This window comes from Vibrio sp. Hal054 (assembly GCF_037162405.1).
Lineage (GTDB): Bacteria > Pseudomonadota > Gammaproteobacteria > Enterobacterales > Vibrionaceae > Vibrio > Vibrio diazotrophicus.
The window spans coordinates 3056585-3114255 of sequence record NZ_JARLUT010000001.1; the positions used below are offsets into that span (position 1 = coordinate 3056585).

At 41.8% G+C, this 57671-nt stretch carries 44 protein-coding genes and 13 pseudogenes (2 of these 57 running past the window's edge); 31 read left to right on the top strand and 26 right to left on the bottom strand.

Annotation, left to right across the window (positions count from 1 at the left end):
• The 6 genes and pseudogenes from P4S58_RS14260 to P4S58_RS14285 all read right to left on the bottom strand — a co-directional run.
• Window positions 1-345, bottom strand: partial view of an ABC transporter permease gene (locus P4S58_RS14260; RefSeq protein WP_337164339.1) — the 5' end (the start) only. 438 nt of this gene lie to the left of the window's left edge; the window shows 345 of its 783 coding nt (coding positions 1-345); it begins with the start codon at window positions 343-345; its stop codon lies beyond the left edge, outside the window.
• Window positions 346-371: 26 nt separating this feature from the next.
• Window positions 372-928: pseudogene (gene rfbC, locus P4S58_RS14265) on the bottom strand (dTDP-4-dehydrorhamnose 3,5-epimerase).
• Window positions 929-934: 6 nt separating this feature from the next.
• Window positions 935-1807, bottom strand: coding sequence for a dTDP-4-dehydrorhamnose reductase (gene rfbD, locus P4S58_RS14270; protein WP_238097026.1), 873 nt, complete (start codon window positions 1805-1807; stop codon window positions 935-937).
• A gap of 12 nt (window positions 1808-1819) precedes the next feature.
• Window positions 1820-2683: a glucose-1-phosphate thymidylyltransferase RfbA gene (gene rfbA, locus P4S58_RS14275; RefSeq protein WP_238097027.1), complete on the bottom strand. Its 864-nt coding sequence runs from the start codon at window positions 2681-2683 to the stop codon at window positions 1820-1822.
• A gap of 2 nt (window positions 2684-2685) precedes the next feature.
• Window positions 2686-3750: a dTDP-glucose 4,6-dehydratase gene (gene rffG / locus P4S58_RS14280; RefSeq protein ID WP_238097028.1), complete on the bottom strand. Its 1065-nt coding sequence runs from the start codon at window positions 3748-3750 to the stop codon at window positions 2686-2688.
• A 173-nt stretch (window positions 3751-3923) separates the two neighbouring features.
• Window positions 3924-4541 (bottom strand): annotated as a pseudogene (locus tag P4S58_RS14285) (IS630 family transposase); the annotation flags it as partial.
• A 65-nt stretch (window positions 4542-4606) separates the two neighbouring features.
• On the opposite strand from P4S58_RS14285, the pseudogene P4S58_RS14290 reads away from it, so the two are divergent.
• Window positions 4607-6151: pseudogene (locus P4S58_RS14290) on the top strand (IS3 family transposase).
• A gap of 39 nt (window positions 6152-6190) precedes the next feature.
• Here the strand turns inward: P4S58_RS14290 and P4S58_RS14295 are convergent.
• Window positions 6191-6607, bottom strand: a pseudogene (locus tag P4S58_RS14295) (winged helix-turn-helix domain-containing protein); the annotation flags it as partial.
• A 122-nt stretch (window positions 6608-6729) separates the two neighbouring features.
• On the opposite strand from P4S58_RS14295, the pseudogene P4S58_RS23705 reads away from it, so the two are divergent.
• Window positions 6730-7954: pseudogene (locus P4S58_RS23705) on the top strand (IS3 family transposase).
• 50 nt (window positions 7955-8004) lie between these two features.
• Here P4S58_RS23705 and P4S58_RS14315 read toward each other — a convergent pair.
• Window positions 8005-8326, bottom strand: a pseudogene (locus tag P4S58_RS14315) (transposase); the annotation flags it as partial.
• 384 nt (window positions 8327-8710) lie between these two features.
• Here P4S58_RS14315 and P4S58_RS14320 point away from each other — a divergent pair.
• From P4S58_RS14320 to P4S58_RS14375, 12 genes are all read left to right on the top strand, one after another.
• Window positions 8711-9877 (top strand): nucleotide sugar dehydrogenase, encoded by a 1167-nt coding sequence (locus tag P4S58_RS14320; RefSeq protein ID WP_337164344.1) that lies wholly within the window; start codon window positions 8711-8713, stop codon window positions 9875-9877.
• A 103-nt stretch (window positions 9878-9980) separates the two neighbouring features.
• Window positions 9981-10922, top strand: coding sequence for an ADP-glyceromanno-heptose 6-epimerase (gene rfaD, locus P4S58_RS14325; protein WP_337164346.1), 942 nt, complete (start codon window positions 9981-9983; stop codon window positions 10920-10922).
• A 258-nt stretch (window positions 10923-11180) separates the two neighbouring features.
• A complete protein-coding gene (locus tag P4S58_RS14330) occupies window positions 11181-12254 on the top strand; it encodes an O-antigen ligase family protein (RefSeq protein WP_337164348.1) in 1074 nt (357 codons plus the stop codon).
• Window positions 12247-13080: a glycosyltransferase gene (locus tag P4S58_RS14335; protein WP_337164349.1), complete on the top strand. Its 834-nt coding sequence runs from the start codon at window positions 12247-12249 to the stop codon at window positions 13078-13080. Before P4S58_RS14330 ends, P4S58_RS14335 begins: the two co-directional genes overlap by 8 nt.
• A gap of 29 nt (window positions 13081-13109) precedes the next feature.
• Entirely contained in the window at window positions 13110-14879 is a 1770-nt protein-coding gene (locus P4S58_RS14340) for a polysaccharide deacetylase family protein (protein WP_337164351.1), read from the top strand.
• 44 nt (window positions 14880-14923) lie between these two features.
• Window positions 14924-15952 (top strand): lipopolysaccharide heptosyltransferase II, encoded by a 1029-nt coding sequence (gene waaF / locus P4S58_RS14345; RefSeq protein WP_337164352.1) that lies wholly within the window; start codon window positions 14924-14926, stop codon window positions 15950-15952.
• 60 nt (window positions 15953-16012) lie between these two features.
• Window positions 16013-16792 (top strand): glycosyltransferase family 32 protein, encoded by a 780-nt coding sequence (locus tag P4S58_RS14350; RefSeq protein ID WP_337164353.1) that lies wholly within the window; start codon window positions 16013-16015, stop codon window positions 16790-16792.
• Window positions 16793-16806: 14 nt separating this feature from the next.
• On the top strand, window positions 16807-18081 hold the full coding sequence (gene waaA, locus P4S58_RS14355) for a lipid IV(A) 3-deoxy-D-manno-octulosonic acid transferase (protein ID WP_337164354.1): 1275 nt from the start codon (window positions 16807-16809) through the stop codon (window positions 18079-18081).
• 135 nt (window positions 18082-18216) lie between these two features.
• Window positions 18217-19086: a phosphotransferase family protein gene (locus tag P4S58_RS14360; RefSeq protein ID WP_337164355.1), complete on the top strand. Its 870-nt coding sequence runs from the start codon at window positions 18217-18219 to the stop codon at window positions 19084-19086.
• 2 nt (window positions 19087-19088) lie between these two features.
• Entirely contained in the window at window positions 19089-20135 is a 1047-nt protein-coding gene (locus tag P4S58_RS14365) for a hypothetical protein (protein ID WP_337164356.1), read from the top strand.
• 54 nt (window positions 20136-20189) lie between these two features.
• On the top strand, window positions 20190-21110 hold the full coding sequence (locus tag P4S58_RS14370; protein ID WP_337164357.1) for a WavE lipopolysaccharide synthesis family protein: 921 nt from the start codon (window positions 20190-20192) through the stop codon (window positions 21108-21110).
• An 11-nt stretch (window positions 21111-21121) separates the two neighbouring features.
• Window positions 21122-21823, top strand: coding sequence for a CatB-related O-acetyltransferase (locus P4S58_RS14375; RefSeq protein ID WP_337164358.1), 702 nt, complete (start codon window positions 21122-21124; stop codon window positions 21821-21823).
• 49 nt (window positions 21824-21872) lie between these two features.
• Here the strand turns inward: P4S58_RS14375 and P4S58_RS14380 are convergent, their stop codons facing one another.
• Entirely contained in the window at window positions 21873-22214 is a 342-nt protein-coding gene (locus tag P4S58_RS14380; protein WP_337164359.1) for an SGNH hydrolase domain-containing protein, read from the bottom strand.
• Window positions 22215-22253: 39 nt separating this feature from the next.
• Here P4S58_RS14380 and P4S58_RS14385 point away from each other — a divergent pair.
• Window positions 22254-23788 (top strand): IS3 family transposase gene (locus P4S58_RS14385; RefSeq protein ID WP_443089014.1). Its coding sequence is split into 2 segments (ribosomal slippage): window positions 22254-22710 and window positions 22710-23788, totalling 1536 coding nucleotides; the frame shifts between segments, so codons are not numbered across the junction.
• A gap of 65 nt (window positions 23789-23853) precedes the next feature.
• On the opposite strand, the gene P4S58_RS14390 is transcribed toward P4S58_RS14385, so the two are convergent.
• Window positions 23854-25443 (bottom strand): acyltransferase family protein, encoded by a 1590-nt coding sequence (locus P4S58_RS14390; protein WP_337164578.1) that lies wholly within the window; start codon window positions 25441-25443, stop codon window positions 23854-23856.
• 38 nt (window positions 25444-25481) lie between these two features.
• On the opposite strand from P4S58_RS14390, the pseudogene P4S58_RS14395 reads away from it, so the two are divergent.
• A pseudogene (locus P4S58_RS14395) lies at window positions 25482-26513 on the top strand (IS630 family transposase).
• A 35-nt stretch (window positions 26514-26548) separates the two neighbouring features.
• Here P4S58_RS14395 and P4S58_RS14400 read toward each other — a convergent pair.
• Window positions 26549-27235 carry a 3-deoxy-D-manno-octulosonic acid kinase gene (locus P4S58_RS14400; protein ID WP_337164363.1) on the bottom strand — a complete coding sequence of 229 codons (687 nt, stop codon included), beginning with the start codon at window positions 27233-27235 and terminating at the stop codon, window positions 26549-26551.
• Window positions 27236-27355: 120 nt separating this feature from the next.
• Here P4S58_RS14400 and P4S58_RS14405 point away from each other — a divergent pair, with 120 nt between their 5' ends.
• Both P4S58_RS14405 and P4S58_RS14410 read left to right on the top strand, forming a co-directional pair.
• Window positions 27356-28438 carry a glycosyltransferase family 9 protein gene (locus P4S58_RS14405; protein ID WP_337164364.1) on the top strand — a complete coding sequence of 361 codons (1083 nt, stop codon included), beginning with the start codon at window positions 27356-27358 and terminating at the stop codon, window positions 28436-28438.
• Window positions 28435-29214, top strand: a complete 780-nt coding sequence (locus P4S58_RS14410) for a glycosyltransferase family 2 protein (RefSeq protein ID WP_337164365.1) — start codon at window positions 28435-28437, stop codon at window positions 29212-29214. Before P4S58_RS14405 ends, P4S58_RS14410 begins: the two co-directional genes overlap by 4 nt.
• Window positions 29215-29252: 38 nt before the next feature.
• Here the strand turns inward: P4S58_RS14410 and P4S58_RS14415 are convergent, their stop codons facing one another.
• On the bottom strand, window positions 29253-30284 hold the full coding sequence (locus P4S58_RS14415; protein ID WP_337164366.1) for a glycosyltransferase family 9 protein: 1032 nt from the start codon (window positions 30282-30284) through the stop codon (window positions 29253-29255).
• 100 nt (window positions 30285-30384) lie between these two features.
• Here P4S58_RS14415 and coaD point away from each other — a divergent pair, with 100 nt between their 5' ends.
• Window positions 30385-30879: a pantetheine-phosphate adenylyltransferase gene (gene coaD, locus P4S58_RS14420; RefSeq protein ID WP_112404893.1), complete on the top strand. Its 495-nt coding sequence runs from the start codon at window positions 30385-30387 to the stop codon at window positions 30877-30879.
• A 171-nt stretch (window positions 30880-31050) separates the two neighbouring features.
• On the opposite strand, the pseudogene P4S58_RS23710 reads toward coaD, so the two are convergent.
• A pseudogene (locus tag P4S58_RS23710) lies at window positions 31051-31308 on the bottom strand (IS200/IS605 family transposase); the annotation flags it as partial.
• 1182 nt (window positions 31309-32490) lie between these two features.
• On the opposite strand from P4S58_RS23710, the gene P4S58_RS14430 reads away from it, so the two are divergent.
• From P4S58_RS14430 to P4S58_RS14445, 4 genes are all read left to right on the top strand, one after another.
• Window positions 32491-34038, top strand: a complete 1548-nt coding sequence (locus P4S58_RS14430) for a hypothetical protein (protein WP_337164368.1) — start codon at window positions 32491-32493, stop codon at window positions 34036-34038.
• A gap of 88 nt (window positions 34039-34126) precedes the next feature.
• Window positions 34127-36829 (top strand): site-specific integrase, encoded by a 2703-nt coding sequence (locus P4S58_RS14435; RefSeq protein ID WP_337164369.1) that lies wholly within the window; start codon window positions 34127-34129, stop codon window positions 36827-36829.
• A complete protein-coding gene (locus P4S58_RS14440; protein WP_337164371.1) occupies window positions 36826-37665 on the top strand; it encodes a hypothetical protein in 840 nt (279 codons plus the stop codon). Before P4S58_RS14435 ends, P4S58_RS14440 begins: the two co-directional genes overlap by 4 nt.
• Window positions 37637-38101 (top strand): hypothetical protein, encoded by a 465-nt coding sequence (locus P4S58_RS14445; protein WP_337164372.1) that lies wholly within the window; start codon window positions 37637-37639, stop codon window positions 38099-38101. Before P4S58_RS14440 ends, P4S58_RS14445 begins: the two co-directional genes overlap by 29 nt.
• A 64-nt stretch (window positions 38102-38165) precedes the next feature.
• On the opposite strand, the gene P4S58_RS14450 is transcribed toward P4S58_RS14445, so the two are convergent.
• Window positions 38166-39176 (bottom strand): RNA-guided endonuclease TnpB family protein, encoded by a 1011-nt coding sequence (locus P4S58_RS14450; protein WP_337164373.1) that lies wholly within the window; start codon window positions 39174-39176, stop codon window positions 38166-38168.
• Between P4S58_RS14450 and tnpA the strand changes: the two genes are divergently transcribed.
• Complete coding sequence (gene tnpA, locus P4S58_RS14455; protein ID WP_337164375.1) at window positions 39124-39543, top strand: IS200/IS605 family transposase; 420 nt, start codon at window positions 39124-39126, stop codon at window positions 39541-39543. The genes P4S58_RS14450 and tnpA overlap by 53 nt on opposite strands.
• A 677-nt stretch (window positions 39544-40220) precedes the next feature.
• A complete protein-coding gene (locus P4S58_RS14460; RefSeq protein WP_042488119.1) occupies window positions 40221-40823 on the top strand; it encodes a hypothetical protein in 603 nt (200 codons plus the stop codon).
• A 174-nt stretch (window positions 40824-40997) separates the two neighbouring features.
• Here P4S58_RS14460 and P4S58_RS14465 read toward each other — a convergent pair.
• Window positions 40998-41174 (bottom strand): annotated as a pseudogene (locus P4S58_RS14465) (transposase domain-containing protein); the annotation flags it as partial.
• A 353-nt stretch (window positions 41175-41527) separates the two neighbouring features.
• Here P4S58_RS14465 and P4S58_RS14470 point away from each other — a divergent pair.
• A pseudogene (locus tag P4S58_RS14470) lies at window positions 41528-41758 on the top strand (transposase); the annotation flags it as partial.
• Between the two features lie 99 nt (window positions 41759-41857).
• On the opposite strand, the gene mutM reads toward P4S58_RS14470, so the two are convergent.
• The 7 genes and pseudogenes from mutM to P4S58_RS14505 all read right to left on the bottom strand — a co-directional run bounded on the left by mutM (window position 41858) and on the right by P4S58_RS14505 (window position 47655).
• A complete protein-coding gene (gene mutM, locus P4S58_RS14475) occupies window positions 41858-42667 on the bottom strand; it encodes a bifunctional DNA-formamidopyrimidine glycosylase/DNA-(apurinic or apyrimidinic site) lyase (protein ID WP_337164377.1) in 810 nt (269 codons plus the stop codon).
• A gap of 25 nt (window positions 42668-42692) precedes the next feature.
• A complete protein-coding gene (locus P4S58_RS14480) occupies window positions 42693-43175 on the bottom strand; it encodes a hypothetical protein (protein ID WP_337164379.1) in 483 nt (160 codons plus the stop codon).
• Window positions 43176-43373: 198 nt separating this feature from the next.
• A complete protein-coding gene (gene rpmG / locus P4S58_RS14485) occupies window positions 43374-43541 on the bottom strand; it encodes a 50S ribosomal protein L33 (RefSeq protein ID WP_002535344.1) in 168 nt (55 codons plus the stop codon).
• A 13-nt stretch (window positions 43542-43554) separates the two neighbouring features.
• Entirely contained in the window at window positions 43555-43791 is a 237-nt protein-coding gene (gene rpmB / locus P4S58_RS14490; RefSeq protein ID WP_021704597.1) for a 50S ribosomal protein L28, read from the bottom strand.
• Window positions 43792-44239: 448 nt separating this feature from the next.
• Window positions 44240-44470, bottom strand: a pseudogene (locus tag P4S58_RS14495) (JAB domain-containing protein); the annotation flags it as partial.
• Window positions 44471-44585: 115 nt separating this feature from the next.
• Window positions 44586-46265, bottom strand: coding sequence for a methyl-accepting chemotaxis protein (locus P4S58_RS14500; protein ID WP_337164384.1), 1680 nt, complete (start codon window positions 46263-46265; stop codon window positions 44586-44588).
• A gap of 259 nt (window positions 46266-46524) precedes the next feature.
• Window positions 46525-47655 (bottom strand): RNA-guided endonuclease TnpB family protein, encoded by a 1131-nt coding sequence (locus P4S58_RS14505; protein ID WP_337164385.1) that lies wholly within the window; start codon window positions 47653-47655, stop codon window positions 46525-46527.
• A gap of 172 nt (window positions 47656-47827) precedes the next feature.
• Here P4S58_RS14505 and coaBC point away from each other — a divergent pair.
• The 4 genes and pseudogenes from coaBC (at window position 47828) to lpxM (ending at window position 51751) form a co-directional block, all read left to right on the top strand.
• Window positions 47828-49059: pseudogene (gene coaBC, locus P4S58_RS14510) on the top strand (bifunctional phosphopantothenoylcysteine decarboxylase/phosphopantothenate--cysteine ligase CoaBC).
• 130 nt (window positions 49060-49189) lie between these two features.
• Window positions 49190-49780 carry a nucleoid occlusion factor SlmA gene (gene slmA / locus P4S58_RS14515; protein ID WP_042488100.1) on the top strand — a complete coding sequence of 197 codons (591 nt, stop codon included), beginning with the start codon at window positions 49190-49192 and terminating at the stop codon, window positions 49778-49780.
• 5 nt (window positions 49781-49785) lie between these two features.
• Window positions 49786-50733, top strand: coding sequence for an LpxL/LpxP family Kdo(2)-lipid IV(A) lauroyl/palmitoleoyl acyltransferase (lpxL, locus tag P4S58_RS14520; protein ID WP_337164387.1), 948 nt, complete (start codon window positions 49786-49788; stop codon window positions 50731-50733).
• Window positions 50734-50749: 16 nt separating this feature from the next.
• On the top strand, window positions 50750-51751 hold the full coding sequence (gene lpxM / locus P4S58_RS14525; protein ID WP_337164388.1) for a lauroyl-Kdo(2)-lipid IV(A) myristoyltransferase: 1002 nt from the start codon (window positions 50750-50752) through the stop codon (window positions 51749-51751).
• 45 nt (window positions 51752-51796) lie between these two features.
• Here the strand turns inward: lpxM and pyrE are convergent, their stop codons facing one another.
• Entirely contained in the window at window positions 51797-52444 is a 648-nt protein-coding gene (pyrE, locus tag P4S58_RS14530; protein WP_102962978.1) for an orotate phosphoribosyltransferase, read from the bottom strand.
• A 75-nt stretch (window positions 52445-52519) separates the two neighbouring features.
• Window positions 52520-53235: pseudogene (rph, locus tag P4S58_RS14535) on the bottom strand (ribonuclease PH).
• A gap of 223 nt (window positions 53236-53458) precedes the next feature.
• Here rph and P4S58_RS14540 point away from each other — a divergent pair.
• Window positions 53459-54325 (top strand): YicC/YloC family endoribonuclease, encoded by an 867-nt coding sequence (locus P4S58_RS14540; RefSeq protein ID WP_337164389.1) that lies wholly within the window; start codon window positions 53459-53461, stop codon window positions 54323-54325.
• Between the two features lie 193 nt (window positions 54326-54518).
• On the opposite strand, the gene P4S58_RS14545 is transcribed toward P4S58_RS14540, so the two are convergent.
• Both P4S58_RS14545 and P4S58_RS14550 read right to left on the bottom strand, forming a co-directional pair.
• Window positions 54519-56804, bottom strand: coding sequence for a glycoside hydrolase family 9 protein (locus P4S58_RS14545; RefSeq protein WP_337164391.1), 2286 nt, complete (start codon window positions 56802-56804; stop codon window positions 54519-54521).
• A 164-nt stretch (window positions 56805-56968) separates the two neighbouring features.
• Window positions 56969-57671: the 3' portion of a LacI family DNA-binding transcriptional regulator gene (locus P4S58_RS14550; RefSeq protein WP_337164393.1), read on the bottom strand. 314 nt of this gene lie beyond the right edge of the window; the window shows 703 of its 1017 coding nt (coding positions 315-1017); the start codon falls outside the window, past its right edge; it ends in the stop codon at window positions 56969-56971.

The following is a 57671-nucleotide window of genomic DNA, read 5'->3' on the forward strand; positions in this document are numbered from 1 at the left end:
TAAAATATGCTTAAAAACATATGATATATAACTCAACGGAACTTCTTTAATCTGACTTGCATTATTGGTAAATATACGGCAGCCATCCGTAATCATCTGTTGAATTAGTTCCCAAGTAACATAGCCAGATATTAAATAAGGAATATAATCACTAAATTCTTGCTTTAGGATTACTGAATAAAAATATCCTAAACAAACTCCAACGATAATTACATTCAAGCACCTCCAAAGCACCCCTAGCTTAGTTCCCTTATATCTTCTCTTAATCTCAATTACAGCCAATGTCGACCATAATTCTCTCTCAGTTATAGCCTTTGAAAAATCTTTAACTAATATGGAACTCACAAAATTACCTTTTCCGTTCATTAAAACTAATAAGCCAAACAAGAGCTATGCTCTAACTTCAATCCTTGTTTATCCTTTTCAGAAATTATCAAATCTAAATCTTTTTTAATGGGCCAATGAATAGCAATGCTCTGATCGTTCCACAAAATTGAATGTTCCGAGTGTGGGTTATAATAGTCTGTGCATTTATAAACAAACTCAGCTTCTTTACTAGTAACGTAGAACCCGTGAGCAAAGCCCTCTGGTATCCACAATTGCCGTTTATTTTCAGAAGATAAATATTCACCTACCCATTGACCAAATGTTGGTGAGCCTTTCCGTACATCTACCGCTACATCAAACACTTCACCAGAAACAACTCGTACCAACTTTCCTTGAGTGTTTTCTGTTTGATAATGTAACCCTCGCAAAATGCCTTTTTTAGATTTTGAATGGTTGTCTTGAACAAACTGTGTTGGTTTACCTGACACTAACTCTTCAAATTTTTTTGTTGCCAAGTTTCCATGAAAAAACCACGCTCATCACCAAAGACCGTTGGCTCTATAATTTTCACTTCTGGGATTTTCGTATCTATAACTTTCATATTTAACTACTTATAAGCTTGAATGTTTTCTAACGCAGAATTCCAATCACTAGGTTTTATGCCAAATTGATTTTCAATTTTTCTGCAATCTAGACGAGAATTCGCTGGGCGCTTAGCTGGAGTTGGGTAAGCAGATGTTGGAATAGAAGAAATTTTAGGCTGTTTAGCCAATACACCTTTACTTTCGGCTAACTGGAAAATTTTAGTAGCAAACTCAAACCAACTGGCATAGGGCATTCCTGTGAAGTGGTAAACTCCCCATTCAGGTCTTTGTCCTTGTTCAATGTATCCAACCATAGCAATAAGTGCATCAGCAATATCTCCCGCATATGTTGGGCCACCAAATTGATCACCGACTATGTTAAGATCATCTCTTGTTGGGACAAGACGTAGCATCGTCTTAACAAAATTATTACCATGCTCACCAAACACCCAAGCTGTACGTAGAATAAGATGCTTTTTACAACTCTTAGCAACTGCGATTTCACCAGCCAGTTTGCTCTGACCATACACACCTTGAGGATCTGTTTGGTCAGATTCAAGATAAGGTTTATCACCTTCACCATCAAACACGTAATCGGTTGAAATATGCAACATAACCGCACCACAATTCTCTGCTGCTTGTGCAAGGTACTGTGGACCATCACGGTTGATCGCATTAGAAAGTTCAACTTCCTGCTCCGCACGGTCAACGGCAGTGTGTGCAGCCGCATTGATAATGTAATCGGGTTTGAAATCCGCTACCGTTTTGCTCACTGCCACTGGATCAGTTATATCTAGCCCTTCGTAATCATGGGCTAGAATCTCAGCTTTGTTTTTCAAACGCTCAGTTAAGCAATGACCAACTTGACCATTGCAACCTGTGATTAAAACTCTCATTTTTTCCCCTAACTATTTGATCAACGACTGGAGGTACTGCCCATAAGCATTTTTCAGCATTGGTCTTGCAATCACTTCTAACTGTTCATTACTCAGCCAACCGTTGCGCCATGCAATTTCTTCCAAACATGCCACTTTTAAGCCTTGCACGTGCTCAATTGTTTGCACGAATGAAGAAGCTTCATGTAAGCTTTCATGAGTACCTGTATCTAGCCACGCAAAGCCGCGGCCAAGTAGTTCAACGTTTAACGTACCATCGCTTAGGTACATCTCGTTTAATGTCGTGATTTCTAGTTCACCACGAGCAGAAGGTTTTACTTGCTTAGATAACTCAACCACACGATTGTCATAGAAATACAACCCTGTTACCGCGTAGTTTGACTTAGGCTTAGCCGGCTTTTCTTCAATCGAAACAGCTTTCATGTTTGCGTCGAATTCAACCACACCAAAACGCTCTGGATCTTTCACTTGGTAACCGAATACGGTTGCACCATGATCGCGTGAAGCGGCACTCTTCAGCGTTTTACTGAATGACTGACCATAGAATATGTTGTCACCTAATACCAAGCAAACCGAATCCTTACCGATGAACTCTTCGCCGATCAGAAAAGCTTGTGCGAGACCGTCTGGGCTTGGCTGAATCTCGTATTTCAGGTTAATGCCAAAATCACTGCCATTACCTAACAGACGTTTAAAGCTTTCGTTGTCCTCAGGAGTAGTAATAATCAGAATGTCTTTGATACCCGCCAGCATTAATGTTGAAAGCGGGTAATAAATCATGGGCTTATCGTAAACAGGTAATAACTGTTTAGAAACACCACGAGTAATTGGGTATAGACGAGTACCTGAGCCACCAGCTAAAATAATTCCTTTCACGGTTATTCTCCCGCACCTAGGCGCTCACGGCTATATGAACCATCTAATACACGGCTCCACCACTCTTTGTTATACAGATACCATTCCACCGTTTTACGAATACCAGATTCGAATGTCTCTTGAGGTTTCCAACCTAGTTCACGTTCAATCTTCGTAGCATCAATCGCATAGCGAACATCGTGTCCAGGACGGTCTTTTACGTAAGTGATTAGGTCTAGGTATTGAGTAACGCCTTGTGGTTTAACAGGCACCAACTCTTCCAATAGAGTACAAATGGTTTTCACCACTTCAATGTTCGCTTTCTCGTTGTGACCACCGATGTTATAGGTTTCACCGACTTTGCCTTCAGTAACCACTTTGTACAGTGCACGAGCATGATCTTCCACAAATAGCCAATCACGGATTTGCATACCATCACCATAAACTGGTAATGCTTTGCCATCTAGTGCGTTCAGGATCATTAGAGGAATCAGTTTTTCAGGGAAGTGGAATGGACCGTAGTTATTTGAACAGTTAGTCACAATCGTTGGCAGACCATAAGTACGTAGCCACGCGCGTACTAGGTGGTCACTAGAGGCTTTCGATGCTGAATACGGTGAAGAAGGCTCATAAGAAGTTTCTTCAGTGAACAGATCGTCAGTCCCTTCTAAGTCACCATATACTTCATCAGTTGAAATATGATGGAAGCGGAATGCCGCTTTTTTATCGCTCTCAAGCGTGTTCCAATAACTACGCGCAGCTTCAAGTAAGGTATAAGTGCCAACGATATTAGTCTCAATAAACGCGGCAGGGCCATCAATCGAACGGTCAACATGCGATTCAGCCGCTAGGTGCATAACCGCATCTGGCGCATACTGCTTAAACAAGCGATCAAGTTCAGCTTGGTCACAAATATCTACTTGTTCAAATTTGTAGCGGTCACTTTGTGATACTTCAAGTAAAGACTCTAAATTGCCAGCATAAGTTAATTTATCTACGTTAATAACGCTGTCTGATGTCTGATTGATAATATGACGAATAACCGCCGAACCAATAAAACCAGCACCACCTGTCACAAGTATGTTCATCTACACATATCCACAAGAGTATTTAATCACTAATTTAATAAATTTTAGACACGCTACCGCCCTTGGTTCAAGCTGTACCAAAAGCCATACATTACTAAATTTTCCATATTTGGGGCGGAATCATACATCAAAAAGACATGAGTGGCGATTATGTATAGTAGTGTTATACCGAATCAACTTGAAGATGCAGGCTTAAGAACCTGAAAATTATCATTAATTCGAGATGCCAAAGAGCCTGCGATCTCTGGAAGAGTCACAGCAAAAAATTGGTCTATTGCCGCCTTGAAGTCCTGCTTTCTTTTGAAGTAAACGTTGTTCCTCGACTTCTCATTCATTACTTTCCATAGCCGCTCTATTGGGTTGAGGTTTGGGCTGTAAGGTGGAAGATAATGCAGTTCAATATTAAGGACAAACGCCGCATCTTTGACTAAGTCACTGCGGTGATATCCCGCACCATCTAAGATGATGTGGAGCTTGTTATTTAATGGATAACGCTCTCTGATTTGGCAGAAGAAACGGGCGATACTTTCACTGTTTATGCTCTCGTAATCATTAATGATAGTGCCGCCAATATCGGTAAGATTCAAAGCACCAATGAGGTTGAGACGACTTCGACTTCCCGTTGTTTCAACCGATTTATCTTGCCCTGTTCGTATCCAACCATGAGATATTTTGGTCGCTTGAGTTGGGTGAACGGCATCGATAAATAGAATCGACTCGTCCTTGCTACAGCTTGCCTTTAGAGCTTCATAAGCCTCTATGAATGCTAGCTGTTTTGCTTCATCAAACTTGCCCCCTCTGGCAGGATAGTTGTCACTGTTAAAATTTAACCAGTTTGGGTGGTAATGAGTGAGTTTTGAATCGCATTCCAACAGAAAGAAAAGAAGCCATATTGAAGAAGCTACTGCCTCCTTATTCAATGTCTGTAAGCCAAGTAGCAAAAGAGGAAGGTATTAGCACCGCCACCCTGTATCATTGGCGGCAGCAACTTAGACGTTCAGGAGCCGCTGTGCCAAATAGTCATACTTCATCAGAGCAGTGGTCTGCTCAAACTAAACTCGCCATTGTCGCTGAAACTTACTCGATGACGGAGAATGAACTCAGTCAGTATTGTCGCGAGAAAGGCTTGTTCCCTGAACAAGTGCAAGGTTGGCGAAGTGAGTGTATGCAAGGGTTTATGTCTGCTAAAGAGCGTGAGGCTGAAGCCAAGAAACAAGCTAAAGCTGACAAACTTGAAATTAAAGAGCTGAAAAAAGAGTTACGCTTTAAAGAAAAAGCGTTAGCGGAAACGGCGGCGCTATTGGTTCTTCGAAAAAAGCTGAGAGCCTTTTACGGGGAAGAGCCAGAGGAAGATTAACCTCAACCGATGAAAGGCAATACTTGCTCACTCTTATCCACGATGCCAAGCGAAGTGGCTGCCGTCTAGAGTACGCCTGCAATGAAGTTCAAATCGACTTGAGAACGTATCGACGCTGGTATCAGCGAGGTGAAATACGGACAGACAAAAGACCGACCTGCGTTAGACCCGTGCCTGCTAACAAGCTATCACCACAAGAGCGCAATGCGATTATTGAGGTGTGCAACCGCCCTGAATACGCAAGTTTACCACCAACTCAAATTGTCCCGACGTTGCTTGATAACGGTGAGTATATTGCTTCAGAGTCGAGCTACTATCGGGTTTTGAAAGCAGAAGGTCAGCTTCATACCCGAGGTCGTCAGCGAAGTCGACAAAGGCAGGCCAAGCCAACAAGTTATACGGCAACAGGTCCCAATCAGGTGTACACATGGGACATTACGTACTTGCCATCTGTGGTTAAGGGGCAGCACTATTACCTCTACGTGATTGAAGATATCTATAGCCGAAAAATCGTTGGCTATGATGTCTACGAATGTGAATGCGGTGAGTTAGCGTCACAGTTATTGCAGCGGACGCTGATGCGCGAGCAATGCTTTAATCAGCCACTGGTACTTCACTCGGACAATGGTGCGCCAATGAAGTCACTGACGTTCAGAGCGAAAAAGGATGAGCTTGGTATTACTTCATCATACAGTCGCCCGAGAGTCAGTGATGATAACCCGTATGTTGAGTCGCTGTTCCGCACAGTGAAGTACATGCCTAGCTGGCCAACAAAAGGCTTTGAACAGCTTTGAACAACTCGATGCAAGTCGTAGTTGGGTTGAGGCGTTCGTACGTTGGTACAACACCGAGCACAAGCACAGTAAGTTAAATTACGTTACACCATCAGAGCGTCACAGTGGTAAAGATAGCGAGATTTTAAGACGTCGTTCGGATGTGTTGTCGGTAGCAAGAGAGCGACACCCAGAGCGTTGGTCAGGCAAGATAAGGAACTGTGAACCCGTTGGTGAGGTTCATCTAAATCCAGAAAGAAAAGCCGCTTAATAACTAAGCGAATGATGACAACTACCTTGAAAAACGCCGCTTGTGTGGAACACCTTTCGGTTGCTTGTAGCTAAAACCATTATAGTGAAGCCATTTGTTCATACCAGAAACCGTGTAATCAAGTCCAAATGTCTCTTTAACGTAGGCGACAATTTGATGCGTGTGAGAATAGGTTTTCTCAGTCAAATGCTTGATTAGATGCATGGTTTGATTAGCAGAAAGCTTGCTTTGGCTTCCGCCATTTTCAGGCTTCAGTTTTTCAGACAAAACGTAGTCGCTGAGATGACGGGCAACGGTCGATTCATGAATGCGAAGAGCTTGTGAAATCATAGTCTGACTCCAGCCTTCGGAAGCCAGCAAAACAGCCTTTATACGGTCGCAAACTCGACTATCACGCTCAATGTCGTGCATTTGTTCGAGTTGTAGTTTCTGTTGAGGAGTCAGTGTAATTTTCATGGTTCGTAGCATGATCCTGATTCTATCGAAAATCAAGCATCTTCAATGATCACGGGTATAGCTTTTTTTGTGATTACAGAACTGTCTCGTTCTGAAATGAGTTTAAACATTAAGGACTAAGTATGACTACTTCACATAATCCCTACGTTAATCGCACCCAACTTGATTACACATTAGACTTTAAATTACATGTTGAAAAAGGCGACATGACTTATAAACAAGCCCAAGCTATCGATGGCATTCAAAGGCGTTCAACGGTTTTAACCTAGCTAAGAAAGTTCGGAAAACTGGGATTGGACGCAAAATCCAAGGAAGAACGCCATGCATAAAAAAACGAACCCCAATGAATTTCCAGCTCAAAAAATTAAGCTACTTGGAAAAGAGTTGGAAGATGAACGATTAAAAAATCTCTTTTTAAATGAAATCGTTGATATTCTTGACGCTGAGCACGGGACTCGCCTCAGAAAAAAGTATATCGCCAAGGAGCAAGAAGCCTTCAAAAAGAGGAAGGCCTAAGCCTAGCACGAGTCTGTAAGTTGTGCGGTCTATCGATACAAAGCGTTTATCAAAGAGAATAGCGAGCCGCTCACCGTCAGGTAGAGCTTATCCTTATCAAACAGATGGTTCTAGAACTTCTGCGCTATATACATCGAATAGGGACTAGAAAATTGTATTCCTTACTTAAAGCAAAACTTCAAGAACAAGGGTTCAAGTTAGGTAGAGATGCTCTTTTCGATTACTTACATGATGAACACCTTCTCGTTCAACCTAAGCGCAGTTTTACAAATACGACAAATAGTCACATTGGATGAAAAAACATCCTAACTTGATGTAAGACTACAAACCTCATCATCCCGAAGATGTGTTGGTGAGCGACATAACTGATGTCCAATCTGATGAAGACGTACATGATTTCTCGTTAGTGACTGACGCCTGTATTATGGACTATGAACTTAGAAATGAAATGAAAGCGATGGATGTTGTAATGGCTTTAGATATGGCGATATGAACACGACTGTATAGTTGCTCGTGTATCCATCATTCAGAACTCTGGCTTCAATATTACTCAGATGTTTACCAAGATAGATTGAAAAAGGCACAATCAAGCCATCAATGACGGATGGCCATGACTATTATCAGAATGCGTTAGCAGAAAGAGTAAACGGCATCCTGAAACAAGAATTTTTATTTTATGAGTGTAAGGATATCGTTGAGCTTAAGTAGTTGTTGGTAAAGAAATCAATCAGCATCTATAACAATATGAGACCGCACCTTAGCCTTGAGATGAGCCCCCCCCCCCCCCGAATGAGGTGCATGAAAAGCCAACAACTAACGCAGCTGGGTTAGTTTAAAACTGTCAACGTATTTTAGGACGGCACAATTTCATGAGTATCAATATCAACGGTAAGATGTTGAATAGCGCCTCTTGAAGACGTCTGAAAAGAAACCTCTACGTCCTTCGCTCAACGACTTATTCAGGTATAATATGGACAAGCCAAGGGGGACATTTACCAGTTTAAATACGGTGTCGATGAAGCCTTGTAACTCTATTAAAGATAAAGAAAAAATGCATTTCACCATGAATACTGTCGCAATAGCGAGGTCACTAAACTGCCGAGCCCCCTCTATCCTCCTTTGATTTATCGCTTCTTCGTCAATCCAAAATGTCAGCGAGCCTCGTTTAATCAGAGAGTTATTGTACTGATGTCTGTTAGTGATTTTGTAGCGGGTTTTGACATGGAATCGTCGTCAGTGAGTGAATATCACTGTTCTGCTCGTATGATTCTGATTTAGTTCACTTGAATTTGGCAACAAAGCAATCGTAACCCTACGATTGACGGTAAATACCTATGCCTAGCATTTTCAATGAAGACACAAAATGTTTAGTGAAGTAGCTAAAGCTGTTATAAAGTACCATGGTAAAGGGGAAATTGAAGCCCCCCATTCACGAGAGTTTAAGGCCATCCGGAAAATTTTAACACAAACGGACTTAAATACTCGTTAATAGCGCTTGATGGAAGTATTAGTTTAAATCGTGACTAGTAACATCACAAAATACATAGTAAAAATTAGTTAAAATAATAGTTTATAGGCGTGTGAAATATGAAGATAGCCGTAGCTGGAACAGGTTATGTGGGTCTCTCCAATGCAATGCTGTTAGCACAGCACAACGAAGTAGTTGCAGTAGATATTGTTCAAGAAAAAATCGATATGCTTAATCGTCGAGAATCTCCAATTGCTGATAAAGAAGTTCAGCAGTTCTTAAAAGATAAACAGCTCAACTTTTCAGCTACTACAAATAAAGAGATAGCATACCTTAATGCTGATTTTGTCATTATTGCAACTCCAACTGATTACGACCCAACAACAAATTACTTCAATACAACTTCTGTTGAATCAGTTGTTCGCGATGTTATGACCTTTGCTCCAAAAGCAGTTATGGTGATAAAATCAACCATACCTGTTGGTTATACAGAAAAGCTAAAACAAGAACTCAACTGTGGTAATATCATGTTTTCACCAGAATTCTTGCGTGAAGGTCGAGCATTATACGACAACCTCTATCCTTCACGAATTATCGTTGGAGAACAAAGTAAGCGCGCACGAGTTTTCGCTAGCTTATTGGTTGAAGGAGCACAAAAAAGAGATATTCCTGTCCTATTCATCAACTCAACTGAGGCAGAAGCCGTTAAATTATTCTCCAATACGTACTTAGCTATGCGTGTTGCATATTTCAATGAACTGGATTCATATGCAGAAGTTCATGGTTTAAACTGCCGTCAAATAATCGAAGGTATAGGTTTAGACCCTCGAATTGGTAATCATTATAATAACCCTTCATTTGGTTACGGTGGCTATTGTTTACCAAAGGATACTAAACAACTGCTCGCCAATTATCAAAATGTGCCTAATAATATGATAAGGGCAATTGTAGATGCTAACCGTACGCGTAAAGATTTTATTGCGGAATCTATTATAAAGCGAAATCCCAAGGTCGTCGGTATATATCGCCTTATTATGAAATCAGGATCTGATAATTTTCGTTCTTCTTCAATTCAAGGCATTATGAAACGAATCAAAGCCAAAGGTATTGAAGTTATTGTTTATGAACCTGTATTGAAAAAAGACCGCTACTTCAATTCACGTGTTCTTACTAATATAGAGGATTTTAAAAAAGAAGCTGACGTTATTGTTTCCAATCGTTTAACCGAAGAACTACAAGATATACAATATAAAGTTTATACTCGTGACATATTTGGGAATGATTAAAATAAAATTTTAAATCTTTCTGAGAAAAGCATTACATTGTTATAAAGCGGCTTCATATTATTGAATTTACTTTTCATAGAACTAATTCTTATTGAGGAACATTATGATCATCGTAACTGGCGGCGCTGGCATGATTGGCAGCAATATCGTTAAAGCACTTAACGACCAAGGTATTAACGACATTCTGGTCGTTGATCATTTAAAAAATGGTCGTAAGTTTCAAAATCTAGTCGATCTGGATATTACCGATTACATGGATCGCGATGATTTCCTGACACAAATTATGGCTGGCGACGATTTCGGTCCTATCGAAGCAATTTTCCATGAAGGAGCCTGTTCTGCCACAACTGAGTGGGACGGTAAATATATGATGCTCAACAACTATGAGTACTCTAAGGAGTTGTTGCATTACTGCTTAGATCGGGAGCTCCCTTTCCTTTACGCTTCTTCAGCGGCAACATATGGTGAAACTGATACTTTTATTGAAGAACCACAATATGAAGGTGCATTAAACGTTTACGGTTATTCAAAGCAACAGTTTGATAATTATGTTCGAAAACTTTGGGCAGATGCGGAAGTACATGGTGATAAACTTTCTCAAGTAACGGGATTCCGCTACTTCAATGTTTATGGCCCACGCGAACAACACAAAGGTTCAATGGCATCTGTTGCGTTTCATTTAAATAATCAAATGAACGCTGGTGAGAACCCTAAACTGTTTGCCGGTAGTGAGCATTTTAAACGCGATTTTGTTTATGTTGGCGACGTTGCAGCCGTAAACCTGTGGTTTATGAAGCATGGTAAATCAGGCATTTTTAACCTAGGCACAGGCAATGCAGAATCATTCAATGAGGTCGCTAAAGCAGTTATAAAGTTCCATGGTAAAGGTGAAGTGGAAACCATACCATTCCCTGACCACTTGAAAGGTGCATATCAAGAATTTACCCAAGCTGACTTAACTAAACTACGTGCCGTAGGTTGTGACCACCAGTTTAAGACTGTGGCTGAAGGCGTGGCTGAGTACATGAGTATTATCAACAAATAACCTGATTTTTAGAGCTTGCATCTACCCCGTCTAGGGTAGATGTATTTTCAAGATCATTGCAGGCTCAAATTGAGCATTCCACCTCACTCATATTTAAGTTTTTCCATGCCCAAATTGCTTACCAAAATAGAAATAACGTCTCTCTGCTTATTATTTTTCTCTCTTTTTATATCAAAAGCAGGTATCTACATTGGCTTAAGCTTATTGCTGCTAATTCAAATCTATTCCTTCGCTCGTAACAAAAGCTATAGAGAGTTAGTGTCTCGTCATCGCCTTTTGTGGGGATTTATAGGCTTATTCTGCCTTGGTATTGCTTCAACATTTTCAATGGATACAAAAGACACTATTACTTACTTTCGTAAAGCGAGCATTCTATTGGTATTTCCAACCCTTTACTTTCAACTACGAAAGAGTAATAACCTTCAGTGGGCACAAGTAAGCCTCATAGCTGGATTACTAGTCGGGCTGGGAAATTCTTTTTATGAGTTAGCTCTTGTCACCGAATGGCATGGACAAAGAATTACGAGTTTTTGGGATGTAGGCCGGTGGGCGGAGTGTCTTGGATACAGCTTAGCTATTTTAATACCTTTGATCTTCGAGCACCGCAATAGCTTCACTAAAGGTAAACGCCTACTTTACATGATTTTATCAGTCTGTTGTTTAATAGCATTAGTAATCTCAGGTGGTCGAGGCCCTCTTTTAGCTATTACCATCACCAGCACGTTATATCTTCTATTGCGTTCTCCAAAAACCTTTTTCACTATCGCTCTAAGCTTATCCGCAATTTTTTATGTCGGTAAATCTTTTCCACCAATAGAAGCAGTTCATCAGCGCATATCCAGCATTGCTGATTTACATCACAATGATTCAAATAATGCACGACTTGTTATGTGGCAGAACGGTTTTAACTTTGCTAAATACAACTTAACCAATAAGCCCAGTGAGTTTTTTTTCGGCGTCGGTATTGAACACTTTGAGTCTAAGTATCGGCTGTTCTTAGAGCAGTCGACGAATGTTCAAAAGATGATCGAACAAACAAATGGAGAAGTCTCGTTTAAGGATTTACACAATACATACTTAGATTTGTTAGTCAAAATTGGTGCAATATACGCTTTAGCCTACATAGTTATTTTAGTCTTGATGCTAAAATTCTTTCTGATGCATAAAGATCATGTAAGTGCATGGGCATACTCCGGTATTTGCTTAATCATAACGTACGGAATAACCTCTGTCTTCTATACTAGTGGGCTGGAATACCAAACGACCATATTCTTTTCCTTGGTCGCTTTATGCTATGCACGGGTTAATGTGGAATTAAAACAAAATGAATAAATATCAGTACGATGCTTCAGTCATCGTATCTTTTTACAATAATGTGGATTCATTGGCTTGTATCATCAAGGCACTAGATAATCAAAAAGAGAACTTTGAGATTATAATTGCCGATGACGGATCACGTGAAGAAAACGTGACTAAAGTGAAACAACTTATCTCGGACGCTTCAAAGCCTGTCACTCATATATGGCAAAAAGACATCGGATTTAGAAAAAATCGCATATTAAACAAAGCCGTTAGTCATAGCAGTAGCGATTACCTCATTTTTATTGACGGTGATTGCATACCGCAAAGTCACTTTGTTGCCGATCATTTATCGAATAAACAGCCAAACTCAATCCTAAATGGCCGTCGAGTCGACTTAGCAACACAGTTTAAGGAACGCCTTTACACTAGTGCATCCCCAGATAAATTTTTCAACCGCAATAAATTAAAAATTTTTAGCCTTTATTTACTTGGTCACGGTAAGAATGTGGAGAAAGGGATTCGCATCGCCCACCCTTTTTTGCTAAAAAAACTCAACACAAAGAAAAAAGGTATTGTTGGTTGTAACTTCTCTCTTCATAAACAAGATTTCTTATCGGTAAATGGCTTTGACAACCGTTACGACATACCAAGTATTGGGGAAGATACTGATATTGAGTATCGCCTCGTCAAGCAAGGTAAGCAGATAAAAAATTTATTCTATCAAGCTATTGTTCTACATGTGATCCACACTGAACTTCCTCGTTTAGGACAAGCGGAAGAATTGTTCAGACAAACTCGCGAAGGTAATCACATCGTTGCTCTTGATGGTTATCATCAGGCGGGTAGCGTAGACTAGCACTTAATAAAAGACTTGATGAGCACACTATGAATATTTTAATGGCTCTTTCCCAGTTAGAAGTAACAGGGGCAGAAGTGTATGCAACAACAGTTGGAGATGAACTAACCAAACGAGGGCATAATGTTGTCTATGTGAGTGATACTTTAACTAAACCTCATCTTGGACCATTTTTCTCTTTACGATTCAACAAGCGTAGTATTCCTCGCAGGTTCTGGCACGTCGCTTACCTTGTTTATCTAATTAGGAAAAACAATATTCAACTGGTTCACGCACATTCCAGAGCTTCCAGTTGGAGTTGTCACATCGCTTGTAAAATCACAGGCACGCCAATGGTCACAACCGTTCACGGTCGACAACCAGTTCACGCCTCGCGCAAAAGATTTCATGCGATGGGTGATAAAGCGCTTCCAGTATGCGAAGCAATAAGAGAGCAACTCCATAAAGACCTAACCGTGCCACTTGATGAAATGGTGGTAAGTCGTAATGGCATACAAACATCGCATTTCAAATGGCAGGATGCGCCCAAAAATACTAAACTTGTCATCTCAATCATTGGTCGTCTAACTGGTCCAAAAGGTGATTTATGTTACAAGCTTCTCCAAGATTGCCTAGACACTGATAAATATGATGTGCGTGTTATTACAGGTTCAGAAGTGACAGAACGTTTTACTCCGTTCACTTCAAAAGTCACTTTTCCTGGTTATACCAATGATGTTCAGCAAGTTATGGCTCAATCCGACTTAGTCATTGGTGCTGGGCGAGTAGCTATGGAAGCTTTATTATGTGGTAGACCTACGTTAGCTATTGGTGAAGCCAGCTGCATTGGACTCGTTGATAGCAACAATATTCATCAGGCTATGGCTACTAACTTTGGCGATATTGGTTCTAAAGACCTTGATATTGATTTCAGCCAAATAGCAGACATTGTTGAAGCGGCTTTAAAGACCAAACATTGTGAAACTGAAGTTAACCAACTTATCCAAGACAACTACGATCTCGCAAAGGTTGTTGATCATCTAGAAGATACTTATCAAACCGTTTATGTTGAGAAGCGCCAGCGTGAAATGCCTGTGATCATGTATCATCGATTTATTCGAGATGAGAGTGAAAAAGGCGTTCATGGCACTTACATGCATATGGATATGCTTGAGAAACACTTCAAGTTACTAAAGCGAATGGGATTTGAAACTCTGACTTTTAGTGACTTGGCGGATAAAGGACTCATCCATAGGCTCGAGTATGGGAAACGCTACACCATTCTCACTGTCGATGATGGCTATAAAGACAACCACGAATTATTGCTACCACTGCTTAAAAAATATCACTTTAAAGCGGTCATCTATGTTGTGACTGGAGAAAAGTTCAATCGCTGGGACGTTGAAGTGCCAGAGAATCCAGAGAAGTCCGTTCCACTAATGTCTGCTGAACAACTGAAAGAGCTGCACAGTTCAGGTTTGGTCGAGATAGGTGGCCATACGATGACTCATCCTCGGCTGAGCACACTTTCAGAAGCAGAACAGAGAACACAAATAGAAACGAACAAACAAGAGCTAGAAGAACTTCTACAAACTAAGTTATGCTCTTTTGCATATCCATACGGTGACCATAACCAGTGTTCTAAGGATATAGCTCAACAAGCTGGGTATCAATTTGCTGTTGCGACTAATAGCGGCCCATTAGCTATCCATCAAGATAAGTATCAAATTCGCCGTATTGCTATCTTCCCGAAGACAGACGTATTTGGTTTATGGCGTAAAATTCGTGGCAATTATACCTTTAGAAAAGTCAAAAAGTAGCAGTTCACTTATTTACCATATATACATTCAATGTGAAAAACACTATGAAAATTCTGATTATTGGTCCTTCTTGGGTTGGTGATATGGTTATGTCACAAAGCCTATACACAACTTTAAGAGAGCTGCACCCTGCGGCACAGATCGATGTGCTCGCTCCTGCTTGGTGTAAACCGATACTTGAGCGTATGCCTGAGGTAAATAAAGCGATAGAAATGCCTATCGGCCACGGCTCTTTTAACCTCGCAGGACGTTGGGCACTAGGCAGAGAACTAAAACGTCAGAAATATACTCATGCCTTTATACTGCCTAATTCAGCAAAATCGGCGTTAATCCCTTTGTTTGCAGGGGTCCCAACTCGCACAGGTTGGAAAGGTGAAATGAGATATGGTCTTATCAATGACCTACGACCAGATAAACGCGTTTTTCAATACATGGTCGAGCGCTATGTCGCACTTGCTTACCCTAAACAGACCATGCTTGAACAGGTAAAGCTTGAACACTGTCCGAAACCAAAGCTGACTGTTGATAAAAATGCTCAACAACTTACGCTTGAAAAACTTTCGCTAGATCTAGAACGACCAGTTGTAGGCTTATGCCCTGGTGCTGAATTTGGCCCAGCGAAACGTTGGCCAGATACTTACTATGCAGAAGTTGCTCATCAACTTATAGAAAAAGGCCAACAAGTTTGGCTATTTGGTGGAGCTAAGGATAGAGAAGTCACAGATTCTATTCGTCAACAACTGCCTTCTGAGTTCCAGCAGTACTGCAAGAACTTAGCAGGTCAAACATCACTTATTGAAGCTGTAGATATGCTAGCAGCATGCCATACAGTGGTAAGTAACGATTCAGGGCTAATGCATGTGTCTGCCGCTGTAGGATGCAATATTGTTGCAGTATATGGTTCTAGCTCTCCTAAATATACACCACCACTATCAAATAACGTTGAAATTGTTCATACAGACATCAGTTGTAGACCATGCTTTAAGCGCGAATGTCCTTTGCAACATTTAGACTGTTTAAATAAGCTTTCACCTGAAACCGTTATGCATGCTATTAACAAGTTTCTTTGCTAGTTATATCATGGTCAGCATTAACACTATAAAACGTCAGAATTATTTTTAATAAGGGACATTATGAGTCACTTACCAGTAATGGTTGTTAACCGTTCAGTTAGACTAATCGGCAATATATTCAAAGTATTGTCATACCCATTTCACTTTGTATTACCTAAAGTGCGCTTCACTATCCCAGAATATTCACCAGCCAAACTCAAAGGCTCCAATGATAGCGGAGTCACTAAAGTTATATGGCAAACAAACTACTCCAACCGTAGTACTCTGCCTGTCTATCTGAATTATTTGTTTAATCGCTTAATGTCGTTAAGTTATGACTATCGATATGTTAGTACTGAGGCAAGAGAGGAATATTTGAAAAATAATGCTCCAAAAGAAGTCTATGAAGCATACCTGAAGCTAACGGACGGAGCTGCTCAAGCCGATTTATGGCGTGTGACCACCTTGTATAAAGAAGGTGGTATCTATATGGATATCGATGCGACTTTGGTTTGGCCATTAAGCAAACTGCTTAAGGGAGTAGAAGACGCTTTATACATAAAGATTAAAAATGATACTGAAATTACCAATTACTTCTTAGCGACAGCACCCAACAACCCACACTTTAAAAAAGTCATGGATGCGATTGTGTACAACATCCATAACTATGACCCAAAGGTTGGTGTTTATGGTACAACGGGTCCAAAAGTATTTAACGATATGCTGGCAGATCAACCAATCAAATCTAAACGTCGCAGACACGTATGTATTCAGGGCACCTTTACTAACGAGTACTTTCAGTATTTAGATAAGCCCCGTGGAAAATGGACCCATCAGGATCCAAATAAGCTTATCAAGTAATAACGAGGTACGCTGTGTTTATTCGTTGGCTATATACGCTGATATTGGTAATCGCTTCACCTTTCTTGATCTGGGGCTTATATAAAAAGCAACCAGGGAAACCAAGTGTGGGTAGCCGCTGGAAAGAACATTTTGGCTTCACTCCACCACTCCCAAGTAATAGCAAAAGTCAGTTGATATGGGTTCATGCAGTTTCAGTCGGGGAAACATTAGCGGTAGCTCCACTACTCAAACGGCTAAAACTACACTATCCTCAGTACGAGATTGTAATTACTACCACAACACCAACAGGTGCAGAGCAGGCAGAAAAACTTGAAGGGATAGCTCATCATCGCTATATGCCGTTCGACTTCCCGTTTGCCATTCGTGGTTTTATAAATGCTATAAAGCCTAGCCAGCTACTCATTATGGAAACTGAGCTTTGGCCCAATACGCTGCATACAGTTGCGAAAGCGGACATTCCTATTACCGTAATTAATGCACGTCTGTCAGAACGTTCTTGCCAGCGCTACGCTAAAGTACAGCCAGTATTTGACATGCTAGCCAAGAATTTAACTCAAGTTCTGTGCCAATACCCTGATGATGCTGAACGTTTTATTAGACTGGGAGTAGCAAAAGAAAAAGTTTCTGTCACTGGCTCAATTAAGTTTGATATTGATATTAACGAACAAATCAATCAAAACGGGCAAACATTGCGAAGACAACTGGGGACTCAGCGCCCCATATGGATTGCTGCCAGTACTCACCCTGGGGAAGATGAGCAAATATTAGCAGCACATAAAAAAATATTGGTTCAGCACTCAGATGCCTTATTGATTTTAGTTCCTCGCCACCCGGAACGTTTTAATGCAATGTTTAAATTGGCTCAAAAACAATTTGTCACCGTACGAAGAACCGAGAGTGGCGACAAAATTATTGATGCCTCCGTACAAGTCTATTTGGGTGATACTATGGGTGAAATGTTAACCCTAATAAGTGCAGCAGATATCTGTTTTATGGGTGGTAGCTTGCTTGGCGACAAAGTCGGAGGACATAATCTTCTTGAGCCTGCGGCACTGGCTAAGCCAATTCTAACTGGTCCAAGCTTTTTTAATTTTAAAGATATTACAGACTCATTAATCGAAAATGGCTCTACCTGTATCTGTCACTCAAGTGACGAACTTAAAAAAATGATAATTCTAATGTTTTCTACTCCTGAACTTATTAAGAACCGGGGACAGAACGCAATAGAGATTGTTAATAGCAACAAAGGGGCATTACAAAAAACTCTTACTACGCTCAAACTGTAACAATAATATATATTTACTTTCAGTTGAAAGTAAATATATGAAAGACCTATCAGCTTTGCTCAGCCCCATATAAGTTGTATAATTTACCGTCTCACCGAAACTTAAGTACAGGTCTTTAAGGTAGCTTTCCACCACATGGATATTAATAAAAAAATTCAAGCTGCGTCTCACTCAGGGGCTAAATTGCAGGTCGTCCAGCATGATCATGAATATTTAGTAAAAAAGTCAATATCATCGGCGATTAATAAAAACTATCTCGGCATCCAGAAACAATTAGCGTTTAAACCTCAAAATACCCCATCTTTTGACATTCAGGCAATTCCTGTTCTATCTGTTGATAAATCAGAACAAAAACTAACAGTGACGATGCCTTACATTGAGGGACTCGGTGGTGAACGAGTTGCCTATCGAGGTTCTAAAACGGTTGCTAAAAACTTAAAAATTGCACTCAATTTTTACTTAATCAACAGTATCGCTACAAGTGAAGATGGTTGTTATCCCATTTCTCAAGTCCATGAAAAAATAGCTAGCATAAAAAGCAATCTAGATGATAACAAATCATTATACCCTCTTTTAGAACAGCAAATTGAGCAGTTTAAAAACTTTTGTCACAAAGATCTTCACATGCCATTAGGGGAGTGTCATGGGGATCTGACTCTAGCAAATTTCAAAATTACAGAGGAAAATCAGCTCTATTTATTCGATTTTCTTAGTTGCGAAATTAACAGCCCTCTGCAAGACGCAGCAAAAATCATCCAAGATTTTGATTATGGATGGAGCTTTAGAAAAGAAAAAGAGAGTATTCGTATTAAATGTGAAATATTCTGCGAATACGCCTATCCTTCATTTTTAAAGACATTAGAGCGCCTTTTTTGGTATGAAATGCGAGTCATAGAGACGTTGACTCTACTGCGCATCGCTCCTTATATAGACGACCAAGACCAAGTAACTATCAATTGGTTTAATCGTGTAATGAACAAATCAATGAATAAAATAACAGGATAATTATGTTTACGTTAATTCTTCCGGTAGCCGGTCGTTCTTCACGTTTCCCAAATATGAGACCAAAATGGTTATTAACCATGCCAGACGGTCAACTTATGATCGAGAAATCAGTCGGTAGAATTGATTTATCGGTATTTGATAAAGTCGTTATTGTCTGCCTTCAAGAGCATTTAGAAAAATACACTACTGCTGAAATGGTTGTTGAGAGCTTTGAACGAAGCACCTCAATTGTCCCTGAACTTGTTATTTTAGATGAACCAACCTCATCACAATCGGACACCATCTATCAAGCAATCAAACAGGGCAACATTGAAGGTTCCATTTTTATCAAAGATTGCGATAACGAATTTTCATGCCAACCAGAAGCAATCAACAGCGTAATGGCTATTGATTTAAACGAAATTGAACTAGTTGACGCTAAAAACAAAAGTTATATTGAAGTGGACTCGCTTGGCGTTATATCTAATATCGTAGAAAAAGAAGTCATTAGTAACTTTTTCTGTTGCGGAGGCTACAGTTTTGCTTCTGCTGATGAGTTCTGTAATGTCTTCGAATCAATTGCGTCAGACAAAGAAGTGTATATCTCTCATGTGATTTATAAGATGCTAATGTCAAACGAAGAGTTTGTTAAAAAATCGGCTTCGGAATACACCGACTGGGGAACTTTACGCGAGTACCGTCACTACTGTAAAAAGTACATTACAGTGTTCTGTGATGTTGATGGTGTATTGCTAAAAAATGGCAGCAAGTTCGCGAAAAACGGATGGAAAACAAGTGGCCTTGAATCGAACCTTAAAAAAATCAGCGAACTGCAAAAAGATGGTGGTTTATTTTTAGTCTTAACATCCTCACGTCCTGAAAGTGAAATTGATTATACTGTTGCAGAGCTAAATAAATTTGGAGTCCGAGTTGACCGTTGCCTATTTGGTTTACCTCATACCCGTCGTTACTTAATTAATGACTACTCTGCGACAAATCCTTACCCATCAGCCATAGCTATCAATCTTGAACGCGATAGAGAAACACTGAGCAACTTGTTCGATGATTAATCGATATTCAGGGAGACTCCCCAAGTAATTAACATAAACACATTGCGAAACAACATGAAGATAGAAGATAAAGAAATTACATTTGTGGTTCAGGGACCAGTACAAACCTCAAATAATCGTGAGCAGATAACAGGAATAACTGTTCAATGCCTAACATCAATTAGACAATATTTCCCAGGCTCTAAAATTATTCTGTCGACATGGAAAGGGCAGGATTTAACTGGCCTTGATTATGACCAGGTTATCGAATTGGATGACCCAGGTCCAAATACCGTCTACCAAGATGGCGAGCCATTAGTATTAAATAATAATCGCCAGATATACAGTGCTCATATGGGATTAAAAGCTGTTCAAACCCAATATGCTGTCAAATTGAGAACGGATAATAAACTGGCTGGTAGAGGTTTTGTTGAACTTTATCAGCAATACGAGCAAGAACCACGCAACAAAGATTTCCGACTACTAAATTCCCGTGTTGTCACCAGCAGTACTTTTTTCATCACGGCCCATGCTGGAACACCCGTCTATTTTCATAAAAGTGATCTGTTTGATTTTGGGGAAACTCAAGACCTGCTCAAAATATGGAATGGCGAATTCATACCTGAAGTCAATTTTCATAAAAAGCCGGGATATAAATCTCGCTACCCAGCAACGGAACAAGTGCTTTGTCTAAGTTGGCTTTCTCGTTTATTAGGGAAAAGCTACCACATCAATACAAAAGCTGGTGATGATGCAGGATTAGGAAAAGATTTTTGGCAGAACTGTATTGCTAACAACCTAATCGTAGATACCCCGGAAAACATTGGCTTAGACGTCACGGAACGATTTTATAAGCGTGGTAATTTATCTCTAGAGTTTGATTTGGCTGATTGGAAATACATTGCGGGACTAGATAAAAAGCCTTGTGATAAGAAGCGATTAGAAAGAAGTTTTAAAAAATGGCAAAGCCATATGCTTAAAAGGTTTACAAAATAGGATTGGTGTTTGTGCAGAATAGAAAATTCATCTTATCATTTTCCCAGCGTAGACTGCTTAAAGAGTTGAATATAAAACTTTCAGCCAGACATTACTGGGGGAAAATATCTGCTTGTGAAAAACCAATCACGATTGAAGAATCCTGTTCGTTTCCAAAATCTAAGTACATTTGGTCTATGGGAAGTTTTTCTTATTCACATTCAGTACTACCCAACTATACGAATGTTGGGCGCTATACATCCATCGCTAAAGGTGTAGAAGTAATGGGATTACAGCATCCTATAGAACGAATTACTACTAGTCCTATTACCTATTGCGATCTGTTTCGCGTAAATTCTGGGCAAGTTAAAACTTACTCTTACCCTGAAGCAGGCACACTAAATATAGGAAATGATGTATGGATAGGTCAAAATGTTACACTCAAACCGGGTATAACCATTGGTGACGGAGCCATCATTGCTGCTAATGCTGTCGTGACTAAAGATATAGAGCCTTACACTATTGTCGGTGGCGTTCCAGCGAAACTCATACGATACCGGTTCAATGATCCACTAATTGCTAAATTAAGAAAGACCAAATGGTGGCAATACAGCTACCTAGACTTTGGTGATATTGCTATCAATCAAGATGCAGACGACTTTATTAATGCGCTTAACGATAAAATAGCAGAAAGCAAAATCAAACAATTTACGCCAAAAAGTATAGTCTTGTAGATAACTTCCCCAGCAACCAAACAATCTGGGGAAGCGTATAACCTGCTAACTATTTACCATTCACTCTACTAAACCAAATAGCTTCAAGTGCTCTTGCGCCATCGGCATTTAAATGATTATTATCTTCATAAAGTGGCACATCATTTACCTTGCTTCGACATAACCTCTCATCACACAGAACGTCCATAACTGATATAAACTGCACCTCTGGGAAGTCAGATTTAAGAGTAGCAAAAAGCTGATTTACAAAGGCAAAGCGCTTAGCGACACTTTTACGATCAATATCACATGGCACGTCTTGCATCCAACTATAGAGCTCTTTCTTAAACCAACAATTACTCGGTGCGTATTTCGGAGCATTCCGAACAGCCATTTCCCCCTGTGTCAGCATAGTTGTCGTCTTAGAATTTAATTCAGTTTGGAGATAAATATGCCTAAACCGTCAATTGACCTAGAGATCCAAGAACAAGGTCGAACCTGGTTACTCCCACCATACAACTACTCCTTGCGAAGAGTGGCTAACGAACTTAATGTTGGCCATGCGACAGTTCATAAATGGAGGGAACAATTGAAGATAGAAGGCTTGCTAGACGGTGAAAGTTCAAATCAAAAAGAACTTTCAGCAGAGGAAATCTTTGCCATTGTCATCGAAACAGCTGTTATGACAGAACATGAACTAGCAGCATATTGTAGGTCTAACGGCCTTTTTGTTGAACAGGTCAAACAGTGGAAAATTGCATCAATACAAGCTCACCAACCTAAGAAGAACCCTGCTAACAAAATAGATTCAACTCACAGAGCGGATAAGAAGCGAATCAAGATATTAGAAAAAGAGTTGGCTAGAAAAGAGAAAGCTTTAGCTGAAACAGCCGCATTGCTTGTTTTGCGGGAAAAGTTCAATGCCCTCTGGGAACCAAGCGAGGAAGATTAACTCCTCTCTCCGAGCGGCTAAAAATAGTTACATTCATTGAAGACGCTATCAATAGTGGAGCCACTAAAACTAGAGCGTGCAGGTGCGTTGGGATATCGATAAGGACGATGCAACGCTGGGTGCAAGATGGGGGGCAGATAGTAGAAGATTTGCGTAACCTGCCAAAAGCAAAAACTCCTCACAACAAGCTCACCGCCCAAGAGCGGCAAGATATTTTAGATGTATGCAATGCACCTGAATATGCGGATCTGCCTCCCAACGTAATAGTGCCTATGCTTGCGGATAAGGGGATTTACATAGCCTCAGAATCAACATTCTACAGAGTCTTAAAAGAGCACTCTCAACTAAAAAGACGAGGCGGTTCTGTCTCAATCAGTAGACCAAAGCCCAAGGCTCAGAAAGCGATAAAACCAAATCAGGTTTGGAGTTGGGATATTAGCTACTTACCATCAATTACTAAGGGTGAGCATTACTACCTCTATGTAATTATGGATATTTTTAGCAGGAAAATAGTTGGTGCAGAAGTATTCCAACAAGAGCTTGGCGAGCATGCTGCCGATTTGCTTCAACGTACAACTTGGAAAGAGAAATGCGTCAACAAAGGGTTAGTACTGCACTCTGATAATGGCGCACCTATGAGAAGCTATACCATGTTGGCCAAGATGAATGATCTTGGTGTAATGAGTTCGTACTCTCGCCCTAGAGTTAGTAACGATAACCCTTATTCCGAGTCACTATTTAAAACGGTCAAATGTATCCCGTCATGGCCAGTGGCAGGATTCAGATCCATTGAAGAAGCAAGGAAATGGGTTGGAGATTTCACCTATTGGTACAACTTTGAACATAAGCACAGCGGCATAAAATATGTGACACCTCAGCAAAGGCACACTGGTGAAGATCATCACATCTTAGAGCAACGGAAGCTTGTTTATCGTAAAGCTCAAGCAACAAGCCCTGGGCGGTGGAGAGGGCAAACTAGAGACTGGAGCTTTATTGACGAGGTGTTCTTAAATCCAGAGAACAAAGCTGCCTAAGATGTTGTAAATATGTAAAAATGACGACAACTTGCTTGAAAAACAGCGGAAACAAGCGTTCGCAATCACCGAAATACGCAACTCGGTTTAAATGAATAGTCGGGAACTTGTTCTAATATTACAGGAGTAACATTACTCTCCAACAAACGCTTTATAGTATTTCTTAATCCAAGCTCTAAAGCTCGGCGGCTATTAGCAACAGATTCTGAATAATCCGAAGTATCACCCAAAAAGACTCGGCTTCCTTTTTCTCCTGGGCTTCGTGTGGTTTCCGCATACATCGCCCAGCGAGCAGCGACATACACTGATTTAGGTCTTTTACGCTCAATAACCTCAACCAATTCCTGATTAACGTTTGTACAACCACTCTCCGGTTCACCGTATTTTAAAAGGTCAACCCCAAGTAATGGTGGGCAACCGCCAATACCACCATACAATGCGGAAAACTCTTCTTTCTTACCCATTTCATCGATGAAAGCACGGTAATGAGCTCCATGAGAATCTCCCCATATAAATGAAGATATAGGTTTACTGCTATCCCCTATTACATAAGGTTCAAAGGGTTGGTAGCCATCGACCTGAGGCAAAGACTGCTTTTGTTTATCGAATGAAGAAGTCGATTGGTTATACAACTCTATAGCTGAAATAGGGAAGCGTTCTGGATATCCTTCGTTACGAGCTATATTTTTTGCTAGCGTTACTGACAAAACGATAGGCAATACTAAGTAAAACAGGTAAACCCAGTGCTTCTTCATCGGCAGATGACGGAGCCTAGTTTCAAAAAAACGCCAAGAAACAACAGATAGAGCTAAAGTAATAAATCCACAGAGAACCGCATCAAGCACCGTAAACTCAGTATAATAGTATCGATAAAAAGCCAATACTGGCCAATGCCACAAATACAGTGAGTAAGATAAACGCCCCATAAAAACAATCGGCCGAATACTCAAGATACGGCTAACAATGGAACGTTGGTTTTCACCAGATAAAATAATCAAGCAGGCTGATAACACAACCCACAACGCATTGATACCAGGAAAGCTATCACTCTCGTTTAATATCCATGCCAAAGAAATTACCACCACAAGACCTGTGATACCAAACAAGTTAAAGAAATACGAAGGAAGGAAGTCTTTAGGTGATTTATTGGCCGATAATATGGCCAATAAGCCACCAATAAGTAGTTCAAAAGCGCGGCTTTGAATAAAATAATACCCTTTTTCTGGATCTGCAACTGTTAAGAACTGTGAGTAACCGACTAATCCAACCAAGCTCAATATAATAAAAGTTGCTAGTGTTGATTTAGATAAGTACCTGGCACTAATAATCAACACTACTGGCCAAACAAAGTAAAACTGCTCTTCTATCGACAAAGACCACGTATGCAGCAAAGGTAGAGTTTCGGAAGTTGGCGCAAAATACCCAGAGTGTTTTTCAAAATAAATATTGGCTATAAAAGAACTCGCATACCGCCAACTATCTGCAAAGTTAGCAAAGTCATTAGGTGTATGCAGCCAATAAGAAAAGATTAAACTAGTACAGACAACCAAATAAAATAGAGGAAGAATTCTTTTTATTCGCTTCACATAAAATAAATTAAACGAAAACTCGTTAGTCGATATTTGAGGATATATATACCCGTGATCATTGAAGATGCTTGATTTTCGATAGAATCAGGATCATGCTACGAACCATGAAAATTACACTGACTCCTCAACAGAAACTGCAACTCGAACAAATGCACGACATTGAACGTGATAGTCGAGTTTGCGACCGTATTAAGGCTGTTTTGCTGGCTTCTGAAGGCTGGAGTCAGACTATGATTTCACAAGCTCTTCGTATTCATGAATCGACCGTTGCTCGTCATCTCAGCGACTACGTTCTTTCTGAAAAACTTAAGCCTGAAAATGGCGGAAGCCAAAGCAAGCTTTCTGCTACTCAAACCATGCACCTAATTGAGCATTTGACTGAGAAAACCTATTCTCATACGCATCAAATTGTCACTTACGTTAAAGAGACATTTGGACTGGATTACACGGTTTCTGGTATGAATAAATGGCTTCACCACAATGGTTTTAGCTACAAGCAACCGAAAGGCGTACCACACAAGTTTGATGAAGCACAACAGCAAGCATTTATAGAGGCTTATGAAGCGTAAAAGGCAAGCTGTGGCAAGGATGAATCGATAGTCTTTATCGACGCAGTTCACCCAACACTATCAACAAAAATATCTCATGGCTGGATACGAACTGGTCAGGATAAAGTGATTGAAACAACGGGTAATCGTAGCCGATTGAACATTATTGGCGCACTGAACTTGTCGGATATTGGAGCAACCATTGTTCACAACTATGAGAGCATTAACAGTGAATCGATTGTTCGCTTTTTCTGTGAGTTAAGAAAGAGTTATCCTTTAGCCCATAAGCTTCATATCATCTTGGATGGTGCGGGATATCACCGCAGTGATTTAGTCAAAGATGCGGCGTTTGTCCTGAATATTGAACTGCATTATCTTCCACCTTACAGTCCAAACCTCAACCCAATCGAGCGGCTATGGAAAGTAATGAATGAGAAGTCGAGGAACAACGTTTACTTCAAAAGAAAACGGGACTTCAAGGCGGCAATAGACCAATTTTTTGCAGTGACTATTCCAGAGAACGCAGGCTCTTTGACATCTCGAATTAATGATAATTTTCAGGTTCTCAAGCCAGCATCTTCAAGTTGATTCGGTATATATTTAATATCATTCATTTTTTATACTTATAGAGGATTCCATTGGTCTATTGACCAATGAATGTTACGTTTAACAACTTCTTTCTCAAACGATCTCTTCAACCGTTCCAAATTGCTTTGCTTCCAACTGTCACCATTTTGTTGAAAACATTTATCAAAATCGATAATCCATACTTTTTCTTGGTCATCGATCAAGATGTTATGGATATTTAAATCTGTATGATTGACTTGCGCATCGTGCATCTTGCGGATTTCTTGGCCTATTTTTCTATACATTTCAGCAGGCAAAGCTTGCTCTTGGAGAATAGACACTAAATCACGAGCATTAGGAATGCGCTCACTCAATAAGTCGGCTTGGTAGCAAAAAGTTCGCTTTACCGCTCTTGCCGCTATCGGCTTGGGTACATTGACACCAGCTTTAATGAGCGTGTTCAAAAGTTGGAATTCTTGATAACTGCGCGTTTTTTCCCAGCCCTGAAACCAATAATGATCTTTCACTAATTTACCAAACAGACCACCACGTCGATAATGGCGCAGCGCTGCCGAGCATTTTTCACCATCGACAAACCACGTAGTACCTCGACCCGTTGCGCTCCCCAAGACCTTGTCTTGGCGTTGCCAGAAATCGGCATCAAAACATTGCATTGGATCTTCAGCTAATAACGCTTCGTCAAACCAGATCGTTTGGTTTTTCTCTGTTAGTGTCTTGAACAAAAATCGAAATCCTCACAATTATCAACCAACCTCTCACGCTAACAACGTAAGTGCCTTAGCATTTTACATTTTATAGCGCACTCTGCATAATCTTGACTCAATATTTAGGTGGGTTCTTACATGGCGCTTTTTCAAACTGCTCCTCAATCAATCTGTATCTTGCGTTTATCGGCTATCGGAGATGTGTGTAACACCATTTCTGCGGTTCAGGCAATTCAGCGCGAATGGCCGGAAACGAAAATTACTTGGATAACAGGAAAGCTGGAAGCTCAGTTAATCGGAGATTTATCAGGCGTTCGTGTGATTGTGTTTGATAAGAAACAAGGCTGGAAAGCCTATCAAACATTATGGTCGCAGCTAAAGAATGACAGGTTTGATGCCCTACTCCATATGCAATACGCTTTTCGCGCTAGCATTGCCACTCTAGGTATAAAGGCTAGGTACAAACTAGGTTTTGACAAAGAGCGCAGCCAAGATTTTCAAACCCTGTTTACCAACATTAAAGTGCCTTCTCCTAATAAAACTCACGTTTTAGATGGTTTGTTAGCTTTTGTTGAGTTTATGGGTGTTAAAGATACACAAGCAAAGTGGGAACTCAACTACCAGCTCATTGATGAGAAATGGGCAAATGAACATTTTGTCGCGGACAAACCCAAACTCGTTGTTGTTCCCGCAGCCAGTAAAGGATACAAAAACTGGACAGCAGAAGGTTACACTGAAGTTATTACCTACGCACAAGCTCAAGGATGGCAGATTATCTTAGCTGGCAGCCCCGCCAAAATAGAAAAAGACCTCGCCGAAAGTATCCAACAAAAATTAGCTGTACCGGTCATCAATCTCGTTGGTCAAAGTACTCTCAAACAGATGCTGGCTTTAATCGATAAGGCCGATCTTGTTATTGCACCGGATACCGGGCCTACTCATATGGCAAATGCAATGAATACGCCTGTAATCGGTCTATATGCACACCATAATCCTGAGCGCACTGGCCCATATAATTATCGTCAGTATGTTGTATCTGCTTATGAAGAAGCTTTACTCTCTGAAACTGGAAAATCACCATCAGAAGTAAGCTGGCGTACCCGGGTTAAAGATGAACAGGCAATGAGCCGGATTACCGCGAAGCAAGTCATTCAAATGTTTGATAAAGCGGTACATGACTTTAAAATGGCAGCAACTAGCACAACTAAGGATCCATCGTGACCAAACCGACATTAGCCGTAGCTTTAATTGTTAAGAACGAAGCTCAGCATTTAGAAGCCTGTTTAGAAACCGTACATGACTGGGTCGACGAAATAGTTGTTCTGGATTCTGGTAGCAGTGATAACACAGAAGAAATCGCTCGTCGCTACACGGATAAATTTTTCGTTAACGCGACTTGGCCAGGCTTTGGCCCACAGCGACGCCTAGCGCAAAATCATGTCGAATCAGACTATGTTCTTTGGCTAGATGCGGATGAGCGAGTCACTCCAGAACTTAAAGAAAGCGTATTAAAAGCAGTCGCAGAAAATAAACCGAATACGCTTTACCAATTTGCACGTCTTAGCTGGGTATTTGGACGATATATTCGCCATTGTGGCTGGTACCCCGATCGTGTACTGCGTTTATACCCAACCAAACTGACTCAATATAATGACGCTCTCGTTCATGAGAAAGTGGAAATGACTGGCAATATGCAGGTCGGGACGCTTCACGGGGATGCGATTCATTACACCTACAATGACATTCACCACTACCTAGTAAAATCAGCTGGTTATGCCAAAGCTTGGGCAGATCAACGTCAGGTGAAAGGAAAGAAATCCTCCTTAAGCCAAGGTATTGGGCACGCCATCGGCTGCTTCCTGAAAATGTATGTGCTTAAACGTGGTTTTTTAGATGGCAAACAAGGCTTTTTGATTTCATTGCTGTCTGCTCACTCAACATTCGTCAAATATGCCGACTTATGGGTACGAAACAACGACAGTAACTATAAGAAATAATTGAAAAAGCCTGAGACAATCTCAGGCTTTTTTGTGTCTCAAAGGAAATTTTTCGCCCATGGATTCACTTGCCCGACAACCGTAGCAATATCAATGCGGGTCATGTTCTCTTGGCTTTGCTTGTCTTCTGCTTGTGGGGGGCAAAATGCGACATGACGACCTTCTGAATTCAGAGGACGCCAACGCAGCGGCGTGGCTGAACGCTTAGCAGGGAAGAAACCAACCGTTGGTACATCTAATGTCGCAGCAATGTGCAGTGGTCCTGTTGAGCCCGCAATAAACAACTGAGCACAAGCTATAGAGCGAGTGAAATCCACCAAACCATCGTTTTTATCATACAGAGCCGCTTTACCACCAAGCTGTTCAATAATGGCTTTTAGTTCTGCGGCCTTGGCTTCTTCACCTGGGCCTGCTGTTAACACAACTTCATGCTCACCTTCCAAACCCTGAATTAAATTCGCGTACTGTTCCAAGGTTAGATTATTTGCCGAGCCACCACTTCCAGCATGAACGAATACCCAAGGCTTATCGGCATCAAGAACAAGTTGTTCTGAGAGTTTGTCTCGCTGAGCTTTCAATACTTCGTCGCTAAATGACAAATAAGGTGCACTTGGCTCAACGATTGGTATGCCTGTATCACGCAAAAATGCTCTGACTAAATCCAAATTGTACTCGTACTCCGGGTTGGCCGATTGAGAGCGTTTCTGCTTGATGCGTTTGTTATAGAAGATTTGAGCCAGTTTTGTTGCAGGCGCAAGGCGATAACGAATCCCAGCCTTCCACACTAACAACGCATTGTAGGTAGTGGAGAATAAGTTAATTGATGCATCAAAGTCTTGCGCTTTAATCTCTTCGATTAACGCTTTCTGAGCGCTTTTATCTGACTTCTCCGTCGGATCAATCATTACAGCATCAATCCAGGGACACAACTCAGCCAAAGCTGCGGTGTACTTAGGTACCAACGCTGTTATGTGACAATCAGGCATAGACGCTTTTAACATCGCGAAACTTGGCCACGCCAGCATGAAGTCGCCAATTTTATCGTTGCGAATAACAAGTAACTTTTTCATTCTGTTCTGTTTATACTCAAATTAACTGGTTCAATCATACCGACTTCAAAGCCTTTTTGTTAGTATGGCGGACATTCCGTTCACTAAAGAGCAATAAATTGTGAGTCAAAAACGTATTTCTCGAGTGCTTTATCCGGGCACTTTCGACCCGATTACCAACGGTCATTTAGATTTAATTGAACGTGCGGCTAACATGTTTGATGAAGTCATTATTGCGGTAGCGGCTAGCCCTAGTAAACAAACCATGTTTACTTTAGATGAACGAGTGGCCTTCGCCCGCGAAGTAACCAAACATCTTGATAATGTCACCGCGAAAGGTTTTTCGGGACTATTAGTCGATTTCGCTAAGCAAGAACAAGCCAATGTCCTGATTCGAGGCTTACGCACCACGGTCGATTTCGAGTATGAGTTTGGTTTAACCAATATGTATCGACGCTTGATGCCTGGCTTAGAGAGTGTGTTTCTCACTCCAGCCGAAGAGCACGCGTTCATCTCTTCGACCATTGTTCGCGAAGTGGCAATCCATGGCGGTAATGTTGACCAGTTCGTGCCGGAAGTTGTCGCAAGTGCTCTGAATACAAAGAAAAAAGTTTAGCAATTTTTACTAAACCCCTTGTGATATGAGGTATTCGATGCAAAGCTGAGTATTCTGGGGCACCTAGTTTTGACATAAACCTTTAAAGTTTCAATTTTTGCACCGCCAGAAGTATCATCACACCATCAGGCAGAGCTTTGCTCTGCCTGATGGTGTGTTTTGTCACCGCTACATACGAGATAGAACAGCTTTCAAATTATTAACCATTACACTGATTTGATAGTTTGGGCGGGAATGAGCTCAGCATTCAATAATGCTCACACTCCAACTTCGCACAAGCAGGTTCAAACGCCTCTCATCTGATCAATAATTACGCCAGCAAAAAATCTTTCCTCGATACTTCGCCGTGAACTCCAGAGCAACTAGCTTGGTCACACTATGCCTTTTCCTGAGATGGTCTTGAAGTAACTCTTTGCTGTGCGCTCTCACTTTACAAAACTCTTTAAACAAATAGCAGAATGACTTTATGCCAATGAGCACTTAAATGTTAAGAGCAATAAAAATATGCATTTATCGAAGGTAAGGGCAACCTGAATTTTTAATAGCAACAGCGTGAACCTATACGTTTTATGACCAAAAAAGCTCTACATTTAAAGTCTCATAAATACCGCAAGCACAGTGTCACGCTAAATCCCCAAAAGGATTTCAAGCCAATGCTTGGTGTTACAAAAAAGCCACGTAAATACCACAGGCTGAAATAGTACAACTAATTGCATTACAGCAAGAAGTGCTCAATCTTCACTAAGCATTTGATAATTTGCTTGATATAAAGCTGAATGCAAAAAATCGCATGGTAAAAAGCATTATTGTCAGTTTGAGTAACACAGGCAAGTTCTAAGCTTCCATTCTCGTTGGTGATTAAGGGCTACCCCAACACCGTTCGTAATTTATCAATTTAAGCTGCAAACCCCAGCATCACCAAAAAGGACAAACTTATAATCTCAAAGGACCATTTTTGAGATCCCTTATCCATTTTTCAAAAAAACATGATCCTCGTTCATAGAAAGTTTTTAACGTCTGATGAATTGTGATTATGATAATAAAACAGGAAACACAATATATCGTAATAATTACTACGATATACACAATATATTGCGATTTAATTCTAATTAAAAAATAGTGCGCCAATTATGAATTCAAAAACAAATAGAATAATTTTTCACACTATAAGACTCCAGATATATTGGAGACTCCACTCATTCACAAAAAATTATCTTTTCGCTTTCATAGGTGCTCACCAGCAGAGTTCGATTTATTCTACAGAGAGTCATCTACCACGAGAACGACACTCACTACCTGTTGTGATTGGCACGCAGCCGCATAGTTTAATGCCTATTCAATATATAGAGAGACTCAGCGATCATTCTGAATACGAGAAGCTATTCATGCCCATGATTATGCGTGAAGACAATGATGTTCACGAAGTCCTAAGCCCTTTCTTGTTTTTAGCTCTCACATGTTTAATCAATGTATTCTCGAATCAGACGCCGAGCAGACATCGGCGTATTAGCCCTACCTCACCACTCAAAATTACTGCACGAACATAACGGGTAATGGCGACTAACGAAGATTACTCACCTTACGCTTTTAGATAATTCAGAGGGATGCAGCATGGTATCAATTAATCACATTGCCCGTAGAAATCGACAACACAATTCTGGAGGACGCTATCCTGACGCACTTAAGCACGCTACCACAATGGCTATCATGCTACGAAAATTGGCAAAGGAGAGTTCGAAAGACCGCCCGGCAATGACCATTGTGGCGTTACATCTTTGGCTGACTCAGCAATGGCCAAATATTAGATCATCAGAAGATATACCAGATTTTGAGCGGATATCAGGCTCTACGATTTGCCGAAAAAATACCTTTCGAACTTATTATGATGGTTCGTATACATGGACCGAGTATGCGCATGGCTATCAAGACGGAGAGTCGACTCATTATCTTTGGCACCCCCTACCTCCTCATTTCAATGCTTTCTTTCAGCCATTTATCAGTGGCCAAAGCTATGAAACGCCATTCTTGCGCCCTAAGGTAAAAACTCGCCTTTTTCTGTTGATGAATCAAAATTGGAAAACCCCGCCCTCATTAAGTCACTTACCAAGAGTCCGCAAAGATTCATTTCACCGGTATTTGATCAATTGCGCTCTTGTCGACAATACACTTTCAGCCATCCCAAGAGCACAGATAGTAACCAACAATAGAAATCATCACAAACACGCCGAACGATATCAACGAATTGACAGTGACAGAGTCCGATACAAACTCTTCGATGCACAGCATCGCTACATCACCCGCCTAATACAAGCCGCAAGAAGTGCCAATTTATCCACTCACTTCGATGTATTTCACGAAAATCACGCAACTAACCTTATTGCAGATCGCACAAGACTAGCCAGATACCTCACTTCATCAGGACGTATTGCTCAGTATGTTTTAGATACGTCAAATAACGTCAAGCAAACTATTCGCAGCCCCGCTATCAAAATTGGCAGTAAACGTTACCTCGACGAGAATGAAGTCGTGCATTTTTTCGACCTCTTATTTAACTATGTTGAAAAACTCGCCCCAAAAAAATCAGCAAAAAAAAATCTGTGGATAAACTATTTTCAAGCAGCTACTTATCGAGTGGCATTACTTTTTATCTTACTCACCGGAGCGAGACCAACACATGGTATCAGCATTTTGGGAAAGTATTATGCAGGGGGAAACATTGTGTTCATTAAAGATAAAGGTCGGCTTAGGCAACTCATTGTTTGTGATTATCTAAAGCGCGAAATCCAACACTATCTAGAACTACAGGCTAAAGTACTTTCGAAGTTTTCTATAAGTAACAATCTTGAAGAATTATGGTATTGCATTGATGACTCAGGACGAACTTTCCGTTTGACCAACCGTGCTCTCCGTCAATTTATGAACCAACTTTGGCCAGGTGTCATTCCTTATCAACTTCGTCATTTTTTTGCCCAAAGTGCAGTCAATGATCTGTCTTCTGCTAGGTTATTTGATCAAGACATTGACCGAATAATGGGTCATGAAAGTATTGGAGAACATCTGGGAAGAGATGTAGTTTTTCCATTCACTGTCAACACTATAAAAACTTACCTCAACCATTATGCTACTCGACTCTCGCTGAAGGAGTTCATCTATGTCTAGGCGCGACAATCTTCTACTTGCTGGAGCAGTCCAACGCCACTTCGAACAACTTGGTAAAAACTGCGCACACCTAGAAGATCTTCTTTGGTTGCTAGAGCGTTGGAATATTGTTGACCATTGTGAGCGAAGACTGATACAGGCCGACATTCGGTGTGCTAGAAAAATCATCGCAACAGTACCTACAGGAAAACAGCGGCACTATAAACAAGCACTGAACGATATTTTGTTTTACCTGCAGGATGCTTGTCACTGGCGTTTACCAGAGCAAGAACAGGTAGCTATTCGTGATACGGAATATGGATGGTTCGAATCTATCGCTAAGCAGTCTCAAAAAGCTCATCAGATATTCGAACGTTTTCAGCAACAAAAAAAACAATACTTTGTAGACCGAGGAACGCTGTCTCCAGCATTCATCGCATTAATGATAGGCTTTGAAATCGCTCCGTTGTCCTTAAGCCACATTGGTTGCATTTTAAATGATGTCACTTCTATTACATCTGAGCGACCAATACCTCGACTTCGCTTGACTCATCAGAATACCAGCAAAGATGAGCTTCGAGTAACTCACTATCATTTACCATTCACGAGCTATCGGCTACTTAGCGACTACTATGCCCAACCATCTAAGCATATTAGTGAATCTATGCTTTTTAAACAATTATCGAAATGGCTTGTTGATCACGGCCTTTCTCAGGCTACTCGCGCCGAGTGGTCAAAAAGATTCCAAATCACTTGGTATCTACATCACTACTTGCCGCCAATCCTGCTCAAAGATCTTGCCAACCCAGAGAGACACGTGAGCTTACCTTTGAACATCCAATCATCTAGGCACCAGTTATCTGAAATTTACACCATTGATTGGGATGCCAACTGGTTTATGGGAGCAATTCAGTCAAAAAATAAACATGCTTGGCCCCATAAATTACTACTCAAATCACATGCATCACAGAAAAAGCCCCCTTTGCCACCGAGGTGGGACGCAAATAACCTTTTACCACGATTACTGTATGACTACACTCAGCAGTTGCTGACCCATGGTGGCGTCAAGAAATCCACCTTAGCAGTTAGCTCTATTATTAAGTACACCCAACTTGAACATATTCTTAACCTCTACCCTTTGACTTATGCTCAGGCGATCGACGAAGCTGCCGTCAATTTGTGGGCAAAAAATATCTTTGACTCATTGAATGGCGATGCTCTAAGGCAGACCTTTTTCTATTTCTTACGTTTTCTCAGCCATCAAGAGCAAACAGACAGCATTGATTTAACACTTTTTACCATGCCCACAACTGCTCCGTCAGTCAGTGCAGGCCGTTTGGACTTGATTGAACTTGATACCCTTATTCAAGCGCTCATCACTCAAAATACGACCCATCCTCTTCGCAGTTTATTCACAGTTATTGCAGCGTTATTAGGTTACTTTGGTATGCTCCGTCGAGGCGAAGTGCTGCGTCTTCGCTGTCAGGACGTTCAGTTTGTTCCTAAAACAGGTTTACTTACTCTATTCATTGCAAATACAAAAGAAGGCCGCACAAAGAGCGGGCTGTCACGCTCGGTGTATACCACCATACCTAGTCCCTATAGAAAGCTTTTTCAAGTGATAAAAGCGATAAAAGAGGGAACCTCTCCCGACTGTCCATTAATTGGTTTTGACGATGAAAAATACCATTCTCGGCAACTCTATTACCTATTACCCATCACTAGAGCACTAAAAATCCTCTTCGGTACACACATGCACTTTCACCATCTGCGCCACAGTGGTGTGCATGTTTTCATGATTCAGATGTTACATTTCGTCAGCCGAACCCCTGAAAATGAGCGCGGTAATACACCTTTAGAATGCGAGGTCTTATCACAAAAGTCTATCTGTATCCGTTTCGAATACTGGCTGGAAGGCCGAAGTCCTGATGAGGCGAACGATGGGATCTTCTTTGACGAAGTTTGCAAACAAATTGGTCATACCAATTACGCAACAACAAGATGGTCTTATTTGCACGACATTGATTGGCTGTTACCTATCATAAGTACTGAACATCGACCATATACGCTCCGCTCCTACTCTCACAGCGAACTGCGCTATCTCTTGGGATTATCATCAACATCGCATAATCTCGCACGCAAGCTAAAAACCTTGAGATCTAACATTACATACAAAATGCTCGGAGATAAAAGAATTCAACCAATTCAATTAACCAATTCTCAATTAAGAAGCGCTATTTTCGGACAGTTACAACAACAAAATGAACAGCAATCGTCACTTGACCACTTCAGAAACTGGCAAAACACTATCTATCTTAGTACCAATACATTAATCGGTTTTTTGTTTAAGGCTATGCAGTCCAACGGTTGTCTCGAACTTGCGACGTTAAGCAAAATCTGGAGTCAAAGTTGTCAACACGACATCACTCCTGTTGGCAAAAAACAACGAACAGCACTAAGCAAATTGCCTCAAGTCGAACTCTCAGAAGGCAGCCAAGCACTTCAGATTACGCTTGCCTGCAACGTAAAAAATGCTCGCGCCTTTACCTCATTCTTCCGCCACAAGGACTGGGCGTGGCTCTCGTGTCAGTTTGAGTTGACCGCCCATAGAAACCTTAATCGCGCACGTCAAATAACGCTACTCAAAGAGCACTTTGTACAAGGTGGAGAAGCAATTTCAGTTAAAAATCGTTCTATCGGTAAGACTATGCTTACCATTACTTTACGTCCCAAATTTTCTATTTCAAACCAAACACTTATGTTTACTCAACAATTCATACATTCATTACAATTCAATAAGGATACTCAATGAACATCATTATCCCTGCAAATAAACGCTCTTTGCTTGAAAGCTTATCTCAAGGTATTGATACCCATTTCGCTAACTGTGTCGTAACAGTACTGGTTAATAAAACACAGAATACGATTACCTTCATTAACGGGCAACTCCCCCTTTGTGACCACTATACATTCATGCTAGACGAGCGTTCCATTTCACTAAAAAACAAGCACTTTTCTCTCGATGCTAGTTTTACTAAACAGCTCATTAACTATTTTATACAAGGAGAAGACATAAAACTCGAATTCGAGATTCAGCCATCAGGGACAATGTTCTTAGAGGTGCTAGATAGAAGCACACGGCTCAAAGACGAATTGCAAAGCACTGCTTTACGTCGTTGTCAGTGCAGTGCCCCATCTGATGAACATCTGACTTACTGGGCAAATACACCTAAATGCCCTACAACAAAAACCTCAAAAGCTACCATTGAACGCATCGTATATGAAGCCCATAAAAACCTACCATTTGAGTATATTCAACTAAACAAGGAAGAAAATTACGTACGTATCCAGCGTCAGGGCGTAGTTGAAGACAAAGCTTTGCCTCTGGATATGAAATTGCCTGTATCCATGGTATTAACACCAGATACAACGATGCAAATGACTAAACTTTGCCAAATGACCTCCGGTAATGAAATCGAAATCGCACAACAAGGTGAAACGATAACATTTAAAACACCAGAGTGTACGTTAACGTGCTCATTAGCGGGTGTTGAAGAATTTTACCAAAAAAACCGTTCCCATTCAAGCGCTAAAATACGTTGCACTCAACCTTTTTACATTGAAGAAAGAACTAAATCATTGCGTTAAGGAATACAGCCAAATTAAAAAAGCTGATGAATTTCTTCTATATATAGGCGACGAAAAAGCAGCGATTGCTGTTCTAATTCCTCCATACGCATTTACTAAACTCATTCATGTATTTGAAGTTGGTGAAAGTAAAACTAATGTCGGTTCTTTGTTCCGTTTTTCTCCGAAAGAGCTGGAGGGAGTTAGAGTTAAAAATTTGCAGGAAGCAACAAAAACAAGGTTGGATATTTTTGAAACAGCTCTTGGCGAGTTGAAACTAGGAGTATATTACTCCCTTGAAGATAACCTACCGTACACTACCATCTCTATCGAAAGAGACGAACGACAGTTAGATAGCGTACTCAAAATGATTAAGGATTTAGAAGAAAAACAAACAGATAACAATTCAACTATTAAAGAAAAGCAACAAGACCTTTTTATCTTCAGCGATGAGTGACTTCTCACCACCTTATCAGGCGATGCTTCTTATTTCGTTAGCCGTTGCTCGATAGTATCGAGAGTTACATAGCTTCCATAAGCAGAGACGACCGTCCAGCCGCCTTTAATTCTAGAATGCCTTTATCACGAATATTAAGGGCGGCATTTAAGTCGCGATCAATATCCGTTGTACCGCAAGACGGGCAATCCCATTTGCGAACCGATAAGGGCATTTCTTCCATTTTATGACCGCAACAATGGCATGTTTTAGAGCTGGCGTACCACTGGTCGAGCTTTACTAGGTGCTTACCTTGCTCTTTCAGTTTGTATTCTAGTTTCGCAACAAAGCTATGCCATGAGGCATCAGCTATGTGTTTTGCTAGTTTGCGGTTTTTCATCATATTTGCTGATTTCAATCTCTCAACTATCACCGCTTGGTTTTCGTCAACGAGAGTTCGAGAGAGTTTGTGTTGAAAATCAGCGCGAGCATTCACTACCTTTTCATGGCATTTAGCAACAAGTATTCGAGCTTTTGCACGATTAGCACTGCCTTTGGCTTTTCTGGATAGCTGACGCTGCTTACGTCTGAGATTCTTCTCAGCGCGTTTTACAAATCTTGGGTTGGCTGTCTTTCTGCCGTTTGACTCAATCACAAAATGAGACAAACCCAGATCGACACCTGTAACTGTTCTTACTGTGTGGAGTGGTGTTGATGCTTCCACTCCATCATCCGCAAGGATTGATGCGTAGAACTTACCTGTCTTGCTCAGGCTTACAGTGATGCTTTTAACCACACCTGCAATCTCACGGTGAACATTCGCCTCTATAGGCTTCATTTTTGGAAGCTTAATTGCCCCATCAAGTACCTTTACACCCACACAGTGATAGCTCGACTGCTTGCCATGTCTACGTTTGAATTGTGGGTACTTGGCTTTCAACTTCGGATTAAAGAAGTTATCGAAGGCTTGGTGAAGATTGATCACCGATTGCTGTAAGGCGATTGAATCATATTGCTTCAACCAGTGGTATTTGCGGGATTTCTTGGCAACGGCAAGCAGTGGTTTTATATCCTTTTTTGGATTCAGTGTGAGCAAATTGGTTGCTCATCTGGTATTTACAACGAAGTACAGACGCAAGTTGTTTACTGGAGTTATGATCGAACAGTTAAGGGAAGCTTTTGAGTCAACGTGTGTAAAACTTGAATGCGAATTGATAGAAATGGATGGTAAACAGGATCACGTTCATTTACTGCTCTCATACCCTCCAAAACTTTCAATCAGCGTAATGGTTAACAACTTAAAAGCAGTTTCATCTCGTATGCTACGACTACAAAACACGCACCTTACAAGGCAGAGCAAAAGCTCCGCCCTATGGTCTCGTTCATACTTTGCTTGCACTGCTGCCGGTGCGACTATTGAAACATTAAAAGCTTATGTGGAAAGTCAATCGACCCCAGATTAAGACGCTATCGCGTCTTACGCCTTATATCCCCGCCCTAATCGGGCGAGGGTTTACGGCGAAATGGCTAAAACTTGTCAATGTTTCACGTGATGAACGCGACACCAGTAAAAAAACAACAAAATACTGGACAAAAACACAGTGATCAATATAGTGTAGTAGATGAGATTTTCAACGGTGGTGTTTGAAAAAATATTATTAGGAAAATCAGATAAGCAGTTGGGGTAGGAAGGTTGCCCCCTTCCTACCCCGTACCGGCTGCTCTAACGTTTAATCCCAGCCCAGCCGATAGACAAATTCTAACGAATTCCATCGGTCAGGGACAGATCTATTTACAGTTCTGCAACCAATGGAGGCCATGGCATGGCTCGCTTTTATATTTGTCTAAATGTACATATCTCGTTCTATTATCATCATTTTTGTGAGGATACGAAGATGATGAACAGCATCCAAAACCTAAGTCACACTAATACTATCGTTAATCAGATTAATGCTGATACTACATTAGTAACCTATCAATTTCGATCTCACTTTCCATTTAGTAAAAAAATAGTGCTGTTAAAAGAATTGCTACTCAATAGTGCTGCCGGTCTTGTCTACATCTTCTTAAATCATTTCTCTGATCAGAGGTTAGACCACCAAAGTGATGTTAAGTCATTTATAGCACAAGGAGGATTGTGATGAGTAACTACTATGAACAATTATCCGCACTTCAGCGTATGCTGGATTTTGATAATGCGAGTGCAAATACACTGAGCGTGATGTCACTAGGTGGTCTCTCAGCAAAAGTACGCAATCTCTGGTGGAGTTCTGAAGCTAGCTTCGATGGCTATCCTTCACCACAGCTACAAGATAGCTTATCGGTTTATGCTCAACAATGTTGGCAAGCACACCGCCGTAATCCAGAGATCTATGAATTACTTCAACAACACGTTCAATCGTGTTTCAGCACGGAAATACGCTATCGATTTGATCTCCAAGCTCACGAGGCTTTACCTGAACTATCTTTGATAAAGTTTTGGCTTGCTTCGGCATCATGCTGCTGCCGAACCTATCCGATTGAGCAAGATCAACTCTGGTATCGTCATCTGCAACTTACTCAAGCACTGTGGCTTGCAATAGAAATTCAACACACATTCCCAGAGTCTATCATTGGTTATGCCGAGCAGTCAGTAGCCATCGTGAATTTGGAAAAGCGTCAAGTTATACTTTGCACACAACTTCACTTTGCACCATTTACAACTATGGGCTTTGAATTTATTTATCTGCAATACCCCCAATAACATTGTTATAATAAGCAAGTAGGATATTGCCCGACCATAATGGCGGCCTATCCTCTTGCTTGGTGTATTGGAGAATCGATCAACTACTAACCAAATAAGAAGCATTGCTTGGTAAGGGGTAAGAAATCACTCAAATAAAAGGTACACGCCCCATGATCCCACTGAGCGATATTATTAATGTTTGAAGTTCCAAGGTAGGAGCGCATCGATATCTGGCTCTGCTTTCGCTAGCTCTTTCATGCACTTGACCATGTAGTCGTAAAGAATAAGGCCGTTGGCTTTCGCTGTCTCGACGATACTGTAAAGCATCGCGCTCGCTTCCGCCCCATTAGGGTTGGCCGAGAATAACCAGATGGGGTATGACCTTATATACTAAACATTCAGCTATGGTGTGTTTTTGGAGGTCTCTGATATGGCAAATGTTCACAATTACTCGACTTATGTAAGGCTTGATGCTCATAAAGACACAATTGCAGTTGCAATAGCGAGTCCTGAACGACAGGGATAGGTAAGGTTTTGGGGAAACATATCCTCATCCAAAGATTCTGTCATTAGGCTGATGAAGAAGCTTATGAAGCTATACCCGTCATTTCTAATCTGCTATGAAGCCGGGCCTACTGGTTATGATATTTATTGGCTTTTACTGAGTTTGAATATCGATTTTACCGTAATTGCCCCTTCTCGAATTCCTAAAATTTCTGCCAATAAGATTGCTCTCATATACCCCCCCCCCCAAAAAAAAACTTCCAATCAGCGTAATGGTTAACAACTTGAAAGCTGTTTCATCTCACATGTCGCGACGACAAAAGACACACCTTACGAGACAGAGCAAAAGCTCCGTTCTATGGTCTCGCTCATACTTTGCTTGCACTGCTGGCGGTGCGACAATTGGAACATTAAAAACCTATGTAAAGAGTCAATCGACTCCAGATTAAGACGCTATCGCCTCTTATATCTCCGCCCTCATCCTGCGAGGGTTTACGGCGAAATTTCTAACTGAGTATAGTGGTAACAACCTACATACAGCGAAAAATTTAACGCTGGCACTCAGGGCAGAAAAAAGTATTTCTCTGCCCGATTTTTAGATCGATGATCGACTCACCGCAACTTGGGCATGCTTGTTTTACTTTTCCATACACTTGCAGTTCTTGCGCAAAATAGCCCGGTTTGCCATCTGCCTGAGCAAAATCTTTAAGCGTTGTACCGCCTTGAGCTATTGCACCGGTAAGCACCGCTTTGATTTCTGCCACCAGCGTTTTCCACTCGTCCAAAGATAAAGAGCAAGCTGAGCGTTGTGGATGAATTCGAGAACTAAAAAGCGATTCACTGGCATAGATGTTCCCTACACCCACTACAACTTTGTTGTCCATGATGAACTGCTTCACCGCAACACGCTTGTTCTTTGCCTTTCCAGCCATGTATGGCGCATCAAACTCATCCGTCAGTGGCTCTGGACCAATATTACCAAGCACAGCGTGTGATTCTCCAATTGGGCACCACAACCACGCGCCAAATCGTCGAGGGTCGTTATAGCGTAATACTTTGCCATTGCTCAAAGTGAGATCAACATGATCGTGCTTACCTGCGGTAATAAACCCATCCAACACCCGTAATGACCCCGACATCCCAAGATGCACGATTGCCGTACCGATATCGGTTTCAATCAACAAATACTTCGCTCGTCTGGAAATGGAACGGATGACCTGCCCTTCCATCTGTTTCAGTTCAACGGGAATATCCCAACGTAATTTCGGTGTACGAAAGACTAATGACCGCACTTTCTGCCCCACAAGATGAGGCGAAATTCCCATACGACTGACTTCTACTTCTGGGAGTTCTGGCATAACACTTCCTGTCTCATTCTTCTGATTATTCGTTCTCAGGCAACAAGTAGCCTTGTTCAACCGAAATAGCTATCCACTTATCTTGCCAGTTTTTGAACAGCCAAAAACGCGGTGTCTGATAAAAAGTGATCCTTTGTGGTTCTTCGCGATCGCTGTACCACACCTCTACCGTTTGTGGATTACGCAGAATAGGCAGAAACGACTGATACGTTTCATCATCAACTTCAGTACCAACCAAATCTTTCCAACGTTCTACCAATATTTCAGGTGCAATACTGCTTGGTGGCGTCGCTCTCCAGCGTCCTTGGTTCTTTTCTAAAGATAGCTGGGGAAAATGTATCGCTTGTAGCTGCCAATCTGCATTGAGCAACGTAGAGTAAGCTGGCGCGGGCGGTTCCATAAAGTAGGTTTTTATCACGGCGGGAAGATTTAGAACCCCGATAAATAACACCACAGCTAGAATGAGAATATTGTTCCACCGACGACGGCGACTAGGAGCAACACGCATGAAGCTATCCTTAATAAATGAGGAGATCCTTAGTAAAAGCGTGGATGTAGATTAACAGGAAGAAAATACAGATCCTAGAGAGGAGTGTCAGAACAGTGAACCTTTCAAGCGGAAGCTTGCAGAAAAAGATATAGCGTAGAAAAGAAAAAACCCAACCGTATAGGCTGGGTTTTCTTACTACTTAAAGAGAGCAATCAATTACTTAATTTTCGCTTCTTTGTACATAACGTGTTGGCGAACTACTGGATCAAACTTTTTGATCTCGAATTTGCCTGGCATGTTACGCTTGTTTTTGTCAGTAGTGTAGAAGTGACCAGTACCAGCAGATGATACTAGACGAATTTTCTCACGAATGCCTTTAGCCATTGCTTAATTCCTCTTAAACGTTTTCGCCACGTGCACGGATGTCAGCAAGAACAGCATCGATGCCTTTCTTGTCGATAATACGCATGCCTTTAGCAGTTAGACGTAGTTTAACAAAACGTTTTTCGCTCTCTACCCAGAAACGATGAGTTTGTAGGTTCGGCAGAAAACGACGCTTAGTAGCATTTCGTGCGTGTGAACGGTTGTTACCCGTTACTGGACGCTTACCAGTTACTTGGCATACTCGGGACATGAATGTCTTCTCCAAATCGTTTCAGCTCGATATCAACCTTGCTGGCTGAACCCCTTAATGTTCAAAAGAACTGAGGTAAAAACCGCTATGGAAAATCCACGCAAGGCTATCAAAGGTCGCGCATTATACTAACTTGATACCCATTGCTCAAGACCCGAACAGATCCTTTTTGCAGGATTCGCTGATCTTTTTTCTCTGGCGAGCTGAATTAGTGTCAAAAAATGTGTGCGAATCATACCAGAAAACGACAGAAAGCTAAGCATTTTTTACGCATTCAGGCGAAATCATCAACAAATCTCTTTTAAGCGTTGTTTTTTAACATAATGATAGGTTTAAACATTGCATTTTAGACGCGTTCTTTCCTTAGAAAATACAAAACTAGGCAAGGTGTTGTTCTAATTTGCTGCTTGGGTTTGCTCATAAAAAGTGAGAATGAAGCGATCAATGTTTACATCCACCCTCGCTCAGCAAAAGAAACGATTTCTCCGTCCCCAACAACAAAGTGATCCAAGACTCGAATATCCACTAGAGCTAAAGCGTCTGAGATACGACTGGTGATCCTTCTGTCTGATTGACTGGGCTCAGCCATACCTGAAGGATGATTATGCGCCAATATGAGCGCCGCAGCATTGTGGTGAAGCGCGCGTTTTACCACTTCTCTTGGGTAGACACTGGCAGCAACACCAAGTCGTTGGGGGATATTTGGCATACAGAAACGAAATAATCCCCAAAACCGCAACTGGCTTAGGGGATTTTTAGACAGAGTTCAATATTGCTTGAAGCGGGAGTGTTGGTTAAACCTTAAAGTGTCCAACCAAGCTTCCTACTTTGTCTCCAGACTGCGTTAAGCGATGGCTGATCGATTCCGAGTATTTCAGATTTTCACTCAGATCATTCACAATGTGCTGAATGGTCACAAGATTCTGGTTAATCTCTTCAGCTACTGCGCTTTGCTGCTCAGCGGCAGAAGCCGTTTGGGTACTCATATCTTGAATCACTGAAACCGCATTAGAAATACCAGAGAGCGTTTCTTTAATCTGAACTGACTCTAACGCCGTCTTCTCTCCACGTTCTTGGCTGACATTCATACTCGTGACCGCTTTGTTAACACCTTGATGTAACGCTTCAATCATGTCGCCAATCTCTTTTGTACTGTTTTGTGTTCTGCTCGCCAGAGAACGTACTTCATCAGCAACCACCGCAAAACCACGCCCTTGTTCACCCGCTCGCGCCGCTTCGATTGCAGCATTTAGCGCTAACAGGTTAGTTTGATCAGCGATATCACCAATCACTTTAAGAACTTGAGTAATCTTGCTGGTTTGTTGGCTTAGCTCTTGGATAGCATCAGAAGTCAGATCAACTTCATTGACCAGAGCGCCAATGCCTTCAATAGCCAGATTCACTTCTCTCTGAGCTTCGATAATTTGTTGATTAGCAGATTCAATAGCTTGTGCCGTTGCGTTGGTGTTGTTCGCCACCTCGCGAGAGGTCGCACTCATCTCAGTCACCGCTGTGACTACTTTATCGGTTTCTAAACAGTGCTCGTTCATCTGCTGACTGGATTGAGAAGTTTGCTTATCCAGTTCCATAGCTGCACTGCTTACGTCGTCGGCAGAACCTCGAATATCGGCGATCATCGGATGAAGCTTGTCCATGAAATCATTGAATGCTTTCGCTACTTCACCCACTTCGTCGTGACTTTCCACTTTCAAACGAGCCGTTAAATCACCGCCACCCGCAGCCACATCTTTTAGAGAGCCGACAATATGCTGCAACGGTGCTACACCACGAGCCACAAGCAAACTCACAATCAAGCTTGTAATTAACAAACCTAGAAAAGATAAACCCACAGCTGAATAGGTTTGGCCATGCAAAACAGCCAAGCGCTGTGTTTGATATTCGGCAAGCTGAGTATCGATATCATCGATGTAAATACCTGTACCTAACACCCAGTCCCACTTAGGTAAATATTCTGCATAACCTAACTTTGGTGCTTGGGCCTTAATAGAAGGTTTTTGCCAAGAGAAGTATAAGAACCCATCACCCGTTTTAGCCGCATCAATTAAACCAGCAATAACAGGGACGCCATTCTTATCCTTTAATCCGTAAAGGTTTTTACCTTCCAGTGATGCGTTCATTGCGTGAAGGGTATTCACACCTTTTGAATCGTACGCAAAAAAGTAACCATCACTTTCAAAGCGCATCGATTTTAAGATTTCCTTTGCCAACGCTTTATTTTCAGCGCTGCTGTCTTCTTCGTAAAGAGACTTAACCGCCGTCACTCCCATCATCAGGTAGGCTTTTAACTCTTGCTTACGGTTGTTAACTAACTGCTCACGATATTGAGTCAGCTCTTGTTGCAAACTGTTCATCCCTATCCAGTAATACACCATAGAGCTAATACTGGTTATCAAAACTAACGGAACAACAGTTAGCAATAACAACTTGGTACGACTTCTCATCGAACGAAACATAAGTGCTCCAGCGTCTAATTTTTTATATTGGTTTTATTGATACATAAAACATTATCTTCAGGAGGAGCCTTTTCTTAAAGAAAATCCCGCCGATGTGTAAGCAAAATCTCATATATTCCGCCTGTGTGGATTGTTAAGTTGACACAGCTCATACATATTCTGGGAGTTGTGGTGAATCTCCCCCACCCTGATCGGGCGAGGCTTCATAGGTCGTTTGCGCGAGCTTAAAGAAATACTCCTTAAGACTGACGGCGCATCACTATGCTGAGACGGTGAAACCTTCCGCCTTTAAATCGATAATTCCTGCTAGCCTGATGTTCATTCCTGCATTACGATCTCTATCGTGCAGAGTTAGACATTCCGGACAAATCCAGTGTCGAACTGCAAGTGGCAAGCTTTCCAGCTTATGACCGCAGCAGGAGCAGGTTTTGGAACTCGGTAGCCACTGGCTGATTTGGACAAAATGCTTGCCTGCCCAATCCGCTTTGTACCTTACTTTTTGAACGAAGCTGAACCAAGCAGCATCACCAATGTGTTTAGCGAGTTTTCCGTTTTTCATCATGTTAGACGACTTTAATTTTTCAAATATCAGTGCTTGGTTTTCGTCAACGATACGTTTTGAAAGTTTGTGTTGAAAGTCGTTCCGTGCATTGGTAAGTTTTTCATACGCTTTCGCCACCAGCAACTTTGCTTTTTCTCGGTTGCGAGAGCCTTTAACCTTCCGACTCAATGACTTTTGTTTTTTGCGTAAGTTTCGCTCTGCGCGTAGCAAAAAGAGAGGGTTAGGGATTTTTACTCCATCACTGTCAATCAGATAGTCAGACAACCCTAAATCAAAACCCTTCACCTGTGTGATATGCTTTGGTTTTTCTGGCAGTACCTTTTCTACATCAAATAAAAGTGAGGCGTAATACTTCCCTGTGGATGCTTTGGAAAGAGTAATGCTTTTCAAAACACCCTCAATAGGACGGTGAACTTTGGCTTTGATTCTGGATTTGAGTTTGGGGATCTTAATGCTTTCGCTATCGCAATCTATATTCATGCAATGGTAGCTGGATTGCTTACCTTGTTTCCTTTTAAATTGAGGATATCGAGATTCCATTTCTGGACTGAAAAAGTTATCAAAGGCTTTCTTAAGATTACGAGTCGACTCTTGCAGTGAAATAGAATCAAACTGCTTTAGCCATTCATATTTAGCGTGTTTTTTAGCAACGGAAATAAGGGCTTTTAACTCTTTAGTCGGTGAAAGATTAATGCCTTTCTTTTTGTAATAATGGCTTTTGATATGAAGGGCACGATTGTAAATGAATCTTACCGCACCGAACTGCGCATCAAGGAAATCTTGCTGCTCTCGGTTTGGGAAAATCCGGATTTTTATCGCTCTATTCAAAGTAAAAAACCTTATTTATTCAATATAAATAAAGTACAACAGACAACAGAAAAGCGCAAAGATATAAGCAAAGCTGCCCTAACGGTCATTAATCTTATATTATCGCCCTGATCGGGCGATAATATAAGATTCGTTTGCTAACATAACCCGCAGATTTTTTGAGGAATCCAGAATGCAAACTTTGGCAGGAAAAAAATTCTGCTTGGCATCAGTGGGGGCATCGCCGCCTACAAATGCGCAGAATTAACGCGACGTTTGATTGAGCGTGGCGCACAAGTTCAAGTAGTAATGACTGATGCTGCGCGTGAGTTCATTACGCCACTTACTATGCAAGCCGTCTCCGGCAATCCCGTTTCTTACAGCTTGCTTGACCCGAGTGCAGAAGCATCAATGAGCCACATTGAGCTGGCTAAATGGGCAGACTTAGTGCTGCTTGCACCAGCAACCGCTGATCTTATTGCACGCATGGCAGCAGGTATGGGTAATGATTTATTGACCACTTTAGTACTGGCGACGGACGCCCCTGTTGCAGTTTCTCCAGCAATGAATCAGCAGATGTACGGCAACACGGCAACTCAAGAAAACCTAGTGACTCTTGCTCGTCGTGGAGCAATGATTTGGGGACCGGCTTCTGGTCAACAAGCATGTGGTGATGTGGGTAAAGGCCGCATGTTAGAACCGATGGATCTGGTTCATCACTGTGAAGCATTCTTTGGTCCAAAACCCCTATCTACTGAAAAACCGTTAGATGGGAAACGCATACTGATCACCGCAGGTCCAACTCGGGAAGCACTTGATCCTGTTCGTTACGTGACCAATCACAGTTCTGGCAAAATGGGGTTTGCAATTGCGGACGCAGCAGCAAGAATGGGCGCGCAAGTGACTTTAGTCTCTGGCCCTGTAAGTTTGGCTACGCCAGAACAAGTAAAACGTATTAATGTAGAGAGCGCGCTGGATATGCATGATGCTGTCATGCAAGCCGCGACAGAACATGATGTATTTATTGCTTGTGCGGCAGTAGCAGATTACCGTCCAGAACAAGTCGCTGAACAAAAAATTAAGAAAACGGGTGACAACGACACTCTTACCATCACTATGGTTAAAAACCCTGACATTGTCGCTTCCGTTGCAGCTTTAACAGAAAACCGTCCATTTACTGTCGGCTTTGCTGCTGAAACGCAAAACGTGGAGCAATACGCACGCGGTAAGCTAACCAGCAAAAACCTCGATATGATCTGTGCTAACGACGTATCTGTCGAAGGACAAGGTTTTAATAGTGATAACAACGCATTAACCGTATATTGGCAACAAGGTGAGCAGGCACTGCCATTGGCAAGTAAAGCTGAACTGGCAAACGCTTTAGTGCTACTAATAAACAGCTTCATCGCTAAAACGGACAGCTAAACGCAAATCGTAGGTGGTGATTCCACCTACTTCCTCATTAAATAATCTCGAACTTACGAAGTAATGGCGTCTATTCCACGCAACCACTACCTCGTGATTAGCAGTGATAACCAGAAGGAAGATACGGGTTATGGCCGGCAATAAAAAAACCAATCGCCGCGAAGAAATTCTCCAAGCTCTTGCTGAAATGCTCGAGTCAAACGAAGGTGCATCGCGCATCACGACTGCAAAGCTCGCCGCCCAAGTTGGCGTTTCAGAGGCTGCCTTATACCGCCATTTTCCAAGCAAGGCGCGTATGTTCGAAGGTCTCATCGAGTTTATTGAAGAATCGTTAATGTCACGTATTAACCGCATTGTTGATGAAGAGAAAGACACACTCAATCGCATTCGATTAGTGATGCAACTTATTCTGGCTTTCTCAGAACGTAACCCTGGCCTGACAAGAATTCTGTCAGGACATGCTCTAATGTTTGAGAATGAACGTCTACGCGACAGAATTAATCAATTGTTTGAACGAATTGAAACCTCTTTGCGCCAAATACTGCGAGAGCGTAAAATTCGTGAAGGCAAATCATTCCCAGTCGATGAAAAAACACTAGCCGCCCAGTTGCTCGGCCAAGTTGAAGGAAGTTTGAACCGTTTTGTACGTTCAGACTTTAAATACCAACCAACCGAAAACTTTGAAGAATACTGGGCATTACTCAGCGCACAAATTAAGTAAAGACAATGAGCACAAAAAGACCCGGCAAACCAGAGTTCTCCTTATCCCTGCTGCATCCTAAATATTGGGGTGTATGGTTTGGATTTGGTCTACTCGCCTTAACCGTTAACCTACTGCCCTACCGCATGTTGCTGAAACTTGGCCACGCAATCGGGGCTTTTGGCATGCGCTTTGGCAAAAGACGGGTCTTTATTGCTAAAAGAAACTTAGATCTCGCTTTTCCTGATATGTCAGAAGAACATATCGATAAAATGGTGATCGAAAATTTCAAAAACACTGGAATGGCTCTGATTGAAACCGGTATTACCTGGTTTTGGCCAACTTGGCGTTTTAAGCGCATCTTGGATGAAAAAGATGTTGTGGTTGTACGCAAACATGCAGAAAACGGTAAAGGTGTTTTAATGTGTGGTGTGCACGCTTTGAATTTAGAAATCACAGCTCGTGCTTTTGCGGTTATTGGTCTTAGTGGCTATGGTGTCTATCGTCCGCACAGCAACCCTGCGTATGAATTTATTCAGTACCGAGGCCGAACACGTAATGGTAACCGACTCGTTTATCGTACCGATCTGAAGAAAATGATTCGTGTACTGCGCCAAGGTGAGCGTCTGTTCTATTTGCCAGACCAAGATTACGGACATAACAAATCTGTTTTCGTCCCTTTCTTCGCAGTAGAAGAAGCATGTACCACTACTGGCACCAGTATTCTGGCTTACAGCAGCAAATGTGCGATTGTACCAGTTTCAGGTTTTAGAAATTCACAAGGTAAATACGAGCTTATTGCTGATCAATCCATTGAGGGTAACTACCCTCAACAAGATGAAAAAGCTGCGGCAGCCTACATGAATAAATTTGTTGAAGAGATTATACTTCGCGCCCCAGAACAGTGGATGTGGCTTCATAAGCGGTTTAAATCGCTGCCAGATGAAACACAAACCAATGCCCGATACCAGTAAATAAAAGGTTCTGCTTGTGAGCGACAACGATAACAACATCAATAAATACTTACATAATCCAACTTTTCAGTGGTCTTTTCTTCACCCGAAACATTGGGGCACGTGGATAGGTATCGCTTTCGCTGCTCTATTCGCTTTTATGCCTGTGTCATGGCGTGACGGATTAGCGCGTAAGCTTTCTCGATTTGCCATTAAGAAAAATGGTCGAGTGGTTCGTCGTGCTCGCGTTAACCTAGCTTACTGCTTCCCTGAGAAATCCGAACAAGAACGTCAGGAAATCTTAGAAGAAACGTTTGTCAAAGCGGCCCAATACATGCTGGGTTATTCAGAATTTTTGGCTCGCTCAACCAAACATAACCAAAATCGTGGCGTGATGATTGGCGAAGAAAATCTATTGCCGCTTCTTGATGCTGGTGAAAAGGTGATTATCCTTGCACCGCATGCTTGGGCAGTAGATTACCCAGCAGTCATGCTGGCAGCGAAAGGCTACAAAGTCACAACCATCATGAAGCCTCAGCGTAACCCAATCGGCGATTGGCTAATGCACGTTCAGCGTATGCAGTATGGTGGCCGTATCTTCGCTCGTGACGCAGGGGTTAAACCTTTTGTCCGCTCTATCAAAGATGGCTATTTAGGTTACTGGTTACCGGATGAAGATTTCGGCGAGGCGAACTCAGTTTTCGTCCCCTTCTTTGGCACAGAAAAAGCTACCTTAAAAGGCTTTGGTAAAATGGCTCGCCTTTCAAAAGCGAAAGTCGTTCCAGTGCTACCTGCGTATAACGACAAAACACAGAAATATGAAGTGCATATTTTACCTGCGTTAGAAAACTTCCCGACAGGTGATGAAGAAGCGGATGCGCGCGCAATGAACCAAGCGATTGAAGACTTAGTTCGCCCTCACCCTGAGCAATATATGTGGCAGTTGTCGCTTCTCAAAACTCGCCGTGATGGCATTGAGATTTACGATAACTCTCATGATGGTGACCAAGAAAAACCATTACCACCGACTCAAAACTAAAAAAGCCCCGTTAGGGGCTTTTTCATATCCATCACGCGTTATCAATTAAGCATTGATACCATACTCAGCACGGTACGCTTTTACTGCATCAAGATGTTCGTTGTTCGTACCTTTCTCTTCAAGGTAAGTCACAAGATCAGTCAGGCTGACGATTGAAACCACTGCACAGCCAAAATCACGCTCAACTTCTTGAATAGCAGAAAGCTCACCTTTGCCTTTCTCTTGACGGTCAATCGCAACCAATACGCCAGCTAAATCAGCACCGTTCGCTTTAATGATTTCCATTGATTCACGAATCGCAGTACCAGCGGTGATAACGTCGTCCACCAACATAATACGACCTTCGAGTGCGCTACCGACTAAGTTACCGCCTTCACCGTGGTCTTTCGCTTCTTTACGGTTGAAACAGTAAGGCGTGTCCACATCATGGTGATCAGCCAGAGCCACAGCAGTTGTTGTTGCGATTGGAATACCTTTATAAGCTGGGCCAAACAACACATCGTAATCAATACCTGAGTCCACAAGCGCAGCGGCGTAGAAACGACCTAGGCGAGCCAAATCACGACCAGTGTTAAACAGACCAGCATTAAAAAAATAAGGGCTCTTACGGCCTGATTTCAAAGTAAACTCACCAAATTTTAGCACCTGTTTTTCAAGGGCAAACTCTATAAATTCACGCTGGTATGCTTTCATCTTTCTCTTCTCTTCCGTAGTTACTTAAAAAACGTTACTTAAAAAAATAGCCCCCAATTGGGAGCTATAAAAACATCATTCTGCCAGAGCCAATTTCTGAACCTGGACGATATCGGCAATGCCTTTCTTGGCAACAGCAAGTAAATCAAGCAGTTGCTCGTGGCTAAACGGTTCGCCTTCAGCAGTGCCTTGAATCTCGATCATCTTGCCTTCTTCTGTCATGACAACGTTCATGTCAGTATCGGCGGCAGAGTCTTCTACATACTCAAGGTCACAAAGCACCTCTTCGCCAAGAATGCCAACAGACACTGCAGCTACGTGGCCTTTCATTGGGTTTTTTTCAAGCGGCCGTCAGCAACTAGCTTAGTAAACGCATCCGCCAATGCAACGCTAGCACCAGTGATAGAAGCGGTACGTGTACCACCATCTGCTTGAATAACATCACAGTCCACTGTGATCATCACTTCAGGCATGGTTTCTAAATCCACCACTGCACGTAAGCTACGCGCAATCAGACGTTGAATTTCCATGGTGCGGCCACCCTGTTTGCCACTTGCCGCTTCACGACGAGTGCGTGAGTGTGTTGCACGAGGTAACATGCCATATTCCGCCGTCACCCAGCCTTTACCTTGACCTTTCAACCAACGTGGCACGCCTTCTTCAACGCTGGCATTACACAGCACTTTGGTGTTGCCGAATTCAACTAACACAGAGCCTTCTGCATATGCCGTGTACTGACGAGTGATTTTAATTGGACGAACTTGATCTGCAGCACGATTGTCTGGACGCATAAGGTATTTACCTGTGTTGTGGAAACAAAGCTGTGTTAGTAAAACTAAGTCCGTAAAAACTCAGCCGGTAACCGAAATTTATTGGGCGAGGATTATATAGGAATTCCGATTCAGTTCCTAGGTGTGAATCTTCAACAACGAGATTAGCGCTCACCTATCCCATGTGTTTGTATGCTACTATTAGCGCTAATTAAATTGCAGAAGATTAATCAAGGATTCACTGATGATTTACAGTATGACGGCGTATGCACGCAAAGAAGTCAAAGGCGATTGGGGTAGCGCAGTATGGGAGATTCGTTCGGTAAACCAGCGTTACCTAGAAGCTTATTTCCGCTTACCTGAACAATTTCGTAGCCTAGAGCCTGTGCTTCGTGAGCGTTTTCGTCAGCGTTTAGCGCGCGGTAAAGTCGAGTGTAACCTACGCTTTGAAGCTAACCCTGCTGCGCAAAGTGAACTTAAAATCAATGAAGCATTAGCACACCAAGTGATTAAAGCCGCTGGTCAGGTTATGCACATGACTGGTGAACTGACTCGTATCAACCCATTTCAGGTGATGCAATGGCCGGGTGTAATGGAAACGCCTGAGCAAGATATGGATGCCATTAACCAAACGCTTCTAGAAGCGTTCGACGAAGCGGTTAAAGAGTTTATTGATGCTCGCGGTCGTGAAGGCGAAAACATGAAAGAGTTGATTGATCAGCGTTTGGTTGCGATCAGCGAAGAAGTAGTGAAAGTTCGCGCACGTATGCCTGAAATTCTGCAATGGCAACGTGAGCGTCTGTTCAACAAGTTTGAAGAAGCAAAAGTTGAGTTAGACCCAACGCGAGTAGAACAAGAGCTGATTCTTCTAGCACAAAAATCCGATGTTGCTGAAGAGCTGGACCGCCTAGATTCTCACGTCAAAGAAGCACGCAATGTAATGAAAAAAGGCGGCGCTTGTGGCCGTAAGCTGGACTTCATGATGCAAGAATTCAACCGTGAATCAAACACATTAGCATCCAAGTCAATCAGCACTGACATCACCGCTTCAGGTGTAGAACTTAAAGTGCTTATCGAACAAATGCGTGAACAGATCCAAAACATCGAATAACACCAGATCCAAATTCTAAAATGCACAAAGCCCTTATTTATAAGGGCTTTTTATTAGTTCAAAACAAAGCATAATTCATTGTTTCAATCTGTTTTACGACTCTATACTTGCTTGAAAGTAAAAATATTGGCCACCTCATTTTGAACGTTGAAAGCAAATTTGAGATGACCAACAGACTCATAAGACAAACAAATTAATTTAGCTTTCCTTCATCCAAAGCAGAAGCAACCCAAACTAAAGGCGCATTCCAGTTAATCGTGATCTCATTGAACGACCACGCATTAATGCTGTCTCTATAGCAAGTTTGACCCACACATAAACCCTTCAGCGTTGCAGCAACAGGATCGCTGTAACTTGTTGAGTTTGGTCCACCCACTAGCGCACCTGGTGCTGGAGCTGGTGAGTTTTCATCAGCGGCATGTGCCCAAAAACGGTGATGAGGGCTATTGGCAGCGTTGGTACCGTAACCTGTGATGTAAGAGAGGTTCATTGGGTTAGCGCCAAGTAAGTAATCCATCGCATTTGCAGCCGCTTTCACATACTTAATATCGCCAGTGAAATCATTCGCATAGATTAAGAAGATAGCTCGGTTTACAAAGCTTGAGTTCGATCCCCATGGGTATTCTTCTACCGTGTAAGGAATGTGGTAACCCTCGTTCGCAATCTGACCCACAAAGTTATCAGAGGTAGCAATTAGGTTGTTTCTTGCTACTTTAATCTGCTCTTCACCCAGTCCGTTAGGTACAACCGCCAAGCTTATCGTTGCTAATGGTGCTGTGTATCCCCAGAACATTTCACCATCAGCTTCAATGTTGCCTTTTGGTGTCTCTAGATAATGAGGAGAAGCTTTCAGTGCTTTAAGGTACTTGCTGTCACCTGTGGTGATATAAAGTTCACTTGCAGCCCAGTAGAACTCGTCTGAAAGCTCTTTATCATCATAAGGACCTGATCCAGTGAAGTTATCATAGGCAAGAATATTAGGATTTTTGCTCGCCGCTTCCCAAGCCTCTTGCGCCGCATTCAAACAGCTTTTCGAAAACTTAGGATCAATCTCTTTCCAAATGCGGGCACATTGAGCACCAATCGCAGACAAGTTCAACGTTGCAGCTGTCGTTGGGTAACCCACATATCGCTTCTGGGTGTCCATGTGAGGAGGCAATGGCATACCTGTCCAAGCTTCATCAGCAACTTTATGGAAAGCCATACCTTTTGCGTCAATCTTAGTCAGTTTAAGTGTTTTGTCTTCAGACTGGTCACCAACAGGAACAGCGACAGGTTTGTCACTTTGGATCTGCATCGCCAACATAAACTCGATATTCCAACGAGCCTCAGACAACAAAGGATTCACACCGTTTCCAGCTTCAGGAATTTTCACCTTCCCTTCGGCAAAAGGAATAGGGGCGCTATCTAACCATTTACCTCTTTCAAACAAGTTCAACAGAGTCCAGGTTGAGATACCGCTGTTCACAGTGTACTTACCGTGGTCGCCTGCGTCATACCAACCACCAGTTACATCGACCGTAAAATCACAACCAGGCCATTTATTGCCCCAGCTGTCTGTCTTATCAAAACAGGTCACCACATCGCTCATATGACCGCCCGGGCGCGCTAAATCGTCACGCTGTACCAAAGCTTTATCGATATCGATACCACTGCGGTTTTGATAGAAATAAGACAACGCATCGTATTTCAACTGATTGTAGATATCTTTGTTGATGCTGAATGGGAAGCTCTCGTCTTCGCCAACTTTCACTTTCAAACCACTCATATCCGATTTGTAGTTTGATAAGTCAATACGGTGAATAAACTCACCTGAAGCCTTGTTAAGACCAAAAACTTCCGTTCTGCCCAAATCGATATTGATATTACTGCTGTTGGTTAGCACCCACTTTAAAGGCTCTTTAGATTCATTAGCGACAAATACAAACTTATCGGCTTGAGGAAGGTAACCAACTTGGTTGGCGCGAACAGAGCTGGTCTTTAGTTCTTCAATGTATCGTTCACCAAGAATCGACACATTGCTGACGCATATAGTGCCAACTTTCTGTGCGCCCATTTGGAACTGGAATTCTGTCTTCGCATCACTTTCAACATCATGATTGAAGTTAAACTTATAGCTCTTCTTCTGAGTCGAGACCTTTGTTTCATCAATAAAGTAATGCGTGTAAGGAGGCCCTTCATGCTGGATCAACGCTTTCATTTGAGTATCGACAGTCGCGTACGCATCAAATGAAACCTGATAGTCTGCGTTATTGGCTAAACCAATGCCGCCTTGGCCTAAAATCACATTCCACGAGTTTTCACCCGGATTTCTAATTTCGACGCACGCTTCGCCATTATTGATTTTTACATCTGCACCAGCATTCCACCAGCCATCCATACTACCGTCAAATTTACCGTTAATAAGCTGTTCATTTGCATAAACAGAACACGATGAAAGAATCAGTATGGTCGCTAGTGAGAGTTTGAATTTGTGCATACTTACTCCTAGACATATGAATTACAACACGATGAAAGTAAGCGATTTCATAGCGAATAGTTTGATGTCTGCGCACAAATAAACTGTTCTAAAAATGTCTATTTTTCCCTTCGTGATACTACTAACACTTGCCTCTGAGCTTATGAATCTGTTTCAAGAAAATATCATCGATAAATCGACTTGGTAGACTGACGAACGATAAGATCAATCGGAGGTAATCTGACTTCGTGCCGCTCTCCGGAAAGCAAATTCAGCATAGATCTCGCACATAAAGCACCAATTTCTTCTATTGGCTGGCGCAAGGTGGTCAATGCTGGTGTGAAATATTGTGAAACGGGTAAATCATCAAACCCAACCACCGAGACATCTTCTGGTACTTTGTAACCATGGTCAGTCAACGCTTTGATCGCGCCATAAGCCGTTTGGTCATTGGCTGCAAACAGTGCTGAAAAATGCACTTTTGATTCGATTAATTCCACCGTCATTTTATAGCCGGTTTCAGATCTAAAATCGCCCTGCTTAATCAACTTAGGATTAGGTTTGATATTCGCTTCAAGCAAAGCTTTTTTATAGCCTTTAAGACGTGCTCTTGAGTCTGGTTGACTCTCTAGCCCTTTAATATGAGCGATGTTCATATGACCGAGTTGTAACAAGTGCAAAGTTGCAATATAGCCACCCATGACATTGTCCAAATTGAGTGAACGGATGTTTTCGCCCTCGATGTTATAGCCTACCGCTACCACAGGGATTGATTCTGCCGTTTTCAAAATCATTTGTTCGCTTAGGCTACCAGTCACGATGATCAAACCATCAACTGAGCACTTCATTAAGTATTCAAGCGCATGCATCTCAAGCTTGTTCTGCCAA

Excerpts from the sequence above, each read along its gene's own strand:
- P4S58_RS14350 (WP_337164353.1), top strand. The coding sequence starts at position 16,013 with ATGAGTCACTTACCAGTAATGGTTGTTAACCGTTCAGTTAGACTAATC.
- rfaD (WP_337164346.1), top strand. The coding sequence starts at position 9,981 with ATGATCATCGTAACTGGCGGCGCTGGCATGATTGGCAGCAATATCGTT.
- P4S58_RS14335 (WP_337164349.1), top strand. The coding sequence starts at position 12,247 with ATGAATAAATATCAGTACGATGCTTCAGTCATCGTATCTTTTTACAAT.
- P4S58_RS14380 (WP_337164359.1), bottom strand. The coding sequence starts at position 22,214 with ATGCTGACACAGGGGGAAATGGCTGTTCGGAATGCTCCGAAATACGCA.
- P4S58_RS14415 (WP_337164366.1), bottom strand. The coding sequence starts at position 30,284 with ATGAAAAAGTTACTTGTTATTCGCAACGATAAAATTGGCGACTTCATG.
- waaF (WP_337164352.1), top strand. The coding sequence starts at position 14,924 with ATGAAAATTCTGATTATTGGTCCTTCTTGGGTTGGTGATATGGTTATG.
- P4S58_RS14370 (WP_337164357.1), top strand. The coding sequence starts at position 20,190 with ATGAAGATAGAAGATAAAGAAATTACATTTGTGGTTCAGGGACCAGTA.
- P4S58_RS14545 (WP_337164391.1), bottom strand. The coding sequence starts at position 56,804 with ATGCACAAATTCAAACTCTCACTAGCGACCATACTGATTCTTTCATCG.
- mutM (WP_337164377.1), bottom strand. The coding sequence starts at position 42,667 with ATGCCAGAACTCCCAGAAGTAGAAGTCAGTCGTATGGGAATTTCGCCT.
- P4S58_RS14360 (WP_337164355.1), top strand. The coding sequence starts at position 18,217 with ATGGATATTAATAAAAAAATTCAAGCTGCGTCTCACTCAGGGGCTAAA.
- rffG (WP_238097028.1), bottom strand. The coding sequence starts at position 3,750 with ATGAACATACTTGTGACAGGTGGTGCTGGTTTTATTGGTTCGGCGGTT.
- pyrE (WP_102962978.1), bottom strand. The coding sequence starts at position 52,444 with ATGAAAGCATACCAGCGTGAATTTATAGAGTTTGCCCTTGAAAAACAG.
- P4S58_RS14365 (WP_337164356.1), top strand. The coding sequence starts at position 19,089 with ATGTTTACGTTAATTCTTCCGGTAGCCGGTCGTTCTTCACGTTTCCCA.
- slmA (WP_042488100.1), top strand. The coding sequence starts at position 49,190 with ATGGCCGGCAATAAAAAAACCAATCGCCGCGAAGAAATTCTCCAAGCT.
- P4S58_RS14540 (WP_337164389.1), top strand. The coding sequence starts at position 53,459 with ATGATTTACAGTATGACGGCGTATGCACGCAAAGAAGTCAAAGGCGAT.
- rpmB (WP_021704597.1), bottom strand. The coding sequence starts at position 43,791 with ATGTCCCGAGTATGCCAAGTAACTGGTAAGCGTCCAGTAACGGGTAAC.
- P4S58_RS14460 (WP_042488119.1), top strand. The coding sequence starts at position 40,221 with ATGAGTAACTACTATGAACAATTATCCGCACTTCAGCGTATGCTGGAT.
- P4S58_RS14500 (WP_337164384.1), bottom strand. The coding sequence starts at position 46,265 with ATGTTTCGTTCGATGAGAAGTCGTACCAAGTTGTTATTGCTAACTGTT.
- rfbD (WP_238097026.1), bottom strand. The coding sequence starts at position 1,807 with ATGAGAGTTTTAATCACAGGTTGCAATGGTCAAGTTGGTCATTGCTTA.
- P4S58_RS14440 (WP_337164371.1), top strand. The coding sequence starts at position 36,826 with ATGAACATCATTATCCCTGCAAATAAACGCTCTTTGCTTGAAAGCTTA.
- P4S58_RS14340 (WP_337164351.1), top strand. The coding sequence starts at position 13,110 with ATGAATATTTTAATGGCTCTTTCCCAGTTAGAAGTAACAGGGGCAGAA.
- rpmG (WP_002535344.1), bottom strand. The coding sequence starts at position 43,541 with ATGGCTAAAGGCATTCGTGAGAAAATTCGTCTAGTATCATCTGCTGGT.
- P4S58_RS14480 (WP_337164379.1), bottom strand. The coding sequence starts at position 43,175 with ATGCGTGTTGCTCCTAGTCGCCGTCGTCGGTGGAACAATATTCTCATT.
- P4S58_RS14320 (WP_337164344.1), top strand. The coding sequence starts at position 8,711 with ATGAAGATAGCCGTAGCTGGAACAGGTTATGTGGGTCTCTCCAATGCA.
- P4S58_RS14405 (WP_337164364.1), top strand. The coding sequence starts at position 27,356 with ATGGCGCTTTTTCAAACTGCTCCTCAATCAATCTGTATCTTGCGTTTA.
- P4S58_RS14430 (WP_337164368.1), top strand. The coding sequence starts at position 32,491 with ATGGTATCAATTAATCACATTGCCCGTAGAAATCGACAACACAATTCT.
- lpxL (WP_337164387.1), top strand. The coding sequence starts at position 49,786 with ATGAGCACAAAAAGACCCGGCAAACCAGAGTTCTCCTTATCCCTGCTG.